The organism is Nocardia arizonensis, assembly GCF_001310275.1.
GTDB classification, from domain to species: Bacteria; Actinomycetota; Actinomycetes; order Mycobacteriales; family Mycobacteriaceae; genus Nocardia; species Nocardia arizonensis.
The window spans coordinates 54,424-110,094 of sequence record NZ_LGYZ01000116.1; the positions used below are offsets into that span (position 1 = coordinate 54,424).

At 67.5% G+C, this 55,671-nt stretch carries 54 protein-coding genes, 4 tRNA genes and 1 pseudogene (1 of these 59 only partly in view); 42 read left to right on the top strand and 17 right to left on the bottom strand.

Translation table 11 applies throughout. The features are described 5' to 3' along the window. The 4 genes in view from APZ21_RS26370 to ccsB are tightly spaced (at most 2 nt apart) and all read left to right on the top strand, a layout consistent with a single transcriptional unit that may run on beyond the window. Positions 1 to 235 carry the 3' end of a TlpA disulfide reductase family protein gene (locus APZ21_RS26370; protein ID WP_054815967.1) on the top strand. The gene continues 407 nt to the left of window position 1, outside the view, so 235 of the gene's 642 nt are visible here — the last part of the coding sequence; the start codon falls outside the window, past its left edge; its stop codon occupies positions 233 to 235. Further along, on the top strand, positions 232 to 1,059 hold the full coding sequence (locus tag APZ21_RS26375; protein WP_054815968.1) for a cytochrome c biogenesis CcdA family protein: 828 nt from the start codon (positions 232 to 234) through the stop codon (positions 1,057 to 1,059). The genes APZ21_RS26370 and APZ21_RS26375 overlap by 4 nt, the downstream gene beginning before the upstream one ends. Further along, positions 1,056 to 2,714 (top strand): cytochrome c biogenesis protein ResB, encoded by a 1,659-nt coding sequence (gene resB, locus APZ21_RS26380; protein WP_054815969.1) that lies wholly within the window; start codon positions 1,056 to 1,058, stop codon positions 2,712 to 2,714. Before APZ21_RS26375 ends, resB begins: the two co-directional genes overlap by 4 nt. 2 nt (positions 2,715 to 2,716) lie before the next feature. Then, on the top strand, positions 2,717 to 3,685 hold the full coding sequence (gene ccsB, locus APZ21_RS26385) for a c-type cytochrome biogenesis protein CcsB (RefSeq protein WP_054816021.1): 969 nt from the start codon (positions 2,717 to 2,719) through the stop codon (positions 3,683 to 3,685). Between the two features lie 260 nt (positions 3,686 to 3,945). Here ccsB and APZ21_RS26390 read toward each other — a convergent pair whose 3' ends face one another. After that, complete coding sequence (locus APZ21_RS26390; RefSeq protein WP_082393474.1) at positions 3,946 to 4,392, bottom strand: SRPBCC family protein; 447 nt, start codon at positions 4,390 to 4,392, stop codon at positions 3,946 to 3,948. A gap of 103 nt (positions 4,393 to 4,495) precedes the next feature. Next, positions 4,496 to 5,134: an LppU family putative lipoprotein gene (gene lppU, locus APZ21_RS26395; RefSeq protein ID WP_054815970.1), complete on the bottom strand. Its 639-nt coding sequence runs from the start codon at positions 5,132 to 5,134 to the stop codon at positions 4,496 to 4,498. Between the two features lie 291 nt (positions 5,135 to 5,425). Between lppU and APZ21_RS26400 the strand changes: the two genes are divergently transcribed. After that, positions 5,426 to 6,031 (top strand): DUF8020 domain-containing protein, encoded by a 606-nt coding sequence (locus tag APZ21_RS26400; RefSeq protein ID WP_054815971.1) that lies wholly within the window; start codon positions 5,426 to 5,428, stop codon positions 6,029 to 6,031. 62 nt (positions 6,032 to 6,093) lie between these two features. After that, positions 6,094 to 6,783: a hypothetical protein gene (locus APZ21_RS26405; protein WP_156371343.1), complete on the top strand. Its 690-nt coding sequence runs from the start codon at positions 6,094 to 6,096 to the stop codon at positions 6,781 to 6,783. A 1-nt stretch (position 6,784) separates the two neighbouring features. Here APZ21_RS26405 and APZ21_RS26410 read toward each other — a convergent pair whose 3' ends face one another. Both APZ21_RS26410 and APZ21_RS26415 read right to left on the bottom strand, forming a co-directional pair. Beyond that, positions 6,785 to 6,982 carry a hypothetical protein gene (locus APZ21_RS26410; protein WP_054816023.1) on the bottom strand — a complete coding sequence of 66 codons (198 nt, stop codon included), beginning with the start codon at positions 6,980 to 6,982 and terminating at the stop codon, positions 6,785 to 6,787. Positions 6,983 to 7,076: 94 nt separating this feature from the next. Next, positions 7,077 to 7,289 carry a BldC family transcriptional regulator gene (locus APZ21_RS26415; protein WP_054815973.1) on the bottom strand — a complete coding sequence of 71 codons (213 nt, stop codon included), beginning with the start codon at positions 7,287 to 7,289 and terminating at the stop codon, positions 7,077 to 7,079. A gap of 184 nt (positions 7,290 to 7,473) precedes the next feature. On the opposite strand from APZ21_RS26415, the gene APZ21_RS26420 reads away from it, so the two are divergent. The 4 genes from APZ21_RS26420 to APZ21_RS26435 all read left to right on the top strand — a co-directional run bounded on the left by APZ21_RS26420 (position 7,474) and on the right by APZ21_RS26435 (position 9,713). Further along, positions 7,474 to 7,818, top strand: a complete 345-nt coding sequence (locus tag APZ21_RS26420; RefSeq protein WP_239476816.1) for a DUF4229 domain-containing protein — start codon at positions 7,474 to 7,476, stop codon at positions 7,816 to 7,818. After that, positions 7,815 to 8,900, top strand: coding sequence for an L-cysteine desulfhydrase Cds1 (gene cds1, locus APZ21_RS26425; RefSeq protein WP_054815975.1), 1,086 nt, complete (start codon positions 7,815 to 7,817; stop codon positions 8,898 to 8,900). The genes APZ21_RS26420 and cds1 overlap by 4 nt, the downstream gene beginning before the upstream one ends. A gap of 63 nt (positions 8,901 to 8,963) precedes the next feature. Then, entirely contained in the window at positions 8,964 to 9,182 is a 219-nt protein-coding gene (locus APZ21_RS26430) for a hypothetical protein (protein ID WP_054815976.1), read from the top strand. A gap of 147 nt (positions 9,183 to 9,329) precedes the next feature. Further along, entirely contained in the window at positions 9,330 to 9,713 is a 384-nt protein-coding gene (locus APZ21_RS26435) for a phage holin family protein (RefSeq protein WP_054815977.1), read from the top strand. 11 nt (positions 9,714 to 9,724) lie between these two features. Here the strand turns inward: APZ21_RS26435 and APZ21_RS26440 are convergent, their stop codons facing one another. Beyond that, positions 9,725 to 10,594: a 1,4-dihydroxy-2-naphthoate polyprenyltransferase gene (locus APZ21_RS26440; RefSeq protein WP_054815978.1), complete on the bottom strand. Its 870-nt coding sequence runs from the start codon at positions 10,592 to 10,594 to the stop codon at positions 9,725 to 9,727. A 154-nt stretch (positions 10,595 to 10,748) separates the two neighbouring features. Between APZ21_RS26440 and APZ21_RS26445 the strand changes: the two genes are divergently transcribed. Further along, on the top strand, positions 10,749 to 14,138 hold the full coding sequence (locus APZ21_RS26445) for an AfsR/SARP family transcriptional regulator (RefSeq protein WP_239476817.1): 3,390 nt from the start codon (positions 10,749 to 10,751) through the stop codon (positions 14,136 to 14,138). Between the two features lie 53 nt (positions 14,139 to 14,191). Here the strand turns inward: APZ21_RS26445 and APZ21_RS26450 are convergent, their stop codons facing one another. The 5 genes from APZ21_RS26450 to APZ21_RS26470 form a co-directional block, all read right to left on the bottom strand. After that, positions 14,192 to 15,019 (bottom strand): ABC transporter permease, encoded by an 828-nt coding sequence (locus APZ21_RS26450; protein WP_054815979.1) that lies wholly within the window; start codon positions 15,017 to 15,019, stop codon positions 14,192 to 14,194. Continuing rightward, complete coding sequence (locus tag APZ21_RS26455) at positions 15,016 to 16,005, bottom strand: ATP-binding cassette domain-containing protein (RefSeq protein ID WP_054815980.1); 990 nt, start codon at positions 16,003 to 16,005, stop codon at positions 15,016 to 15,018. The genes APZ21_RS26450 and APZ21_RS26455 overlap by 4 nt, the downstream gene beginning before the upstream one ends. Positions 16,006 to 16,107: 102 nt before the next feature. Then, positions 16,108 to 17,241 (bottom strand): o-succinylbenzoate--CoA ligase, encoded by a 1,134-nt coding sequence (gene menE, locus APZ21_RS26460; protein WP_054816025.1) that lies wholly within the window; start codon positions 17,239 to 17,241, stop codon positions 16,108 to 16,110. A 444-nt stretch (positions 17,242 to 17,685) separates the two neighbouring features. Further along, positions 17,686 to 18,078, bottom strand: coding sequence for a VOC family protein (locus tag APZ21_RS26465; RefSeq protein WP_054815981.1), 393 nt, complete (start codon positions 18,076 to 18,078; stop codon positions 17,686 to 17,688). Between the two features lie 92 nt (positions 18,079 to 18,170). After that, positions 18,171 to 19,091 carry a 1,4-dihydroxy-2-naphthoyl-CoA synthase gene (locus APZ21_RS26470; protein WP_174553654.1) on the bottom strand — a complete coding sequence of 307 codons (921 nt, stop codon included), beginning with the start codon at positions 19,089 to 19,091 and terminating at the stop codon, positions 18,171 to 18,173. 108 nt (positions 19,092 to 19,199) lie between these two features. Between APZ21_RS26470 and APZ21_RS26475 the strand changes: the two genes are divergently transcribed. From APZ21_RS26475 to menD, 3 genes are all read left to right on the top strand, one after another. Then, positions 19,200 to 19,904 carry a PaaI family thioesterase gene (locus APZ21_RS26475; RefSeq protein ID WP_082393463.1) on the top strand — a complete coding sequence of 235 codons (705 nt, stop codon included), beginning with the start codon at positions 19,200 to 19,202 and terminating at the stop codon, positions 19,902 to 19,904. Positions 19,905 to 20,046: 142 nt separating this feature from the next. After that, entirely contained in the window at positions 20,047 to 20,493 is a 447-nt protein-coding gene (locus APZ21_RS26480) for a DUF6918 family protein (RefSeq protein ID WP_054815982.1), read from the top strand. Between the two features lie 139 nt (positions 20,494 to 20,632). Next, entirely contained in the window at positions 20,633 to 22,267 is a 1,635-nt protein-coding gene (gene menD / locus APZ21_RS26485; protein ID WP_054815983.1) for a 2-succinyl-5-enolpyruvyl-6-hydroxy-3-cyclohexene-1-carboxylic-acid synthase, read from the top strand. 20 nt (positions 22,268 to 22,287) lie between these two features. Here menD and APZ21_RS26490 read toward each other — a convergent pair whose 3' ends face one another. Then, a complete protein-coding gene (locus APZ21_RS26490) occupies positions 22,288 to 22,500 on the bottom strand; it encodes a hypothetical protein (RefSeq protein ID WP_054815984.1) in 213 nt (70 codons plus the stop codon). Between the two features lie 248 nt (positions 22,501 to 22,748). On the opposite strand from APZ21_RS26490, the gene APZ21_RS26495 reads away from it, so the two are divergent. Beyond that, a complete protein-coding gene (locus APZ21_RS26495; protein WP_054815985.1) occupies positions 22,749 to 23,327 on the top strand; it encodes a TIGR03086 family metal-binding protein in 579 nt (192 codons plus the stop codon). Positions 23,328 to 23,408: 81 nt separating this feature from the next. On the opposite strand, the gene APZ21_RS26500 is transcribed toward APZ21_RS26495, so the two are convergent. The 4 genes from APZ21_RS26500 to APZ21_RS26515 all read right to left on the bottom strand — a co-directional run bounded on the left by APZ21_RS26500 (position 23,409) and on the right by APZ21_RS26515 (position 30,274). After that, the gene (locus tag APZ21_RS26500) at positions 23,409 to 27,596 is read right to left on the bottom strand and encodes a bifunctional nitrate reductase/sulfite reductase flavoprotein subunit alpha (RefSeq protein WP_054815986.1); all 4,188 of its coding nucleotides are present in this window, start codon (positions 27,594 to 27,596) and stop codon (positions 23,409 to 23,411) included. A gap of 225 nt (positions 27,597 to 27,821) precedes the next feature. Beyond that, a complete protein-coding gene (locus tag APZ21_RS26505) occupies positions 27,822 to 28,532 on the bottom strand; it encodes a demethylmenaquinone methyltransferase (RefSeq protein WP_054815987.1) in 711 nt (236 codons plus the stop codon). 85 nt (positions 28,533 to 28,617) lie between these two features. Next, positions 28,618 to 29,760, bottom strand: a complete 1,143-nt coding sequence (locus APZ21_RS26510) for a glycosyltransferase family 4 protein (protein ID WP_082393464.1) — start codon at positions 29,758 to 29,760, stop codon at positions 28,618 to 28,620. A gap of 34 nt (positions 29,761 to 29,794) precedes the next feature. After that, the gene (locus APZ21_RS26515) at positions 29,795 to 30,274 is read right to left on the bottom strand and encodes a DUF3592 domain-containing protein (protein WP_054815989.1); all 480 of its coding nucleotides are present in this window, start codon (positions 30,272 to 30,274) and stop codon (positions 29,795 to 29,797) included. Between the two features lie 40 nt (positions 30,275 to 30,314). Between APZ21_RS26515 and APZ21_RS26520 the strand changes: the two genes are divergently transcribed. Then, the gene (locus APZ21_RS26520) at positions 30,315 to 30,821 is read left to right on the top strand and encodes a DUF2505 domain-containing protein (protein WP_054815990.1); all 507 of its coding nucleotides are present in this window, start codon (positions 30,315 to 30,317) and stop codon (positions 30,819 to 30,821) included. 40 nt (positions 30,822 to 30,861) lie between these two features. Here the strand turns inward: APZ21_RS26520 and APZ21_RS26525 are convergent, their stop codons facing one another. Further along, a complete protein-coding gene (locus tag APZ21_RS26525; RefSeq protein WP_054815991.1) occupies positions 30,862 to 32,121 on the bottom strand; it encodes a geranylgeranyl reductase family protein in 1,260 nt (419 codons plus the stop codon). Positions 32,122 to 32,305: 184 nt separating this feature from the next. On the opposite strand from APZ21_RS26525, the gene APZ21_RS26530 reads away from it, so the two are divergent. Beyond that, positions 32,306 to 33,328 carry a polyprenyl synthetase family protein gene (locus APZ21_RS26530; RefSeq protein WP_054815992.1) on the top strand — a complete coding sequence of 341 codons (1,023 nt, stop codon included), beginning with the start codon at positions 32,306 to 32,308 and terminating at the stop codon, positions 33,326 to 33,328. Positions 33,329 to 33,497: 169 nt separating this feature from the next. Then, positions 33,498 to 34,373, top strand: a complete 876-nt coding sequence (htpX, locus tag APZ21_RS26535; protein WP_054815993.1) for a zinc metalloprotease HtpX — start codon at positions 33,498 to 33,500, stop codon at positions 34,371 to 34,373. A gap of 121 nt (positions 34,374 to 34,494) precedes the next feature. Here htpX and APZ21_RS26540 read toward each other — a convergent pair. Next, positions 34,495 to 34,577, bottom strand: a tRNA-Tyr gene (locus tag APZ21_RS26540). Between the two features lie 172 nt (positions 34,578 to 34,749). Between APZ21_RS26540 and APZ21_RS26545 the strand changes: the two genes are divergently transcribed. From APZ21_RS26545 to APZ21_RS26660, 24 genes and pseudogenes are all read left to right on the top strand, one after another. Beyond that, positions 34,750 to 35,241, top strand: coding sequence for a YajQ family cyclic di-GMP-binding protein (locus APZ21_RS26545; RefSeq protein ID WP_054816028.1), 492 nt, complete (start codon positions 34,750 to 34,752; stop codon positions 35,239 to 35,241). 152 nt (positions 35,242 to 35,393) lie between these two features. Further along, a tRNA-Thr gene (locus APZ21_RS26550) sits at positions 35,394 to 35,466 on the top strand. 89 nt (positions 35,467 to 35,555) lie between these two features. Next, positions 35,556 to 35,631: transfer RNA gene (locus APZ21_RS26555), tRNA-Met, on the top strand. Positions 35,632 to 35,673: 42 nt separating this feature from the next. Then, entirely contained in the window at positions 35,674 to 35,844 is a 171-nt protein-coding gene (gene rpmG, locus APZ21_RS26560) for a 50S ribosomal protein L33 (RefSeq protein ID WP_029925945.1), read from the top strand. 287 nt (positions 35,845 to 36,131) lie between these two features. Beyond that, positions 36,132 to 37,202 (top strand): fused (3R)-hydroxyacyl-ACP dehydratase subunits HadA/HadB, encoded by a 1,071-nt coding sequence (locus APZ21_RS26565; protein ID WP_082393476.1) that lies wholly within the window; start codon positions 36,132 to 36,134, stop codon positions 37,200 to 37,202. A 257-nt stretch (positions 37,203 to 37,459) separates the two neighbouring features. Further along, positions 37,460 to 37,532 (top strand) — tRNA-Trp (locus tag APZ21_RS26570). 32 nt (positions 37,533 to 37,564) lie between these two features. Continuing rightward, the gene (secE, locus tag APZ21_RS26575) at positions 37,565 to 37,966 is read left to right on the top strand and encodes a preprotein translocase subunit SecE (protein ID WP_054815995.1); all 402 of its coding nucleotides are present in this window, start codon (positions 37,565 to 37,567) and stop codon (positions 37,964 to 37,966) included. 111 nt (positions 37,967 to 38,077) lie between these two features. Then, positions 38,078 to 38,830: a transcription termination/antitermination protein NusG gene (gene nusG / locus APZ21_RS26580; RefSeq protein ID WP_054815996.1), complete on the top strand. Its 753-nt coding sequence runs from the start codon at positions 38,078 to 38,080 to the stop codon at positions 38,828 to 38,830. 190 nt (positions 38,831 to 39,020) lie between these two features. Then, a complete protein-coding gene (rplK, locus tag APZ21_RS26585; RefSeq protein WP_054815997.1) occupies positions 39,021 to 39,455 on the top strand; it encodes a 50S ribosomal protein L11 in 435 nt (144 codons plus the stop codon). A 164-nt stretch (positions 39,456 to 39,619) separates the two neighbouring features. Next, positions 39,620 to 40,333, top strand: coding sequence for a 50S ribosomal protein L1 (gene rplA / locus APZ21_RS26590; RefSeq protein ID WP_054815998.1), 714 nt, complete (start codon positions 39,620 to 39,622; stop codon positions 40,331 to 40,333). A gap of 401 nt (positions 40,334 to 40,734) precedes the next feature. After that, the gene (rplJ, locus tag APZ21_RS26595; RefSeq protein WP_054815999.1) at positions 40,735 to 41,274 is read left to right on the top strand and encodes a 50S ribosomal protein L10; all 540 of its coding nucleotides are present in this window, start codon (positions 40,735 to 40,737) and stop codon (positions 41,272 to 41,274) included. A gap of 68 nt (positions 41,275 to 41,342) precedes the next feature. Next, positions 41,343 to 41,723 (top strand): 50S ribosomal protein L7/L12, encoded by a 381-nt coding sequence (gene rplL, locus APZ21_RS26600; protein ID WP_054816000.1) that lies wholly within the window; start codon positions 41,343 to 41,345, stop codon positions 41,721 to 41,723. A gap of 239 nt (positions 41,724 to 41,962) precedes the next feature. Beyond that, the gene (locus APZ21_RS26605) at positions 41,963 to 43,042 is read left to right on the top strand and encodes an ABC transporter ATP-binding protein (protein ID WP_275426225.1); all 1,080 of its coding nucleotides are present in this window, start codon (positions 41,963 to 41,965) and stop codon (positions 43,040 to 43,042) included. A gap of 10 nt (positions 43,043 to 43,052) precedes the next feature. Continuing rightward, positions 43,053 to 43,847, top strand: a complete 795-nt coding sequence (locus APZ21_RS26610) for an MlaE family ABC transporter permease (protein ID WP_054816002.1) — start codon at positions 43,053 to 43,055, stop codon at positions 43,845 to 43,847. 3 nt (positions 43,848 to 43,850) lie between these two features. Then, the gene (locus APZ21_RS26615) at positions 43,851 to 44,717 is read left to right on the top strand and encodes an MlaE family ABC transporter permease (protein WP_054816003.1); all 867 of its coding nucleotides are present in this window, start codon (positions 43,851 to 43,853) and stop codon (positions 44,715 to 44,717) included. Next, positions 44,714 to 46,063: an MCE family protein gene (locus APZ21_RS26620; protein ID WP_054816004.1), complete on the top strand. Its 1,350-nt coding sequence runs from the start codon at positions 44,714 to 44,716 to the stop codon at positions 46,061 to 46,063. The genes APZ21_RS26615 and APZ21_RS26620 overlap by 4 nt, the downstream gene beginning before the upstream one ends. Then, positions 46,060 to 47,136, top strand: coding sequence for an MCE family protein (locus APZ21_RS26625; RefSeq protein ID WP_239476819.1), 1,077 nt, complete (start codon positions 46,060 to 46,062; stop codon positions 47,134 to 47,136). The genes APZ21_RS26620 and APZ21_RS26625 overlap by 4 nt, the downstream gene beginning before the upstream one ends. Further along, positions 47,136 to 48,146 carry an MCE family protein gene (locus APZ21_RS26630; RefSeq protein WP_082393466.1) on the top strand — a complete coding sequence of 337 codons (1,011 nt, stop codon included), beginning with the start codon at positions 47,136 to 47,138 and terminating at the stop codon, positions 48,144 to 48,146. Before APZ21_RS26625 ends, APZ21_RS26630 begins: the two co-directional genes overlap by 1 nt. A gap of 58 nt (positions 48,147 to 48,204) precedes the next feature. Beyond that, positions 48,205 to 49,410, top strand: coding sequence for an MCE family protein (locus APZ21_RS26635; protein WP_239476820.1), 1,206 nt, complete (start codon positions 48,205 to 48,207; stop codon positions 49,408 to 49,410). Then, the gene (locus tag APZ21_RS26640; RefSeq protein ID WP_082393467.1) at positions 49,407 to 50,690 is read left to right on the top strand and encodes an MCE family protein; all 1,284 of its coding nucleotides are present in this window, start codon (positions 49,407 to 49,409) and stop codon (positions 50,688 to 50,690) included. The genes APZ21_RS26635 and APZ21_RS26640 overlap by 4 nt, the downstream gene beginning before the upstream one ends. Continuing rightward, entirely contained in the window at positions 50,687 to 51,928 is a 1,242-nt protein-coding gene (locus tag APZ21_RS26645; RefSeq protein WP_054816007.1) for an MCE family protein, read from the top strand. Before APZ21_RS26640 ends, APZ21_RS26645 begins: the two co-directional genes overlap by 4 nt. Positions 51,929 to 51,957: 29 nt before the next feature. After that, on the top strand, positions 51,958 to 52,683 hold the full coding sequence (locus tag APZ21_RS26650) for a hypothetical protein (RefSeq protein WP_156371344.1): 726 nt from the start codon (positions 51,958 to 51,960) through the stop codon (positions 52,681 to 52,683). Positions 52,684 to 52,695: 12 nt separating this feature from the next. After that, the gene (locus tag APZ21_RS26655) at positions 52,696 to 53,403 is read left to right on the top strand and encodes a hypothetical protein (RefSeq protein WP_054816009.1); all 708 of its coding nucleotides are present in this window, start codon (positions 52,696 to 52,698) and stop codon (positions 53,401 to 53,403) included. Between the two features lie 523 nt (positions 53,404 to 53,926). Further along, positions 53,927 to 55,671 (top strand): annotated as a pseudogene (locus tag APZ21_RS26660) (DNA-directed RNA polymerase subunit beta); the annotation flags it as partial.

Genomic DNA, 55,671 nt, shown 5'->3' on the forward strand with positions numbered 1-55,671 from the left:
GCAGCGCGACAAGGCCCAGGATTTCGTCACCGACAACAAGGTCGGCTATCCCTCGATCCACGACCCGTCCATGCGCACCCTGCTCGCGCTGGGCGGTAACTTCCCGACCAGCGTCATCCCGACGACGTTGATCCTGGACCGGCAGCACCGGGTGGCCGCGGTATTCCTGAAATCGCTGCTGGCCGAGGATCTGCGTCCCGCGGTGGAACGCGTGGCCCGGGAGGATCCGCGGTGACCGTGCTCGCGAGCGTGGGGGATTCGTTCCAGCAGACCGCGGCCACCGGACCGCTGCTGCTCGCACTCGGCGCGTGTCTGCTGGCCGGGCTCGTGTCGTTCGCCTCGCCGTGCGTGGTGCCGCTTGTCCCCGGATATCTGTCCTATCTGGCCGGCCTGGTCGGCGCGGAGGCTCCGCCCGCCACGGCCGCGCAGGCTGCCGCCGTCGGTGTCGGGGTACGCGCTGACACGCGGAACGGGCGGTTGCGGGTCGCGGGCGCGGCCGGACTGTTCGTGGCGGGCTTCACGGTGGTGTTCGTGCTCGCCACCGCCACCGTCTTCGGGCTCATCCAGACCCTGAACGTGAATCGCGAACTGTTGCAGCGGGTCGGCGGCGTGGTGACGATCGTGATGGGGCTGGTCTTCGTCGGACTCGTACCCGCCTTGCAGCGCGACACCAGAATGCAGCCGCGACGGCTGACCGGTATCGTGGGCGCGCCGCTGCTCGGCGCCGTCTTCGCCCTCGGGTGGACGCCGTGTCTCGGCCCGACGCTCTCGGGTGTCATGGCGGTGTCGGCCGGCACCGACGGCACGACCGCCGCGCGCGGCGTCGCGCTCATCGTGGCGTACTGTCTCGGACTCGGATCGCCGTTCGTGATCCTGGCGTTCGGTTCGGCGACGGCGTTGCGCGGTGTCGGCTGGCTGCGGCGTAATTCGCGCACGATTCAGATCATCGGGGGCATCCTGCTCGTCGCGGTGGGCGTCGCACTGGTCACGGGGGCGTGGGATCAGTTCGTCGGCTGGGTCCGCGACGGATTCGTCTCCGAGGTGACGCTGCCGATATGACCATGACCGAGACCCCGACCGCGCCCGCGCCGAACCCGCCCGCGCGCCCGTCGATCCTCCTGCGCGTCCTGGCGTTCGTCCGCAATACCTGGCGCGGACTCACGAGCATGCGCACCGCGCTGGTGTTGCTGTTCCTGCTCGCGCTTGCCGCGATCCCGGGCGCGCTGCTGCCGCAACGCAATCTGAACGAGCAGAAGGTCGACCAGTACATCGCCGCCCGACCGACGCTCGGACCGTGGATGGACCGGTTCGAACTGTTCGACGTGTTCTCGAGTTTCTGGTTCACCGCCGTCTACGCGCTGCTGTTCGTCTCGCTGGCCGGATGCATCCTGCCGCGCTGCTTCGATCACTACCGGGCGTTGCGCACCCCGCCGGTGCGGGCCCCGCGCAATCTGGGCAGGCTGCCGCTGAATCACAGCGAGACCGTCGGCGACACACCCGAGCGGGTGATCGAGCGGGCGCGCGCCCAGTTGCGCGGATGGCGCACCGAGATCCGCGTCGAGCGGGACCGGGCGCGCGAAGGCGAGATAACCCTGTCGGCCGAGAAGGGCTACACCCGCGAACTCGGCAATCTGGTGTTCCACCTGGCGCTGGTCGGTCTGCTGATCGCGATCGCGGTCGGGAAGTTCTTCGGATACGAGGGCACCGTCATCGTCATCGCGAACAACGGCCCGGGATTCTGCACCACCTCGCCCGCGGTCTTCGACTCGTTCAAGGCGGGCAATGTCAACGACGGCACCGGGATGACCCCGTTGTGCGTGCGGGTCAAGGACTTCCGGGCCGACTATCTCGACAATGGCCAAGCCGAGATGTTCACCTCGAATATCGAGTATCAGGCGGGGGAGGATCTGCGCGCGGACACCTGGCGGGCGAGCGAGATCAAGGTGAACCATCCGCTGCGCGTCGCGGGCGACCGGCTGTACCTGCAAGGTCACGGGTACGCGCCGACGTTCACGGTCACCTTCCCGAACGGGCAGACCCGCACCGAGACCATTCAGTGGCGTCCCGACGACGCGCGCACCTTCCTGTCCAGCGGAGTGCTTCGCATCGATCCGCCGGGCGGCATGTTCGGCACCGAGGAGGAGCGCCGCCGCAACCAGATCGCCATCGAGGGTCTGTTCGCGCCGACCGCGCTGTTCCACGGCAACCTGCTCACCTCCTCGTTCCCGCGGATGGACGATCCGGCGGTCGCGGTGGACATCTATCGCGGTGACACCGGTCTGGACACCGGGCGTCCGCAGTCGCTGTTCGCTCTCGACCCCGAACAGATCCGCCAAGGTCGGCTGAGCAAGGAGGCGCGGGTCAACCTGCGGCCCGGCGAGTCCACCACGCTGCCCAGCGGCGCGACCGTGCGTTTCGACGGCGCGCAGGAATTCGTGAACCTTCAGGTGTCGCACGATCCCGCGCAGCAATGGGTGCTGGTGAGCGCCCTCGCGATGATGGGCGGTCTGCTCGTGTCGCTGCTGGTGAAGCGCCGCCGGATCTGGATCCGGGTCTATACGGAGCCGGACGAAGCCGGTACCGTGTCTCAACGACGTTCTGTAGTAGAAATGGGCGGGCTCGCCAGAACCGACCAGGCCGGTTGGGGCGGCGAGTTCGACCGTCTGCGTCGCCGCCTGCTCGACCCGGACGCGACAACCCCAACGGGAGAATGACCATGCCGATCGACGAAACCCTCTCCCAGTACAGCGATTTCGCGTTCAAGTCGGCGCTGGTCGTCTACGCGCTGGTGCTGACCCTGCTCATCTGGCAGTACGCGACCGCGCGCACCAGGCAGCTGGCCGAACGCGAACCCGCGATGGCGGGCGGACCCGCGGCGCGGCCCGATGGCCCCGGCCGCATCGTGGAACCGGTCGGCAAACCGCTGGCCGAACGCCTCGGCAATATGGCCTTCTCGGTGCTCGTCGTCGGCGCCGCGCTGCACGTGCTCGCGATCGTATTGCGCGGCTTCGCGACCCACCGCTTCCCGCTCGGCAACATGTACGAGTTCGTGACGATGGCGACCGCCGCGGCCACCGTCGTCGGCCTGATATTCCTGCGCGAACAGCGTTACCGCTCCACCTGGGTGTTCCTATTGGTGCCGGTGCTCATCCTCATGTTCCTCGCGGGCACCCTGCTCTACGCCGAAGCCGCCCCCGTCGTCCCGGCGCTGCGCTCGTTCTGGCTGCCCATCCACGTCACCATCGTCAGCATCGGCAGCGGGGTCTTCCTGGTCTCCGGCGTGGCCAGCCTGCTGTTCCTGTACCGCATCCGCCAACCCGACGGCCAGGAATCCACTGGCCCCCTCGGCGCCATCGCCAAACGCCTCCCCGACGCCCGCACCCTGGACGGCCTCGCCTACAAGGCCACCATCGTCGGCTTCCCCCTCTTCGGCGCGGGCGTCATCCTCGGCGCCATCTGGGCCGAAGCCGCCTGGGGCCGCTTCTGGGGCTGGGACCCCAAGGAAACCTGCTCCTTCATAGCCTGGGTCCTCTACGCCGCCTACCTGCACGCCCGCGCCACCAGCGGCTGGCGCGACACCCGAGCGGCCTGGATCAACGTCGCGGGCTTCGTCGCCATGCTCTTCAACCTCTTCATCATCAACATCGTCATCAGTGGGTTGCACAGCTACGCCGGACTGAACTAACTGGGTTTGACCTGCGAGTCTCGGGCCGAAGCGGCGAGAGGTCCCCAAGTGCCCCGGCTGATGCCTACTCGTCAACTGAGGCATGGCGCGCGCGGCTGCTGTCAGGTCACCTCAACCTCAGGACGCACTACGACCTCGTCCGGGAGCGGGAAAGTCTCGGCGACAAGCTTGCTCGGATCGTTCCCCATCGAACGGTCACCAGATGTAGGTGGTGGGGTCGGTTCAGCGGGTAACCGGGGACGGTCTGCGCGCGAGGCGGGTCAGGTCTCGTGGTCGAGTACTTCGCGGAGGCGGGTCATGGTGGCTCGCCAGCCGCGTTCCATGGCGTTGCGGGCCATTTTCTGACGGCGGTCCTGGATGTCGAAGCCGGTTTGGGTGAGTAGCAGGCGGGTGCCGCGGCCCTGGGAGTCTACGGTCCAGTCGACTATCCAGCGGGTGGAGTAGTCGGCGCGCAGGTCGACCCAGCTGAGGGTGAGTTGGGCGCCGGGGCGGACGGCGAGGACTTCGCAGGCGATCTCGCCGGGCGGCTGCGACGGGATGGCGAAGATGAAGTGGGTGCCTACCGACGGGACGAAACCGGTGGAGCGCATCAGCCATCGTTCGACCAGGTCGGGTTCGGTGAGCGCCCGCCAGACGGCGGCGGGCGGCTGCGGGAAGAATCTGCCGATCTCGACCGCGGCGGGATTCAACTCTGCGTCAGATGTCACCGTCGCCACCCTCATCGCCTCCGACCATGCCACCAGCATTCCACGACGCGGGGTCGGACACGGGGATGTACGGATTCGAGCGCCCGGGTACCGGGCGCGCGGGTCACAGACCCGCGACGCACACCACGAATCGGCGCTCCCGATAGACGATTCCGTGATCGCCCCTGGTGCAGACATCTGGACTGACGGTGTTCTGTTCGACCGCCAGCACGCGTACGCCGTCGGGGGTGGCCGGACCGGTGCATGCCATGCGCTGCGGATTACGCGGGACCAGATCCATGCAGTCGCCGACGATCCAGTCGATATCGAGGCACAGCGCGGCGCCGATCGCGCCGTGCAGTGTCGCGTCGTAGGTGTGGTCGGCGTCGGAGGGGCAGCGGTCGGCCGAGGCCGCGGTACCGATGATCTTGTAGCGGGAACCGGGGCTGCCGCAGGTCGTCTTGCCGATGCCGTCGGCGTCGAGTCGTACGCAGTCGCCGGTGGCGAGCTGTATTCCGGCGCTGGCCTTCTCGACATTGCCGCGCATGCCGACCGGTGGCGGCGGTGGCTCCTCGGGCGCCGGAACGGCCTCGCCTTCGATCAGCGGGAGGGCGGAAGTGGCCGCCGCGTTGTGACTTTCGGCGGGCGCGGGATCGGCTCCGGTGGTCGTCAGCACAATCCCGGCAACCAGCGCGGTCGAGACCGCGGCCGCCACAATGATTCCCGTCAGAACGATGCCCGCGCGGATACGTTGGCGCGACACGTGATGTCCTCCCCGAGCCCTAGCGCTTCGCCCGCACAGACATGCGAACCGGATTCCGAAACTTTCAAACCGAAGACAACGAATGCTTACACCATCGGATAGCCGCACGTCGAGTGCTTGTCGGGCAAGGGTTTTGGCGGAGACCAGGATATGCGGAGGTCAGCGGATCAGGTCACGATCGGACAACGGTGATGTTTCGGGCCGGTCCGGGCGGGGCAACAAGCATCAAGTTGCCGCTACGTCGACCGGTCCGGCGGACCGGGGACGTCACGTGAAAAAGAGGACTCCTGAATGAAGTTCGGCACCTGGGCCGCCACCGCACTCATGGCCGTCGCCGCGGTGAGCTTGTCCGCCGCTACCGCGCACGCGAAGCCGACGACGGAACCGCCGAAGGAGGTCTCGGCGTCGGGTATCGAACAGGGCGTCGAGTATCGCACGGTGCTCATCGACGGATCGCGCGCCAGCCGGACCGTGTTGGACCGCGGTCGGTTCGCGCTCACCGGCGACACGGTGACGCTGATCTCCGACGGCGGCGCGGAGGTGGCGCGGGTGCCGCTGACCTACGAGGTCTCCGGCAGCCGGGTCGCGGTCGACCAGCAGATCGGCGCGGACGGCCGCACGCTGACCCTCATACCGAAGGTCACCGCGGCCCAGATCGGCGAGATGCAGCCGGTCAGCTCGATGGCCAGGCTCATCGCCGAACTCGACAAGAACGTCGTCGGCGTGGTGAGCGGGGCCGTGCTCGGCGGTCTCATCGGCGCCGTGCTCGGCGTCGGATTCTTCAGCATCCTGACCGGACCGGTCGGCATGGTCGTCGGCGCCGTGGCGGGCGGTTACGTCACGGGCGGGCAGCCGTTCCTCGACGCCATGACGGCGGTGGTCAGCGGCCGGCCCTGACACGCGCCCGACCGCGCGAATCCTCGACTGGGCCGACCGGTCCATATGGGACGATCTGCGGCGTGGCAGCAGAGTTGGGCGGGGTATCGGCGTGGCCGGAGCAATGGCGATGGGATGACGACCTGGTCGACGGATACCGCGCCCGCGGCATGAGCGGCGTGGTCGTGGAGGAGATCGACTGCGAGGGCCTGCGCGAGTCCGGCGTGCTGCTGCCGATGCGCAGGCCACCGCGCTGGCAGGGCGTGGTGTTCGCGCTGATGGGCTTCGTGTTCCTGGCACTGGCCGGACTGCTGATCGTGGAGTCGGCGCTGCACCGCGAATGGCCCTTGCTGCTGTTGGCGGCGCTGCTCGTGGCGATCGGCGCACCCGCCGTGGTTGGCGCCTACCGCAGACTGCTGGTGCACCGCGCGGTGGTGCCCGGGCTGGTGCTCACCCCGAATCGGGTGATCCGGCGTGGCGGCGACGGCGAGTTGCTCGCCGTCGCGTGGAGCGATATCGAGGAGATCCGACCCTATGCCCGCACGGCCGGATCGCCGAGGAAATGGCACAACGTGTTCGGCATCGATGTGCGCGATCCCCGAGCGTTTCGGCGCGGGGGCGTGGCGCGCGGGTCGACCGCGTCGGAGATCGTCACGGTCTCCGACGCCGTCGTACGGATGAATCCGCTACTCGCATATCATCTCGTGCGCCACTATTTCCAGCACCCGGACCAACGCCCGCACATCGAGCGGGCGGTGGCGGGCACTCGGTGAATCAGCGATCCGCGCCGCCGTCGCCGTCGCGGTGCTGTTGCCGCGAGATCCGCCACAGGAAGTCGGGATCGTCGTCCGGTCCGATGATCTGTCTGCGCCGAGGTGAACGCGGGGACTGGTTCGACCTCTGCGGGCCGAACGCCTTCCAGCACAGCACCGCTACCGTAACGACTGCGATGAGTGCTACCAGGTACATCACGTCGTTCACCTCCTGACAACGAGGGTAGCCGTGTACCCGCCTCGGACGCACGTCTTCGTGCGGGCCGCCGATGCCGCCCGCGCGGACGAGGGGATCAGCGGGCCGCGGTCGCCTCGGTCGTGAGCGACCTCAGCAGTTGGAGCACCTCGGATTCCCGGAACCGGCGGTGGCCGCCGGGTGTGCGCAGCGACCCGAGGCGACCGGCATGGGCCCAGCGGGTGACGGTCTTCGGGTCGACGTGGAACATGGCAGCCACTTGGCCCGGGGTGAGCAAGGTGTCCTGGCCGCCGACGGTGATCGCACTCATAGCAAACCTCTCCGTTCTCGACAGTTCCCTCATCAGAATGGCGACATCGTTGCACCCCGACCCCTAGGTACGCGAACCACCTACAGTTGGTAAAGGCGAAGTAATGGACAAAACGGATAGGATCTCGACCTCGGGAACGGGTGGGCCCGGCGCCCGCGCGGGAATGTCGCCTAGGCTGGTCGACGTGAGCGACCCAACTCGACCGGACGGCGCATCCGGCCGGCAAACCTCGAATCCGCGGCGGCGGCTCGCCATCGATCTTGCCCTCTACACGCTGGCGCGGCTGGGGTTGGTCGCGGTGGTCACCGCGATCGTCGTCGTCGTCGGTCGATTGATCTCGGTCGAGGTCCAGTTGATCGTGGCCCTGCTCATCGGCGTGCTCGTCGCGATGCCGCTGTCGCTGGTGCTGTTCACGAAGATGCGCTCGAAGGTCAATGCCGATATCGCGGTGGTGGACGAGCAACGGCGCAAGGACAAAGCGCAATTGCGCGCGCGGTTGCGCGGCGAGGACGGGGGCGCCTCGGCGTGAGACAGTGCGATCGCAGCACCCCGCGCGACTGGGTCGACAACGCGGTGCGGCTGATCGACGCCGATACCCAACGCAGCGCGGACACCCATCTGCTGCGCTATCCGCTGCCCGTGGACTGGGGTATCCAGTTGTATCTGAAGGACGAGTCGACCCATATCACCGGCAGCCTCAAACATCGGCTGGCGCGGTCGCTGTTCCTGTACGGGATCTGCAACGGCTGGATCACCGAGGGCACCACGGTCGTCGAGGCGTCCTCGGGTTCGACGGCGGTGAGCGAGGCGTATTTCGCGAAGATGCTCGGTCTGGATTTCGTCGCGGTCATGCCCGCGGGCACATCGCCGCAGAAGATCGCGCTGATCGAGGCGCAGGGCGGCCGCTGCCATTTCGTGCAGCGGCCGCCGGAAATGTATACCGAGGCCGCGCGGCTGGCCCGCGAGTGCGGCGGCCACTACATGGATCAATTCACCCATGCCGAGCGGGCCACCGACTGGCGCGGCAACAACAATATCGCCGAATCGATCTTCGAGCAGATGGCGCTGGAAACGCATCCGGTGCCGGAATGGATCGTGGTCGGCGCGGGCACCGGCGGCACCGGCGCGACCATCGGCCGATATATCCGCTATCGCCGTCACGCGACCCGGTTGGCGGTGGTCGATCCCGAGAATTCCGCGTTCTTCGGCGGCTACGAAACCGGTGACCCGGGATATCAGACCGGTATGCCCTCGCGCATCGAGGGGATCGGCAGGCCGCGGGTGGAGCCCTCGTTCATCGGTCAGGTGGTCGACCGGATGATCGAAGTGCCCGATGCCGCCTCCATCGCCGCGGCGCGGCAGGCGGGGCGGGTGGTCGGCCGCCGGGTGGGCGGGTCGACCGGCACCAATCTGTGGGGGGCGTACGGGTTGATCGCGCAGATGCTGGCGGCGGGTCGCCGCGGCAGCGTGGTCACCCTGATCTGCGACGGCGGCGACCGCTACGCGGGCACCTATTTCGATGACGCCTGGGTGGCGGGTCAAGGGATGGATCTGGCCGGGCCCGCGGCGGTCATCGAGAAATTCCTGGCTACCGGCATCTGGGGCGGATAAGCCGATCACACTCGTAGTGGCGCCGGGTCGCGCACGGCCCGGTCGTCAATCAAAATTGACGTCATGACAGAAGCGACCACACTGGCGGCCGCCGCGGGCAGCCCCGACCCGAGGGTCGGGCTGCGCGCCGTGCTCGCGCTGCGGCGGCTGCTCGAACGTCTCGAGGCGATCCAGGTCGAGAACGCCAGGAACCAAGGCTGGTCCTGGCAGGCCGTCGCGGAGGCGCTCGAGGTCAGCAAGCAGGCGGTACACCAGAAATACACGAGAGGCAGGAGCCGCTGATGGGCGCCGATCCGATCGAAGACCTGCGCCCGAAGGTGCGGGCGCTGCTCGATCGTGCCGCGTGAGCCGGCATCGGATGTCCGCGCGTCGGGCGGGCGCATCCGCCGAACACTGCGGAATCCTCGCGCGGCGACTTAGCATTGGCGCATGCAGTTAGTTATTCGGCTGATCATCAACGCGGTGGCCATCTGGCTGGCCGCGGCCTGGGTCGAGGGCATCGACATCAAGAGTCCTGACCAGGACACCGGCACCAAGATCATCGTGGTGCTGGCCGTGGCCGCGGTTTTCACCCTGGTGAACGCGCTGGTCAAACCGCTGGTGCAGCTGCTGTCACTGCCGTTGGTGGTGCTCACCCTCGGACTGTTCCTGTTGGTGGTCAACGCGCTGATGCTCTTGCTCACCGCCTGGATCACCGACGCGTTCTCCGATTACGGTCTCGCGGTAAGCGGTTTCTGGACCGCGCTACTCGGCGGCATCGTCATCGCGCTGGTGAACTGGGTGCTGGGAATCCTGGTGCCGGACGGCGACTGACCGGTCCCGGACTAGGCGAAGCCGAGCGCCAGCGCGGTGAACGCCGACCACACCAGCAGCGCCAGACCGGAGTCCCGCAGTGCGGGAATCAGTTCGAGGCCGCTGCGGCCGCCGCGCACCGGTGCGTTGGCGCGGATCGCCAACGGTGCGGCGAGCAGGCCCGCCAGTGCGAACGGTGTGCGCGCGAGCAGGGCAAGGGTGGCCAGGAACGGAATCGCGAGCAGCACCAGATGCAGTGTCCTGGTACGCGGATCGCCGAGTTTCACCGCAAGCGTGGTCTTGCCCGACACGGTGTCGGTGGGGATGTCGCGCAGATTGTTGGCGACCAGCACCGCGCTGGAGAACGCGCCGACCGCGACCGCGAGCACCGCCCCGACCCAGTCGATCCGCTCGGCCTGGACGAACTGCGTGCCGAGTACGCCGATGAGGCCGAAGAACACGAAGACGGCGAGTTCCCCGAATCCGCTGTAGCCGTAGGGTTTGGAGCCGCCCGTGTAGAACCAGGCGCCGGCGAGGCAGCCCGCCCCGATGAGCAGCAGCCACCACGCGGTGGTGATCGCGAGTATCAGACCGACAGCCGCGCCGACGGCGAGACTGGCGATGGCGGCGTTCTTCACCGCGACGGGCGAGGCGAGTTCGGAACCCACCAGTCGCAGCGGTCCGACCCGGTCGTCGTCGGTGCCCCGCACTCCGTCGGAGTAGTCGTTGGCGAAGTTGACGCCGACGATGAGCGCGAGCGAGACCACCAGTGCGAGAACCGCTTTCCACCACACCAGACCGTCGATGGCGGCGGCGGCCCCGGTGCCCGCAAGCACCGGTGCGATCGCGTTCGGCAGGGTACGGGGACGGGCACCCTCGATCCATTGCGCTGTGGTAGCCATGCGCCGAGCCTAATCGGCGCCCGACCGGTGCGCCCGGCCCGCCGGGTTCCCGGAGGGAGGACGAAAAACCATGACGCTGTGGCCGGGTTCGCTCGCATACGATGACCTCGGGATGTTTCCGTATCAGGGCGGTCGGGTCCGCCACAGTCGAGTCGTGACGACGCCCGCAGGCGAATCGGTCGTGGTGGCCCTGCTGGGCGAGATCGCGCTGCGCCGCGACGGCGTGCTCAATCCGGTGCCGGGGGCCCGCTCGCGTCTGCTGCTCACCTCGCTGGCCCTGCGCGCGGGCCGCAGCCGCAGCGCCGCCGCGCTGATCGATGACGTGTGGGGCGAACAGCCGCCGCGCGCCCCGATGAACGCGTTGCACACCCAGGTCTCGCGGCTGCGGTCGGTGCTGCCGGACGGCGCGCTTGACATCGGCCCCGCCGGCTACCGTCTTACCCTCGACCCGGATCGGATCGATCTGTCGCTGGCGAACGAGCTGCTGGATCGGGCGCGGCAAGCGCGGGCGAGCGGCGACGCCGTCGGCGCGCTGGAGACCGTCGCCGCGGCCAGGGAGCTGTGGCGCGGTGAACCGGGCGCCGATCTGCCCGCGGGCGAGGTCGCGATCGCGCTGGGGGACGCGGCCGCCGCGCACGCCGCCGCATTCGACGAGTTGGAATTGCGGGCCCGCCGGGATCTCGGCGATATCGACGGCGCGCTGCGGCTGGCCCGGCGCCGCGTCGAGCGCGATCCGCTCGACGAGACCGCCGAACTGACCCTCATGCGATTGCTCGCGGCCGCGGGCCGCGCCAACGAGGCGCTGGAGTCCTTCGCCGCGTTCCGCGCCGGGCTGGCCGAACGGCTCGGCACCGATCCGGGTCCGGCGCTGATCGCGCTGAATACCGCGATCCTGCGCGGCGACCCGGTGACGGCGGACGACCACCGGCCCACTCGGGAACCCGCGGGCGCGATCGTTCGGGTCGAAGCCCGACCCGCCCTCGTGGGGCCGGGCAATGGTTCGGGGCGCGGATCCGCCGCGGACCCGCCCGACTCCGCCGACCTCATCGACCAACCCGCCCGGGCCGCCATCGGATTGCGCGCCGCGCCCAATGCCCTGCTCGGCCGCGAACACGATCTCGAGGCGATCGAACGGCTGCTGCGTACCGCTCGGGTGACCACGGTGCTCGGTCCGGGCGGCACCGGGAAGACACGCGTGGCCAATGAGGTCGGCTCGCGTGTGGCCGGCTCGGGGCAGGTGGTGCTGGTCGAATTGGCCTCGGTGCGGGCCGAGGCCGAACACGCGCGGGTCGAGGTGGAGGCCGCGATCAGTGCCGCGCTCGGGCTGAGCGAGATGCACTTCGACTCCGCCGCGTTGCGCGCCGGATACACCGTGGACCCGGGCCGACGTCTGCGCGAGGCCATCGCCGCGCGGTCGCTGCTGCTGATTCTGGACAACTGCGAACATCTCGTCGACGCGGTCGCGGTGGTGGTCGCCGACCTGATCGGGGCCGCCGACCGGTTGACGGTGCTGACCACCAGTCGCGCGCCGCTGATGATCACCGCCGAGACCGTATACCCGCTGCCGCCGCTGACTATCGATGCGGCCGGATCGCCCGCCACCGAACTGTTCGCCGCGCGCGCCCGCGCCGTGCGGCCCTCGGTTCGCCTCGACCCGGATATCGTCGCCCAATTGTGCCGGACGCTGGACGGGCTGCCGCTGGCCATCGAATTGGCGGCGGCGCGGGTGCGGGCGATGAGCGTGGAGGAGATCAACAGCCGGTTGGCCGACCGTTTCGCCCTGCTTCGCCACGGCGATCGCAGTTCGCCCGAACGGCATCGCACCCTGCACGCCGTCATCGACTGGAGCTGGAATCTGCTCGACGAGCCGCAGCGGATCGTGCTGCGCCGACTATGCCGATTCCCGGGCGGCTTCGGTGTGCGGGCGGCCGAACAGGTCGCGGGCGGACCCGAGGTCGGCGATGTGCTCGCGGCGGTGGACGGCTTGGTGAACCAGTCGCTGCTGACCGTGATCGACGACGAGGTGCTCGGCACCCGCTACCGGATGCTGGAGACGGTGCGCGAGTACGGGGAGGAACAGCTCGCCGCGGCCGAGGGCGAAGCGGATCTGGTGATCGAGCGAATCATGGCGTGGGCGCGCGACTTCGCCACGGAGGCGGCGGACAGTTACCTGGTCAGTGACCAGATGCGATTGGCGCTGGCGATCACCACCGAATTGGACAATCTGCTCGCCGCACTGCGCTACGCGCTGGAACGCGGCGACGCTCGCACCGCCTACACGGTCTTCCCCGTCGTCGGGATGCTGTGGATGATCCGCGGTACGCACGCCGAGGTCGAGAGTTGGGCCGTGCGGGTGATCGCCCTGGACGAGTCGGGCACGGGATCGGACGCCGCGCGGCCGGATCTGATCATGATCAGTTTCCAGATGGTGTTCCTGCATCTGTTCTTCGCCCCCGACGGTCCGCGGTTCATGGCGCGGGTGCGATCACGGGTGCGGCGACTGCTGCGTGGCCCGTACGAACTCTCCGAGACCTCACGGTTCGTCGGGGCCATCATGATCGGCCGCGCCGACGGCAGGGGGATCGCGCGACTCGTGGCCGAGGCCATCGTCTTCGGCAGTGACGAGACCAAGGCGACCGCGCTGCTGCTGCGCGCCAACGCCAAGGAGAACATGGGCGATGTCCGTGGCTCGACGCGCGACGCGATCCGGGCGCTCGCGATGTTCGGTGAGCGGCATGTCTGGAGTGTGGCGATGGTGTGCCGCCATCTCGGTCAGGTCTTCGGGCAGATCGCGGCCTACGCCGACTCCGCTGTCTACTACGAGCGCAGCCTCGGTCTGCTGCTGCGGCTCGGAGTCTTCGAGGACACCATCGAGATACGCAGTCTGCTGGCCGCCTCGCTGATCGGGACGGGACAGCTGGACCGGGCGCGTCATGTACTCGAGGTCACCGTCGGCGGCACCGATATCGGGGTGACCGTCAATTCGACGGGAATGCCGAACCATCTGCTGGCGGGGGTGGCGCAGAGCGCGGCCGAACTGTCGTTCGCGCGGGGGGATGTCGAGGAGGGACTGCGCCGATACGACCGGGCACTCGAGCTGGTCGGCTGGCCGGAGTTGGGCGCGGGGCCTGGACCGGGTGGACTCATGACCGCGGCCGCGGCCGCCGACGCCCGAATTCTGTGCGGGCGGGCCCGCACCGCCTCGACACTCGTGCGGGAATTGGTCGAACAGGGAATGCTCGTACTCGCCCAGTACCAGGACCTGCCGCAGATCGGCGGGATGTGCTGCGCCGTCGGGTCCTATCTGGTGACGACGGGCGTCGACGAGGAGACCGGGCTGCGTCTTCTCGTGCTCGCGCACGAGGTCGCCGCGCGCCAGGATCTGCCGTCGATGCGGCTGGACCTGCATATGGCCTCGGCCCGTGAGCGGCTCGGTGCGGAGCGGATCGAACGGGTTCGGGCCCGCTATCGCCGGATCGGCCGTAAAGAGGGCGCGCGCGAGGCCGTCGACCTGTTGAAATACGCGGTGGGGCACCGGGATTGAAGCGGCCGTTCGCCGTTCCCGGCGTGCGGGAACGGCGAACGGCCGCGAGACGATCACGCCTTGCGCATGTAGGTGCGCACGGTCAGCGGCGCGAGCACCGCGACGATGGCCGCGGCCCCGACCAGGGTCCACCCGAAATGCGATCCGACGGTGCCGTTGTTCATCAGGTCGCGGCAGGCGTAGATCAGATGCGAGATCGGGTTGACGTTGACGAACGCCTGGATCCAGCCGGGCATGGTCTGGGTCGGCACGAAGGCGGGCGAGCAGAAGGTCAGGGGGAACATGATGAGCATCGAATAGCCCTGCACCGCTGACGCCTTGTTCGCGATCACGCCGAAGAAGGCCCAGATCCAGCTGGTCGCGAAGGATGCCGCGATGACCAGCAGCGCGGCGCCGACCACACCGACCACGCCGCCGTGCGGGCGGTAGCCCATGACCAGGCCCATCGCCACGGTCAGCGTCGTCGCGATGAAGTAGCGGACCATATCCGCGGTGAGCGCGCCCGACAGTGCCGAGATGCGGGCGATGGGAAGGGATTTGAAGCGGTCGAAGACGCCCTTGTCCATGTCCTCGCGCAACTGCACGCCGGTGGTGACCGAGGTCAGCACGACAGTCTGCACCATGATGCCCGGAATGATCACCGGCAGATAGCTTTTCACGTCACCGGAGATCGCGCCGCCGAAGATGTAGGTGAACATCAGCGTGAAGATGATCGGCTGGATGACGACGTCGAAGAGCTGTTCGGGATTGTGTTTGATCTTGAGCAGGCCGCGGTGGGCCATGGTCAAGGTGTTGGCGACGGTCCTGCCGATGGTGATCGGCCCCGCGGGGGTCGGCACCGGCCTGCGGACGGCCTCGGTGGCGGTGAGGGTGGCGGTCATGCCGCGCTCCGTTCGGTCTCGTTGTCGGAATCGGCCCGGTGGCCGGTGATGGTGAGGAAGACCTCGTCCAGGCTCGGCTTGGAGACATTGATCTCCTCCACCGCGATCTCCCACTCGCGCAGGCGGATCAGCAGATCGGTGGTCATATCGGCGGTGCGCAGCGGGGCGGTCAGCCTGCCCGCCTCCGGGGTGATCTGCGCTTCGGCGCCGAGGAAGTCGCTGACGATGCGGCGGGCCTCGTCGAGCTGGGCGCGATCGGCCAGGGTCAGATGCAGCGAGGAGCCGCCGACCGAGTCCTTGAGTTCGTCGGCGGTGCCGTCGGCGATCACCTTGCCGCGGTCGATGACCGCGATGCGATCGGCGAGTTGGTCGGCCTCGTCGAGATACTGCGTGGTGAGCACGACCGTCGCGCCCTCGCGGACCAGACGGCGGATGGTCTCCCACATCTGGGCGCGGGTGCGCGGGTCGAGTCCGGTGGTCGGCTCGTCGAGGAACAGCAGCGGCGGCGTGGAGATGAGGCTGGCGGCGAGATCGAGTCGCCTGCGCATACCGCCGGAGAAGTTCTTCAGCGACTTGTCGGCGGCCTCGGTGAGATCGAACTCCTCGAGCAGCTCGGCGGTCTTGATCCGCGCCTCGCGCCTGCTCAGGCCGAGCAGCCGGGAGAAGATCATCAGGTTCTCGGTGGCGGACAGATCCTCGTCGACCGAGGCGTACTGTCCGGTGACGCCGATGAGCGAGCGCACCGCGCTCGCGTCACCGACGATGTCGCGGCCGAAGATGCGGGCGTCGCCGCCGTCGGGGCGCAACAGCGTCGCCAGCATGCGGATGGTGGTGGTCTTGCCCGCGCCGTTGGGGCCGAGCACTCCGTAAACCGAACCCTGCGGCACCGCCAGACTGACGCCGTCCACGGCGCGCTGTTCCCCGAACACCTTGACCAGGCCGTTCGCCTCCACGGCGAGCACTGAGGCGGGTGTGTATGAAGTCATGCCCCTACTGTGCGCGGCCCGTCTTGCACCGTCCTTGCACAGCTGTGGCGTCGTGTCTTGCATGGGTTCCCGGTCGCCGACAGCGTCGGCGGCGACCGGGGATCAGCTCGCCGAACTCGCCAGCAGCAGCTCGCGCAGCGCCGCGCGATTCGGCTTGCCCGGTCCGTGCAGCGGCAGTTCGTCGACCAGCGCCAGCTCCCGCGGCGCGGCGATGGCGTCGAGTTCGCGTACCACGTAGTCGCGCAGTTCGTCGAGGGTCGGGTTGGCGCCCTCGGCGGGCACGACCGCGACCGCGACTCGCTGGCCGAGCCGTTCGTCGGGCAATCCGAGCACCACGCATTCGCTGATCGCCGGATGCGTCACCAGCACGGCCTCCACCACCTGCGGCAGGACCAGTAGCCCGCCGGTCGTGATGGCCTCGTCCAATCTGCCGGTGATGCGCAGGACACCGTCCTCGTAGACACCCGCGTCGTCGGTGCGGAACCAGCCGGGCTCGGCGAAGGCGGGATGATCGGGCTGACCGCGGTAGCCCTCGGCGATCACGTCGCCGCCGAGCACCACCCGGCCGTCATCGATGCGAATCCGCACGCCCCGCAGCGGCACGCCGTCGTAGACGCAGCCGCCACAGGTCTCGCTCATGCCGTAGGTGCGCACGACATTGATGCCCGCCGCCTTCGCCCGCTCGTAGACCGGCTTCGGGGTGGCCGCACCGCCCACGAGTACCGCGTCGAGTCCGGCGAGCGCCGTCGCGGCCACGGGCGCGTCGAGCGCCTTGATCAACTGGGTCGGCACCAGCGAGGTGTAGCGGCGCTCGCCGCGCATGCCGGTGATGGCGCCCGCCAGCGCCTCCGGCAGGAAGCCGCCCGAGACGTCGAGGACGGTGGGTTCGGTGCCCGCTTCGATACTGCGCAGCAGCACCTGGATACCCGCGATGTGATGGGTGGGCAGCGCCAGCAGCCAGGTGCCGGGCCCGCCGAGTCGTTCGTGGGTCGCGGTGACGCTGGCCCGCAGGGCCGACGCGCTGAGCATGGCGCCCTTCGGCACGCCGGTGGTACCGGAGGTGGTGACCACAAGGGCGACCTGATCGCCGATGGGCTCGCCGGGCAGGAGAGCGTCGCTGAGCCGACGGGCCTCGCGACGGTCGCTGGTCGGTATGGGCAGCCACGCGGGCCCGTTGCCCTCCAACGCTTCTCGCAGATGCGGCATGACCTCGCCGAGGACGGAGCCGCTCGGCATCGGCAGTGTTCGCAGGGTGTTGCTCACGATCGCACCTCACCGGAACAGGACGCCGCGGTCACCGACCGGGCTGTCGCTCGGGGCGCCGCGCTCGTGATTCGCTCGCCCGGATCTCGCACTGCGCGCGGCGCCGCCTCGCTGCGGCCTGCCGCGGTGCCCACGGTTCGCTTGATGCGCTCCCTCACGGTAGCGATCGTGTCATGCCCGCGCCGCCGCGCACGGGACGGGTCGGTTTGCTGGGGCGGCGCGCGCGAAGGGCGGCCACCCCCGAAGAACGGGGCTCGGTAAGGCCAGACATCGAGACTGCGATTCACTCGTCGGACGGTGGGAATCGGCGGTGACCCGGACATCGGCGGCCGGGTGTCCACCCGAGCGTAATCGTCCCCGCCGCGACCACCATTGGCAACTCGGCCCCCGTTCGATACGCGGGGGCCGAACCGGCCGCTACCCTTCCGACCAGCGGGAATCGCGGCGTATCGGATGCGAGGGCGGCACCTCTACGAGCACGATCGGTACACCGTCGGGATCGTGTATCCACATCTCGATCAGGCCCCACGGCTCCTCGACGGGCGCCCGGTCGATGGGGATCCCGCGCGACGCGAGCTCGGCCGCGGCGTCGGCGACATCGCGCACCTGCAACCAGATCGCCCCCGCGAAACCCGCCGATTCCCCGGTGCCGCCGTGCGCGGCGACCTCGATCAGCGACTGGCCTGCAAAGAAAACCGTGCCGCCCGGATACTCCCGGTAGACCGCCAGTCCGAGGGTCTCGCCGTAGAAGGCGAGTGTGGTGCGGTAGTCCGCCGGGCGCAGGATCACCCGGCTGCTCAAGATCTCCATCGGGTCGAGCGGCCTCCCATTCGGGTCTCGCGGATCATCGGGTACCGCGGATCATCGGGTACTGAGGGGTAGCGGATCTCGGTGCACCGGCCTCAGAAATACCAAGGGTAGGGCGACCAGTCCGGCGCGCGCTTCTCCAGGAAGGCGTCGCGGCCCTCGACGGCCTCGTCGGTCATGTAGGCCATGCGGGTGGCCTCGCCCGCGAACAGCTGCTGACCGACCAGACCGTCGTCGAGCAGGTTGAAGGCGTATTTGAGCATGCGCTGGGCCTGCGGCGACTTGCCGTTGATGTCGGCGGTCCACTCCAGCGCCACGTTCTCGAGTTCGGCGTGGTCGGCGACCGCGTTCACCGCGCCCATGTGGTGCATCTCCTCGGCGGTGTAGGTGCGGCCGAGGAAGAAGATCTCGCGGGCGAACTTCTGGCCGACCATGCGCGCCAGGTAGGCGCTGCCGTAGCCGCCGTCGAAGCTGCCGACGTCGGCGTCGGTCTGCTTGAACCGGGCGTGCTCGCGGCTGGCGAGTGTCAGGTCGCACACCACGTGCAGACTGTGCCCGCCGCCCGCGGCCCAGCCGTTGACCAGCGCGATGACGACCTTGGGCATGAACCGGATGAGGCGCTGCACCTCGAGGATGTGCAGTCGACCCGCGCGGGCCTGGTCGACCGTGTCGGCGGTCTCACCGGAGGCGTACTGGTAGCCGCTGCGCCCGCGGATGCGCTGGTCGCCGCCTGAGCAGAAGGCCCAGCCGCCGTCCTTGGGGCTCGGGCCGTTGCCGGTGAGCAGCACCGCGCCGACGTCGGCCGTCATCCTGGCGTGGTCGAGCGTCCGGTAGAGCTCGTCGACCGTGTGCGGTCGGAAGGCATTGCGCACCTCCGGCCGGTCGAAGGCGATGCGCACGGTGCCCTGCTCGATATGCCGGTGGTAGGTGATGTCGGTCAGGTTCTCGAAGCCCGCGACGGCTCGCCACAGTGCCGGATCGAATGACGGCGTCGGATCGATAGTCACGTCGGTGATTATCGCCCGCGCCGGAACGGCTGTTGCCGTCGACTTCCTCGCGCCGCCCGGCGCGGGCCGCCGCCGCCGCCGATTTGACGGTGTAAAACAACGCGATACCGTGCAGGTATGAGTGAGCGAACTGTGGATGCCGATCGTGTCGAATCGGAGCCGCCCGGCGCGGACCCGTCCGAACCCCGCATCGACCCGAGCGCGGTGGACGAGAACCGCTACGAGCGGCACGGCGGCTTCCCCAAGGTGGCGCGAGCCGAGGTCGGGGCGAACTTCGGCCCGTTCGTCGAGGCCATGCGCACCCTCCAGGATCTCGCCGTCTCCGTGGACGCCTCCGACGAGGTTTACGGGGTCGCGCTGGCCAAGGTCGGCGATCTCATCGATCTGCTCGCGCCCTATCGCGCGCCCGAACTCCAGGGCCCCGCGGGTCGAGTGGTGACCCTGCCCGGACGCGGCAGCCTGCTGCTGCTGCCGTGGCAGGTCCGCGCGGCCGGACCCGGCGGCATCACCATGACCGGCGAATTCCGCCGATATCACCTCGGCGGCAATGGCGCCGCGCACGGCGGCGTGCTGCCGCTGCTGTTCGACGATCTGTTCGGCATGATCGTGCACTACGCGGGCAGGCCGATCAGCCGCACCGCCTACCTGCACGTCAACTACCGCAAGGTGACTCCGCTGGAGACGCCGTTGACGGTGCGCGGCCGCGTCGACCGCATCGAGGGACGCAAAACCTTCGTCACCGCCGAATTGATCGATGAGCGGGGCGAATTGCTTGCCGACTGCGAGGGTTTGATGGTCGAATTGCTGCCCTGGCAGCCCTGATCGGGGCTCCCGGATGCGCGCGCGGTGCACTCGTGCGATGGTGAAGCGACCCCGTTGCCGGGTGAGCGTCGTGTAGCCCTCGGCACCAGTGCGTATAGTGGCGTGCGCTCGTTCATCGACACCTATCCGGAGGAACCTGAAAGTGGTTGCAGCACTGTCTGAATCCCTGCTCGACGAGGCCAAGCGGCCGGCATTCCTTGCCGACGCCAAAGATGTCCTGGACGCCGAGGTGTCGGACAAGGGTGGTGCGTCCGGCCTGGCCGTGAAGGGTGGTTACGCGGCGGTCAAGAAGATCAGCCCGTCCATCGTCCCGGACGCGCTGGAATCGTTGGCGCCCAAGTTCGTCGAGCAGCTCGAGCCGTTCTGGCAGGAGTACGCCGCGGCGGGCTCGGGCCGTTTCGCCGATCTGCTGGTCTCGCAGTCCGACGCGGTCGCCGAGGCGTTGCTCTCGGTCACCGACGCGCGCGCCGAGGCGTCCAGCCGTCCGGCGCTGAAAAAGGTCTACTCCTCGATGCGTTCCTCGGCCAAGAAGAACGTCATCGAGGCGCTGCCGCGTCTGGGCGATCTGGTCCAGCGTCACGCGGGCTGAGCGCAGCACATCCGCCGCACGTCGAAATCGCGGACCCGAGGGCGCGATTCGATGTGCGGCGGGGGCGGACCGCGCACCGCGCGTTCGCTGTGAGCAGGGTGACGAAGACGCCGCGCGCACTGTCTGGGAGGCTGGTGAGGTGAACCCGTCAACAGCGCAGGCGCAGGTGGTCGTCGACGAACTCGTGCGCGGAGGCGTGCGGGAGGTCGTCCTTTGCCCCGGCTCGCGCAACGCGCCGCTGGCCTTCGCCCTCCAGGCCGCCGACGCGGCCGGGCGGCTGCGGCTGCACATGCGCATCGACGAGCGCAGCGCGGGATTCCTCGCCGTCGGCCTCGCCGTCGCGGCCCAACGCCCCGTCCCGGTGGTCATGACCTCGGGTACCGCGGTCGCCAATCTGGCCCCCGCCGTGCTCGAGGCGAACTACGCCCGCGTGCCGCTGATCGTATTGAGCGCCAACCGGCCGTACGACATGCTTGGCACCGGCGCCAACCAGACCGTCGAACAACTCGGTCTGTTCGGCAGTCAGGTGCGCGCCACCATCAGCCTCGGACTGGCCGAGGCCGATCCCGGGGATTCGGACTACGGCAAGCAGAACAGCGTGTGGCGTTCGGCCGTGTGCCGGGTGCTCGCCGCCGCGCGCGGCACTCGGTCCGGCAATGCCGGACCGGTTCACTTCGATATTCCGCTACGCGAACCGCTGGTACCGGATCTCGCGCCCGGCGAGGCCGCCCCGGCAGGCCGCGCCGATGGCAAAGCGTGGACCTCCACCCAGTACGCGACCCTCGACGTGCCGCTCGAGATCGACCTCACCCCCGACACCGTCGTCATCTCCGGCCACGGCGCGGGCCCGCGCCCCGAACTGGCCGCGCTTCCCACCGTCGCCGAACCCACCGCGCCCATGCACGGACCCGCCCTGCATCCGCTGGCGCTGCCGCTGCTGCGCCCGCGCCAGGCCATCATCACCGGGCGGCCGACCCTGCACCGGCAGGTGTCACGGGTGCTGTCGGACCCGTCGGTCACCGTTTTCGCCCTCACCACCGGTCCGCGCTGGCCGGATGTTTCCGGCAATGTCGTCGGCACCGGGACCAGGGCGGTCACCTCGGGCGCACCGCGCCCCGAATGGCTGACGCGATGCCGCGAACTCGACGCCACCGCGAACCAGGTGGTGCGTGCGGAACTCGCCAAACATCCAAAGCCGACCGGCTTGCACGTGGCGGCCGTCGTCATGGACGCGCTGCGTCCGGGCGATCAACTGCTGCTCGGCGCCTCCAATCCGGTGCGCGACGCCGCCCTGGTCTCGCATCCGCGCCCCGATGTGAAGGTGCTGTCCAATCGCGGCGTCGCCGGTATCGACGGCACGGTCTCCGCGGCCGTCGGCGCGGCACTGGCCCATCAGGGCCGCACCCTCGCCCTCATGGGCGATCTGACCTTCCTGCACGACGCCTCGGGACTGCTCATCGGCCGCGGCGAACCGCGGCCGGATGACCTGACCATCGTGGTCGCCAACGACGATGGCGGCGGCATCTTCGAACTGCTCGAACAGGGCGATCCGCAGTACGCGGGCGTCTTCGAGCGGGTGTTCGGCACACCGCACGGCATGGATCTGGCCGCGTTGTGCGCCGCCTACCGCATATCGCACCGTCAGGTCGATCCCGATCAGCTCGGGGTCGAATTGGCCGCGCCCGCCCACGGCCTGCGGGTGCTCGAGGTGGTAACCGAGCGGTCCAGCCTGCGCGAACTGCACGCGACGGTGCGCGCCAAGATCGCGTCCTGAGCCGCGCCGCTATCCGCGCGTCACTCGTCCGGTTCGAAATCCTCGTCGTCCAGCGGCACCGTAATGGACTGCTCGACCACATCGGCCACATTCGCCGACCAGACGTCGCGGTCGACGACCTCGGCGAGATCGGCTTCCTCCACGTCGTGGTCGTCCGGATTCACCGGGACGGACTGTTCGGCCAGATCCGCCTCGGATATCTCGGTGGTGCGGGATGTGCTGCGATCGATCATCGTTGCGCTCCTGTCCACTCGCTTCTCGTCCCCGGGGTACCCGGGCGACGCCGCGACCAACACTTCGATGTCTACGAGAATGCTCCGCGGTAGCTGATCGGGCAAGCCGTTCGCCGAATCGAGCGGTCGTCACGGCGTGCCACGCGCCCGGCGGGTGTGTCGCCGATGAGTTCTCGCGCGCCGGATCGTCGGCACAATCGAGACCATTCGACGTACGTACGCAGTACCGGACCACGTTTGGAGTACCGATGCCCGTGAATTTCGATCTCGAACCGGCCGCGACCGCCCTCGAATCGGTGGTCGGCGCGATCACCGACGACCAGCTCGGCGCGCCCACCCCCTGCGCCGACACCACCGTGCGCGATCTGCTCGCCCATGTCGTGATGCTCACCGAGGCGTTCCGGCAGGCCGCGACCAAGCAGGGCGTCGGCCGATCCGCCTCGCCCGGCGCGGCCGCCGAGATCGAACTGCCCGCCGATTGGCGCACCCGCATTCCGGCCCAGGCCAAGGCGCTGGCCGCGGCCTGGCGCGAACCCGAGGCGTGGGAGGGGGAGACCGAGGCGGGCGGTGTCCGGTTGCCCGCCGCGGAGATGGCGGTGATCGCGCTGGACGAGATCGTCGTGCACGGTTGGGATCTGGCGCGCGCGGTCGGCGCGCCGTTCGAGGTCACCGACGCGGATCTGGCCGTGCTGCACGAGATGCTGCGCGAGACACCGAAGGAGGGCACGCCGGGACTGTTCGGTCCGGTGCTCCCGGTCGCCGACGACGCGCCCGCACTGGACCGGGTGCTGGCGCTGACCGGCCGCAGCGCCGCTTGGCCCGACTGAGATCCGCCGGGGCTCACCGGACGTCGCGCTTCACCAGACGCGGCGGTTCACCGGACGCGGCGGTTCACCGGACGCGGCGGTTCAGTAGACGTCGCGGACGTAGCGCTTGTCGGCGACGAGCTGCTTCTTGAAGGCCGCCGCGCCCGCGTCGTCGAGTTTGCCGTGGATGCGCGCGATGCGCAGCAGCGCGTCGTCCACATCCTTGGCCATGCGCGCGGCGTCGCCGCACACGTAGAGGTGGGCGCCGTCGCGCAGCCAGGACCACAGCTCCGCGCCGTGCTCGATCATGCGGTGCTGCACGTAGATCCGTTCGCGCTGATCACGGGAGAAGGCGAGATCCAGGCGGGTCAGAAAGCCGGAACGGAACATGTCCTCGAGTTCGGCGCGGTAGTAGAAGTGCTGCGCCGCATGCTGATCGCCGAAGAACAGCCAGTTGCGACCCCGCGCGCCGAGTGCCCTGCGTTCGTGCAGGAAGCCGCGGAACGGCGCGATGCCGGTGCCGGGACCGACCATGATCATGGGCACGTTCGGGTCCAGCGGCGGCCGGAAATGCGGTGCGCGCTGGAGGAATATCGGCACCCGCGGCGTACCGTCGCCCGCCCGATCGGCCAGGAACGTCGAGCAGACGCCCCCGCGCCGGGCCGCCGACCCGGTCGCGGTCGGATCGCCGAAACGCACCACGCCGACGGTCAACTCCACCTCGTAGGGACTCACCAGCGGACTCGAGGAGATCGAATACTGCCGCGGCTGCATCTTCTTCAGCGCGCCGAGCCATTCCACCAGATCCGCGCGCACCGGGAAGTCGCGCAGCACGTCCACGGCCTGGCGGTCCCACAGATAGCCGGCGAGTTCATTGCGGTTGTCGCGGCGCAGCAGCTTGGCCAGCTGCTGATTCGGATTGCGTTCGGCGATGAAACCCAGCAGGTCGGGTCCGACCTTGGTGATGTCGTAGTGCGTACGCAACGCCTCGGTCAGCGCGATCTCGCGTCCGTCGACCTCGACCCCGCGGCGACCGTCGAGCCCGGTCGCCGCCAGCCACTCGGCGACCAGTGATTCGCAGTTGGCCGGCCAGATCCCGAGCGCGTCGCCGACCTCGTAGCCCGCGTCGAGATCGCGCAGGTCGAAACCGAATCGGCGCACCTCTTTCGCGGAGTCGCCGAGCGAGAGCGGTTCGTTGCGGATCAGTGCGGCGGTCAGCGGCGCGTTGCGGGTGAACGGCGCCTCGCGGGTGAACACGGCTGTAGCGCGGGTGGCCCGCGATGCCGGGCCGGGCCGGGCCAGGGTCATGGTGCCGCCCGAAGGGGCGTGGGGGGTGGGCGCGTGGTGCGCGACGGCGACCTCGGCCTCGACGGGCGGTTCGGAACCGCCCGCGCCGCCGAGCGCGTCGACCACCCGGGTCAGCCACTCCCGGCCCGCCTCCCGGAAATCCGGTTCGCTGTCCACCCGCTCGAGCAGCCGGGTCGCCCCGCGTTCGGCCAGCGTCGCATCCAATTTGCGGCCGTGACCGCAGAAGTCGTCGTAGGAGGAATCGCCGAGGGCGAAGACCGCGTAGCGCAGTCCGGTGAACCGCTGCGCGCTCTCGCGCAGCCGGTCCCAGAAGTCCGCGCCGTTGTCGGGCGGGCCGCCGTCGCCGAAGGTGCTGCTGATCAGCAGCGCGTCACCGGTGAGCGCGTCGAGCGCGCAGGAGTCCATGTCGACCAGTCGGGGGGTGAGACCAGCGGTGGCGAGCCGCTCGGCGACCTCGGCGGCGAACTCCTCGGCGGTGCCGGTCTGGGAGGCCCACAGCACCGTGACCGCCGACGCGGCCGGTACGGATTCGCCCCCGCTACCGGCGGCCGTCCGCGAGTACATGCCCGCGAGCAATCCGTCGATCCAGGTCCGGCTGCGCGCCGACAGCGGTGCGGATTCCGGCAGCACCGGCTGCCCGATCACCGGAAGCGATTGCAGGGCGGCCAGATACCCGCTCAGGTAGATCTGCTCGATATCGCTGAGCGTCGGCGTGACCGCGGTGTCGAGTCCCAGCATGACCGCGAGGGGATGTGGCTGTTCGCCGACCGGGGCGGGCGCGGTATTCGCCGCGGGCAACGGGGCGACCCGGCGCAGCGCAACCGCGCACGCCTTGAATTCCGGTTGCAGCGAGTCGGCGTCCACCGCGTCGTTGGTGACCGCGTTGATCGTCAGATACTCACCCTGCTCGTCGTTCCAGTGGAACGGCGCGAAACAGTCGCCGGGGCGCACCCGGTCGCTGATCCGCACCGGCAGCACCGCGCGGCCGCGCCGCGAGGTGAGTTCGAGTTGATCGCCCGGACGCACCCCGAGCCGTTCGGCGTCCTCGGGATGGACCTCGATGAACGGCGCGCCGGTCAACTTGGTGAGTTTGCCGATCTTGCCGGTCTTGGTCATCGTGTGCCATTGGTGTTGCAGCCGACCGGTATTGAGGGTGAACGGGTAGTCGTCGTCGGGCATCTCCGCGGGCGACATATGCGGGCGCGCCCAGAACACCGCCTTGCGGCTGGGCGTGGCGAAGGCCAGCCGGGGCCGTCGTCCGTCCTCGTCCACGTGCGGCCGCTGACTCACGCCGTCGTTGACGTAGCGAATCGGGTTGCGGCGCTTGCCCGGATCCGCGCACGGCCATTGCATCGGACCCTCTCGCAATGCCTCGTGGCTCATTCCCCGCAGGTCGTAGCCGGTCGCCGGATTCGCGAACCGCTGAATCTCGGCGAAGACCTCGGCGGCGGAGGCGAAGTCGAATCCCGGGAACCCCATCGCGGTGGCGACCTGGGCGATGAGCAGCCAGTCCGCACGCGCGTCGCCGACCGGCGGCACCGACTGCCGCAAAAGGGTCACGGTGCGTTCGGAATTGACCATCAGCGCGTCGGCCTCGGCCCACAGTGTCGCGGGCAGCAGCAGGTCGGCGTAGGAGTTGGTGGCGGTCTCGGTGTAGGTGTCCTGGGCGATGACCAGTTCGGCGGCTTCCAGACCCGCGATCACCGTCTTGCGGTTGGCGACCGATGCGACCGGATTGGTGCAGATGATCCAGGCCGCCTTGATGTCGCCGTCGGACATCGCGCGAAACATCTCGATGGTGCCCGGTCCCGATTCGGTGCGCAGCGTGCCCGGTTCCAGTTCCCACACGGTCTCGACGAAGCCGCGGTCGGCGGCCGAAAGGACGCTGCGCTGGCCGGGCAGTCCCGGGCCCATGTAGCCCATCTCGCGCCCGCCCATGGCATTGGGTTGGCCGGTGAGCGAGAAGGGGCCGCTGCCGCGGCGGCAGATGGCGCCGGTGGCCAGGTGCAGATTGCACAGCGCGTTGGTGTTCCAGGTGCCGTGGGTGGATTGGTTCAGCCCCATCGTCCACAGCGACATCCACTCCCGTGCCGCCCCGATCCACTCGGCCGCGGTACGGATATCGGCTTCGGCGAGTCCGGTGATCTCGGCGACCCGCGCCGGGGTGTACTCGGCGAGGAATTCCGGCATCGCATCCCACCCTTGGGTGTGCTCGGCGATGAATTCCGCGTCGATCGCGCCGTTGTCGACCAGCAGGTGGAGTATGCCGTTGAGCAGCGCCAGGTCGGTGCCCGGTTTCAACTGGAGGAACAGGTCGGCGCGGGCGGCGGTGTCGGTGCGGCGCGGATCGACCACGATGAGTTTCGCGCCCGCCTTGAGCCGGTCGGCCATCCGCAGGTACAGGATCGGATGGCAGTCGGCCATATTCGCGCCGATCACGAAGAACAGATCGGCGTAGTCGAAATCCTCGTAGGAGCCGGGCGGCCCGTCCGCGCCCAGCGACTGCTTGTATCCGGTGCCCGCACTCGCCATGCACAGTCGCGAATTCGCCTCGATGTGCACCGTGCGCAGATACCCCTTGGCCAATTTGGTGGCCAGATACTGCGCTTCCAGCGACATCTGCCCGGAGACGTAGAGCGCGATGGCGTCGGGACCGTGTTCGTCGAGGATGGCGCGCAGCCGCCGCGCCGCCTCGGCGACCGCGGCGTCCACAGCGACCGGCACCGGCGCGCCGCCGCGTTCCGGGCGACGGTAGGCGGTCTCCATGCGACCCGGTGTGCGCATGAGTTCGAGGTGGGTCGCGCCCTTGGTGCACAGCCGCCCGCCGTTCGACGGATGCGCCTTGTCACCGCTGATCTTGGTGATCCTGGTCGGCCCCGGACCGTCGTCGGAGGTCTGCACGGTGATGCCGCAGCCGACGCCGCAGTACGAACACTGCGTGTTGACCGCGCCCGTGGCGCGTCCCGTACCCGCATCCGACATGTTTCCGATAATGCCGAGCGGGGGTTTGCGTGGCATTACCCAGCGTTATCGCCAGGTGACAAAGATCCTCACAGCCGATGTCCGCGGCGGTGAGCCGTCGCTCGCGGGGCCGCGTCCGTCTCGATATCAACCCGCTGAACTGGCACGACGCGGGGTTCGGGCGCGACCGTGAACCGCGGCGCGGCGACAGTCGAGTTCAGACGTGAGAGACCTCACGCCGGATGCTCACAGTTTGTAGGCACGGTGCAGCGCCACGATGCCGCCCGAGAGGTTCCGCCATTTGACCGAAGACCAACCGGTATCGGCGATGCGGATCGCCAACTGCCGCTGATTCGGCCAGGCGCGAATGGATTCGGCCAGGTAGACATAGGCGTCGGGGTTGCTGCTGACCGCGCGCGCCACCCGGGGCAGCGCCTTCATCAGATACTCCATGTAGACCGTTTTGAATCCGGGGATGACCGGTGTGGAGAACTCGCACACCACCAGCCGCCCGCCCGGCTTGGTGACACGTAGCATCTCGCGCAGCGCCGTCCGGCTGTCGGAGATATTGCGTAGGCCGTAGGAGATGGTCACCGCGTCGAAGGAATCGTCGGCGAACGGCAGGGCGGTCGCGTCGGCCGCGACCATCGGCACCGGGCGATGGCTTCCGGCGGCGAGCATGCCCTTCGAGAAGTCTGCCGCCAGACACCAGGCGCCGGTCCTGGCCAGGTCGAGCGTGGAGATGCCGGTACCGGCGGCGAGGTCGAGCACCCGTTCGCCGGGGCGCGGTGCCACCGCTTTGCGCACCGCCCACCGCCAGTAGCGGTCCTGTCCCGCGGAGATCACGGTGTTGGTGATGTCGTATCGCTTCGCGACCCCGTCGAACATCGACGCGACCTCGCTCGGCTGCTTGTCGAGCGAGGCTCGAACCGATTCCCGCTGCTCTGTTTCCGCCACGGCGTCGACCCTAGTGCGCGCCGGGTCCGCCCGGCCACGCCGCCGGGACATCATGGCTCGGACAGCGGGCGCGCGGCCCGGTTGTTCAGGCGGTATGCGTCATCCGCAGCTGGATACCGGTCACCTCGCGGTAGTGGCCCATGAGCTCGGTGCAGATCGCGGGCCAGGTGCGATGCAGCACCGACTTGCGCGCCGCGGTCGCGAATCGGGTGCGAACCTGCGGATCGCGCAGCGCCGCGACCGCGCTCGGCAGCAACTCCTCGAAACGATCCACCGGCAGCAGGTAGCCGTTGCGGCAGTGCGCGATGAGATCGCGCGGGCCGCCCGCGTCCGGGCCGATCACCGGGACGCCCGAGGACAGCGCCTCCTGTACGCCCTGGCAGAACGTCTCGTGTTCGCCCGCGTGCACCATCACGTCCAGGCTGGCGTATGCCTGCGCCAGGATCTCCCCGCCCAGTTCGCCGGTGAACACCGCGTTCGGCATGCGCCGGGCGAGTTCCGGGCGATCCGGTCCGTCACCGACGATGACCAGCTGGATATCGGGATCGTGGGCCAGCACGGCCAGCCGCTCCACATGCTTCTCCGGCGCGAGTCGCCCGACGAAGCCGACCAGCAGCTTGTCCGAACCCCCCAGCCACTGATCGCGCAGGTCGGCGCGACGCGCGGACGGGGTGAAGCGGGCGATGTCGACACCGCGACCCCAGCGGTGCACCCGCGGAATGCCGTGGCGGGCCAGATCCGCGGCGGCGGCGCTGGACGGGGCGAGGGTGCGGGTCGCGCCCTCGTGGATACGGCGGGTCCAGCGCCAGGCGGCGCGCTCGGCGAGGCCGAGGCCGTAGCTCTTGGCGAATCCGGCCACGTCGGTCTGGTAGACGGCCACCGTCGGCAGATCCAACCGCACGGCCGCGCCGAGTCCGCCCGCGCCGAGCAGGAACGGCGAGGCCAGATGCACAACGTCGGCGTCGAACGCGCCGATCGCGGCCGTCATACCGGGTTGCGGCAGACCGACCGGAAGCGAGCTGATCTTCGGCACCATCACCGCAGGCACCCGGTGCACCGCGAAACGTCCGTGGTGCCGGGGCGCGCGCGGCTGCCCGCGTAGCGAGTCGGGCGCGATCACCATGGCCTCGTGTCCGTTTCGGTCCAGATGGTCCAGCACCTGGAGAACGGAGTTGACGACACCGTTCATATTCGGCAGGAACGACTCCGAAACGATGGCTACACGCACACACCCAGCCTGCCGGGCGCAGCGCGCGGACCCGTCACGCAGACGTGACACTCGAGGAAACGTCCGGCGAACGATTGGCGCGGCGCCCCGCGCGCCGCAGGATGAACAGAACGGGCAGGGCCACCAGCCAGACCACGGCGATCACCGAGGCCGCGGGCAGCAGCGCGACCCGAACGTCGCGTCCGGCGACCCGGACCAGATCGGGATCGGCGCGGTTGTACTCCACGTTGATCCGTTCACCCGCCGTCAGATTGGTCGGGTACAACACGCCGACCTTCGGATTGTGCGTCTCCCCGTCCGGCGTGACATAGATGACCGCCGACCGCAGCCGACCCGCCGAGAGCACCTCGGCGGTGGTCACGCCCCTGTCCGAGCTGATCAGACAGTCGTTGCGCCAAGCGGCCAACACGAGCAGCACCATGAGCACGCTGACCACCGTGGCCGCGGCGCAGACGCCGATCCAGGCGCGCCGCAGGCGGATCTGCCGCCTTTCGGACTGGGTGGTTTCCGACACCGCAACAGGCTACCGACCCGTTCGACTACCGTATGAGGCCATGCCCCGAAAATTCAGCTTCACCGTGCCCTACACAGTCCCGGTCGAAGATCTTCACCGGGCACTCGTTGGCGACGACGTCTGGCGTGCCCGTTTCGCCGAGGCGACAACGGCCACCCTCGAACTCTCGCATCCCGACGGCGCGAACACCATTCGTATATATATGCGCGAAAAGGCGAATCAGGACAAGGTGCCCGGCATCGTGAGGAAGGTGCTCAAGAGCGATCTCGTGATCTCGCGCACCGACCACTGGCACGGGCTCGACGGCGGCACCGCCAAGGGCGTGTTCGAGGGCGAGACCTCGGGCATCGCGGGCAACATGTCGGGCAGTTACGAAATGCGGGCGACCGCCGCGGGTTCGGAGATCGCGGTGGTCGGTGTCGTCCAGGTCAAGGTCGCCCTCGTCGGCGGTGCGATCGAACCGCTGGCCGAACAGCTGTACCGGCGGGTCCTCACCGGTGAACGCGACTTCATCCAGGAATGGGTGGTCGGTCGGACCGATGCCTGAACCAATTGCGGCGAGACCCGCGGCGGATTGTGCGCCACGCTCAGGAGAAGGGCGGGCGTTCGTCGAGCCGTAGTGAGGTGCGCCCCGCCGCCCGCCACGCGCGGGCGGTGAGGTCGACGTCCTCCTCGGTGACCAGATTGCCCATCACCCGCACGGCGGTGCGCTGGAGATACCGCGAGCGCATCACCGGCGGGCCGCCCATCGGCACCATTCGCGGGTGGGTGGCCAGCCCCGCGATCCGCCGGGCCACCGAGAAGGTGCGCCCATAGCGAGCGCGCAGCAATTCCGGCCAGATCCGGGTCAGATCGGATTCGTCCAGCAGGTCGGCGAGCATGTGCCCGCCTTCGAGTCCGTAGTCGATGCCCTCGCCGTTGAGCGGATTCACACAGCCGGCGGCATCGCCGACCAGCACCCAATTGCGACCCGCGATCCCCGAGACCGCACCGCCCATCGGCAGCAGCGCCGAAGCCACCGCGCGCAACTCGCCCTCGAACTCCCATTCCGCGAAGCGCAGCGAAGTGTAGTGGCGCAGCAGCGGTTTCAGCGCGATATGGGCGGGTCGCGCCTCGGTCGCCAGTGAACCGACCCCGATGTTCACCTCGCCATTGCCGAGCGGGAAGACCCAGCCGTAGCCGGGCACCAGCACATTGTCGGCGTCGCGCAGTTCCAGATGCGAGGTGATCCAGCGGTCGTCGCTGCGACCGGATTTGATGTAGGCGCGCGCCGCGGTGCCGTAGGCGTACCGCCGGTGCCACGCGCGTCCGAGCTTCTTGCCGATCGGGGAGCGCACGCCATCGGCGACCACAAGGACCCGGCACTCGACCGTGCTCACGCCGGCCGCCGTCTCGACCGTCACGCTCGCGACCCGGTCGCCGTCGCGGATGATGTCGACCGCCTTCGCGCCGTCGATCACCCGTGCGCCGGATTCCATCGCGGTCGCCCGCAGCTTGTCGTCGAGTTCGGTTCGGGCGACAGCGCTTCCGTAACTCGGGAAGGAGCCGCCCGGCCAGCTGAGCAGTGCCTCGCGACCGAAGCCGGTCATGCGAAGACCGTGGTTGACGGTGTGCGCGCGCAACCAGTCGCCGAGTCCGAGATGTTCGAGTTCCTTGGTGGCCCGCGGGGTAAGGCCGTCACCGCAGGTCTTGTCCCTTGGGAAGACCGCGGCATCGAGCAACAGCACGTCGCGGCCCGCGCGGGCCGCCCATGCGGCCGATGCCGATCCGGCCGGACCGGCGCCGATCACGAGCACCTCGGCGCGTTGCGGCAGCGCCCGCGGGGCTACGACATCCGGTGAACCCATGGCCCCATACTCGCAGGGCGATCCGAGCGGTGTCGACGGCGGGAGCCCGGTACGGCCGCGCGCCGGGAAACCGGCCGTGTGGCAAGGTGGCCGATACACGGCATAGTGACGGTGTTCATGGGCCGCGCGGCGCGGACACGCTAGGTTCATCACCGTGGGGTCGGACGTATCGCTGGGAGAAGGTATGAGCACATCGGCTGTGACAGAGCAGAGCACGGTGGTGGCCGGGGTCGACCTCGGCGATACCGAACTCGCGTCGACGGTGCGCGAAGGCCTCGACCAGGTCGAGAAACTTCTCATCGACGAACTATCCGACGGCGAGGATTTCCTCCAGGAAGCGGCGCTGCACCTGGCCAAGGCGGGCGGCAAGCGGTTCCGCCCGCTGTTCACCATCCTCACCGGACAACTCGGCCCCAACCCCGCAGATCCGGCGTTGATCACCGCGGGCACCGTCGTGGAACTGGTCCATCTGGCCACCCTCTACCACGACGACGTCATGGACGAGGCGACCATGCGGCGCGGGGCCCCGAGCGTTAATTCCAGGTGGGGCAACAGCATAGCGATCCTCGCGGGCGACTACCTGTTCGCGCACGCGTCCCGGCTGACCTCGACGCTCGGACCCGACGCGGTCCGCATCATCGCCGAGACCTTCGCCGAATTGGTCACCGGTCAGATGCGCGAGACCATGGGCGCGCGCGAGTCGCAGGATCCCATCGAGCACTATCTGCGCGTGGTCTGGGAGAAGACCGGTTCGCTGATCGCGGCCTCGGGGCGCTTCGGCGGCACCTTCTCCGGCGCCGACGCCGATCACGTCGAGCGCCTGGCACGCCTCGGCGACGTGGTGGGCACCGCCTTCCAGATCTCCGACGACATCATCGACATCTCCTCGGCCTCCGAACAGTCCGGCAAGACCCCGGGCACCGATCTGCGCGAGGGTGTGCACACCCTGCCGGTGCTGTACGCGCTGCGCGAGGACGGCGCCGACGGCGACCGGTTGCGCACGCTGCTCGCGCGTCCGCTGGAGACCGATACCGAGGTCGAGGAGGCGCTCGCGCTGCTGGCCCGCTCGCCCGGGATGGGACAGGCCAAGGAGAAGTTGCGGCGCTACGCCGATATCGCGCACACCGAACTCGCCGCGCTGCCCGCGGGCCCGGCCAACGACGCGTTGGTGCGCCTGGTCTCTTACACGATCGACCGGGTGGGCTGATCCCGGCTGTCGGTGACCTCGCTACCGATCAGGAACCTTTACCCCTGTCCCGTCGTTGACCTGGTGTGACGCAATCGGGCCGCCCCGGCCGTGCCGTCGGGTTCGGCGCGATCGAGTACGGTGCGGTCGAGTCCGGCATCGACAGGTGGAGAGGCGGGACAGGGCGGAGATGCATTCATACGCGAACGGTCTGAAGACCGTCGGACTGATGGTCGGATTATCGGCGCTCATCGTTTTCGCGGGCGCCATGTTCCGCAGTCCGACGATTCTGGTCCTCGCGATCCTGCTGGCGGTCGGCGTGAATGCCTACGCCTATTTCAACAGCGACAAACTCGCGCTGCGGGCCATGCACGCGCAACCGGTCAGCGAACTCGAGGCGCCGGTGATGTACCGGATCGTGCGCGAACTCGCCACGACCGCGCGCCAGCCGATGCCGCGGCTCTACATCAGCCCGACCAATGCCCCCAACGCCTTCGCCACCGGCCGCGATCCGCGTCACGCGGCGGTGTGCTGTACCAGCGGCATACTGTCGATCCTCGACGAGCGGGAATTGCGCGCGGTACTCGGGCACGAGCTCTCGCACGTCTACAACCGCGACATTCTCATTTCCTCGGTCGCGGGCGCGATGGCCGCGGTGATTTCCGGTCTGGCGAATCTGGCGTTCTTCGCCTCGGCATTCGGCGGGCGCGGCAACGGCGAAGGCCCGAATATTCTCGGCATCATCCTGGTGTCGCTGCTCGGGCCGATCGCGGCGACCTTGATCAAACTCGCGGTGTCGCGGTCTCGGGAATACCAGGCCGATCAGTCCGGCGCGGAATTGACCGGCGATCCGTTGGCGCTGGCGTCGGCGTTGCGCAAACTCGAGCGCGGGGTGCAGGCCGCGCCGCTGCCGCCGGAGCCGCAGCTCACGGCACAGTCGCATCTGATGATCGCCAACCCGTTCCGCACCGGTGAGCGCGCCGCGCGGTGGTTCTCGACCCATCCGCCGATGGCCGAGCGGATCGAGCGCTTGGAGCAGATGGCGGGCGGTCCGCGCACCTACTGAGCCCGCGCCACCGAATTGCGCGTGCGTTCTCGCCCGGAAGATTCGTGCCCGGAAGATCCGTGCCCGGAATTCTTCCCCGGAAATGGAAAACGGGCGAGTCGCGCGGACTCGCCCGTTTCGGTGGCAGGTGTAGGATTCGAACCTACGTAGGCTTTCACCGACAGATTTACAGTCTGCTCCCATTGGCCGCTCGGGCAACCTGCCGTCGCGCTTCTCGGCGCGCAGAGCAGCTTACAACGTACCCCGCCCCGGAATGCAAACCGGCTGGCCAACGGCCGTGCGATGAGACTACGGTCGCGCTCGGCGGGTAGAACTGACCGTGACCGAATGCCCGGTCGATGTACGTCCGCAGGACTGTCAGGAACAGGAGCGAAGTGTGGCCGATTCGTCTTTCGATGTCGTCAGCAAGGTCGACCGGCAGGAGGTCGACAACGCCCTGCATCAGGCGGAGAAGGAGCTGAACACCCGCTACGACTTCCGCGGGACGGGCGCGAGCATCGAATGGTCCGGCGAGGACAAGATCGTGCTCACCGCGGAGGCGGAGGAGCGGGTCAAGGCCGCGCTCGAGGTGTTCAAGGAGAAATTGATCCGTCGTGACATCTCGCTCAAGGCGTTCGAGACCGGCGAGCCCCAGGTGTCGGGCAAGACCTACAAGATCACCGGCACGTTGGTCCAGGGCATCGACACCGAACACGCGAAGAAGATCACCAAGAAGATTCGCGACGAGGGCCCCAAAGGCGTGAAAGCGCAGATCCAGGGTGACGAACTCCGGGTGAGCGGTAAGAAGCGCGACGATCTCCAGGCGGTCATCTCCTTGCTCAAGGGCGAGGACTTCGGTATCGCTCTCCAGTTCGTGAATTACCGCTGAGTCGTCACGCCGCCTCGCACCGCGCTCGCTCGATGGCCCGCAAAACACCCTCTGACCACACGGTTTGGCGGTGCGACCGGAGGGTGTGTAATCTCGTTCAAGACTTCGCCGCGCCGGAGCCGATCAGATCGAGTCGGTGCGGGGCTAGTCATGCCCCCTTAGCTCAGTCGGCAGAGCGTTTCCATGGTAAGGAAAAGGTCAACGGTTCGATTCCGTTAGGGGGCTCGCCGGATTGCCGGTGGTGACCGACTCGGCATCGCTGAAGTTCCCACACTGTGGGGGCCGGGCGCGTCATCTCGGCAATGCGACCCCGTGGCGGTGTAGCTCAGTCGGTAGAGCAAACGACTCATAATCGTTGTGTCGCCGGTTCAAGTCCGGCCATCGCTACCAAAGACCGATCAGACCATCTGGTTGACCGAAAGAAGGAATGTCGTGGCCGCGAAGTCCACCGATATCCGGCCAAAGATCACCTTGGCCTGCGAGCAGTGCAAGCATCGCAACTACATCACCAAGAAGAACCGGCGTAACGACCCGGATCGGCTCGAGCTGAAGAAGTTCTGCCCGAACTGCGGCACCCACCGGGCGCACCGCGAATCCCGCTAGACCCACACCTCGCACTATCGCGAGATCGGGGCCTCGGGTGCGGAACTTCGGTGCGGTGTCGTCGAACACCGCCCGGCAGAGGTGCTTTCCCAGCGATCCCAGCGATCCCAGCGGGTACGGGACGAGCCCCGTCATAATCGGATTCGTGAAGTCGCGAAGGGCCGGACAGGCATATGTGTCCGGCCCTGGTTCGTTTTTCGGATCGAGAACGATAGTCAGTCGTGACAACATGAACGCTCGGCCGACTCCGGGCTGCGGGGTCAGATAGGTACAGTCCTCCCGTGACAATCAACACCGGTACAGCAGAAGCGGTCCAGGCGGACGAGGCACAGTTCGACCCGGCCGCACACGCGGCGGCGATGGTCGGTCACCATTACCGCGTCGACGACTACTACGAGGTCGGCCGCGAGAAGGTGCGCGAATACGCCCGCGCCGTGCAGGATTACCACCCGGTGCACTGGGACGAGGACGCCGCGCAGTCCTACGGCCACGACGGCCTGGTCGCGCCGCTGACTTTCATCTCCCTGGTCGGCATTCTGGCCCAGCGCAAGTTGTTCGAGCAGATCGTCACCGGCTACGACCTCAGCCAGATCATGCAGACCGACCAGATCCTGGAATTCCACCGCCCCATTCGGGTCGGCGACCAGTTGACCTGCGACGTGTATCTGCATTCGTTCCGGCAGGCATTCGGTGGCGACATCATCGTCACCAAGAACATCGTCACCGCGCAGAACGACGAACTGGTGCTCACCACCTACACGACCCTCATCGGGCGCAGCGGCGGTGACATCGATCCCAATCTGACCGGCGCGGTCCGTAATGTGCTGATGCACGGCATCGGCGAGGACGCGCCCGATCACCGTCCGCGCGCGCAGTCGATTCCCACCGAGGCCCCGGTCGCGGTGGCCGAGATCCCGACCGTCGAGGCGAGCGAACGCGCCCGTGCCTTCGAGACGGTCGAGGTGGGCGAGGAACTGCCCGCGCGCGTGGTCCGGCTGACGCGTGGCGATCTGGTCAACTACGCGGGCGTCTCGGGCGACGCCAATCCGATCCACTGGAGCGACGACGTGGTCGGGCTCGTCGGTCTCGACGACGTGGTGGCGCACGGCATGCTGACGATGGGTCTCGGCGGCGGCTTCGTGACTTCCTGGCTGGGCGATCCCGGCGCGGTCAAGGAATACAACGTGCGCTTCACCAGCCCGGTCTACGTCGGCTCCGAGGAGGCGGCCGAGGTCGAGTTCACCGGCAAGGTGAAGTCGGTGGACGCCGAAACCAGGACGGCGGTCGTGGCCATCGTGGCGAAGTCGGGCGGTAAGAAGATCTTCGGGCGGGCCACCGCGACCGTGCAACTGTCCTGAAGGAGTGGCGCGGCATCACCGTGACCTGCGCGGGTACCGCGGATTCGCTATCCGCGACGGCGGTAACGTACACTCGGAAACCTGGGGTCACCAGCCGCTGCGCGCTGCTCTGCGAGGCTGGTCCCGGTGGTTCGGGAGATGATCTCCACGGATTACCGAAGGGGCCGGCATTCCGCCGGGTCGGCGCGCGTGTTGTGTGGCGCCGGGTACAACTGAACAAGGAACGGTGGTTGGACGGGCTTCATGGGTCCAACCGAAGGGGCGTAGCTCAATTGGCAGAGCAGCGGTCTCCAAAACCGCAGGTTGCAGGTTCAAGTCCTGTCGCCCCTGCCCTGGAATGCCAGCGATGAGAGAGGATCGACGTGAGCGAGCGTAGCGAGCGAGACACTCGCCACGGTGCGCATGCCGCCGAGGATGGCGACGACACCGCCGCGGTGGCTCGGCCCAGTGGTAAGCGGTCCGCCCGGCGTGTTCGCGCGGAGGCTCCCGTCGACTCGGGTTCGGTCGCCACGATCGAACGTCCGACGAAGAAGTCGGGCAAATCCGAGAGCAAGACCAAGCGTGGCGGTTCGGGAAATCCGTTCAAGAAGTTGCTGAAGTTCCTGCGAGAGGTCATCGCGGAACTGCGCAAGGTGATCTGGCCCAATCGCAAACAGATGGTCACCTATACGAGCGTCGTTCTGGTGTTCGTGATCTTCATGGTCGCGTTCATCAGCGGATTGGATCTGGCGTTCATCAAGGGTGTCAACTGGTTGTTCGGCTGAACAGCCCGCGAAGACACCGGTGGCCGAGCCGGGTGAAGTGAGCGGAACGATCCGCGGCTCCGAGTCCGGTACACAGAGGATGTACGTGACGACACAGGAAGCGAGTGCCCAGTGAGCACCCCGGAGAACGACACAAACAACGAGTTCCCGGCCGACGACACGGCGGAGGCCGTGGAAGCCGTCGAGGAAGCCGCTGTTGTCGACGACTCCGCGGTCGCCGAACCCGCTCCCGAGGAAGCCGGGCCCTCCGATCCCGTCGCCGAGATGAAGGCCGCGCTGCGCCGCGCCCCCGGTGACTGGTATGTCATCCACTCCTACGCGGGCTACGAGAACAAGGTGAAGGCCAACCTCGAGACCCGCGTGCAGAACCTCGATCTCGAGGACTACATCTTCCAGGTCGAGGTGCCGACCGAAGAGGTCACCGAGATCAAGAACGGCCAGCGCAAGCACGTCAACCGCAAGGTGCTGCCCGGCTACATCCTGGTCAGGATGGAACTCAACGACGAATCCTGGGGCGCGGTGCGCAATACCCCGGGTGTCACCGGTTTCGTCGGCGCGACCTCGCGCCCGTCGCCGCTTTCCCTCGATGATGTGGTGAAATTCCTGGTCCCGGCTTCGCAGCAGCAGAAGAAGCCCGCCGCTGCCGCCGAGACCACGACCGCCGCCGAGGCCGCGCCGAAGCCGGTCATCGAGGTCGACTTCGAGGTCGGCGAGTCGGTGACGGTCATGGACGGCCCGTTCGCGACGCTGCCCGCCAGCATCTCCGAGGTCAACGCCGAACAGCAGAAGCTCAAGGTGCTGGTGTCGATCTTCGGTCGCGAGACGCCGGTCGAACTGGCCTTCACCCAGGTCGCCAAGATCTGATCCGCGCGGGGCTTTCGGTCGGCCCCGCGTGAAATACCCAGGTGTCGTATCGGTAAGGTGTACGGGTTCGCGTGCGCGAGTCGATCGTTCGTGAACACCCGTGCATCAAGCCTGTCCGCGGAAGTCAATCCGGCGGGGATGCCTGCACATGCTTACGGCAACCGTAAGGAACCGAAACCAAGGAAGAAAGATGCCCCCCAAGAAGAAGAAGCTCGCCGGGATCATCAAGTTGCAGATCCAGGCAGGCCAGGCGAACCCGGCTCCTCCGGTCGGGCCCGCGCTCGGTCAGCACGGCGTCAACATCATGGAGTTCTGCAAGGCGTACAACGCCGCGACCGAGTCGCAGCGCGGCAACGTCATCCCGGTCGAGATCTCGGTGTACGAGGATCGGTCCTTCGATTTCAAGCTGAAGACCCCGCCCGCCGCCAAGCTGCTGCTCAAGGCCGCCGGTGTGCAGAAGGGTTCGGCCGAACCGCACCGCAACAAGGTCGCGAAGGTCACCATGGACCAGATCCGGGAAATCGCCAAGACCAAGCAGGAAGATCTCAACGCCAACGACATCGATCAGGCGGCCAAGATCATCGCGGGTACCGCACGCTCGATGGGCATCACAGTCGAGGGCTGAGCCCTCGCATGCTCACAGTGGGCTGAGTCGTCAGCCAGTGGGCTGAGTCGGCAGCCAGTGGGCTGAGTCGTCAGCCAGTGGGCTGAGTCGTCAGCGAACTCCCGAGTGGGAGGGCCGGCCAGGCCCGGTAACCACTTCTGAACCATTCACGAGGACAGAGAAACATGGCAAAGCGAAGCAAGGCGTATCTCGCCGCGGCCGAGAAGGTCGACCGTTCCCAGCTCTACTCCCCGCTGGCCGCCGCGCGGCTGGCCAAGGAGACCGCGACCACCAAGACCGATGCGACCGTCGAGGTCGCGATCCGTCTCGGCGTCGATCCCCGCAAGGCCGATCAGATGGTCCGCGGCACCGTCAACCTGCCACACGGCACCGGTAAGACCGCCCGCGTCATCGTGTTCGCGGCAGGCGAGAAGGCCGCCGAGGCCGAAGCCGCGGGTGCGGACGCCGTCGGCGCCGAGGATCTGATCGAGCGGATCCAGGGCGGCTGGCTGGAGTTCGACGCCGCGATCGCCACCCCCGACCAGATGGCCAAGGTCGGCCGGATCGCGCGTGTCCTCGGCCCGCGCGGCCTGATGCCGAACCCGAAGACGGGCACCGTCACCAACGACGTGACCAAGGCCGTCAACGACATCAAGGGCGGCAAGATCAACTTCCGCGTCGACAAGCAGGCCAACCTGCACTTCGTCATCGGCAAGGCGTCCTTCGACGACAGCAAGCTGGTGGAGAACTACGGCGCCGCACTGGACGAGATCCTGCGCGCAAAGCCGTCGACCGCCAAGGGCCGCTACGTCAAGAAGGTGACGGTTTCGACGAACACCGGACCGGGCATCCCGGTGGACCCGAACCGCACCCGCAATCTCCTCGACGAGGAAGCGTAGTCACGATCCGAACCGCCGAGGGCGGGAACGCGTTTCGCGTTCCCGCCCTCGCGGCGTGTCGGGGTGCCCAACGCGGGCGCGGTACCCGTTTTGGCAGATGGGGGCATGTACGGGTACATTGGAGCTCGGTTATCGACGTGTTCGATCACTACCCAATCCGTTCTACCGAAGACCGTTGGTCGCCGCGCCCTTTCGGGTGCGGTCGAAGGTCCGGCGACATTGCCGGCGGCCCACGCAGGGAGAGCCGAGGTCGGGACTCGAGTCGGCAGTGGCCGTTTCGTGTTTTCCTGTTCGCCCCGGAGCGCTCTGCGTCCGGGGCGTTTGTTTTGTCGCCGGTCCCCCCGGTTTCGGTCAGTGCGGTAGCAACCGACACGATCCGACATCGAGAGAGGAGGCGAAGTATGGCAAAACCCGAGAAGGTCACCGCGGTCGAGGAGATCGCCGAGCAGTTCAAGAGCTCCACTGCCACCGTGGTCACGGAATACCGTGGTCTTTCGGTCGGTAAGCTCACCGAGCTGCGTCGCGCCCTCGGCGCCGAGGCCACGTACTCCGTCGCCAAGAACACCCTGGTGAAGCGTGCCGCCGCCGAGGCGGGCGTCGAGGGTCTTGACGAGCTGTTCGTCGGCCCGACCGCGATCACCTTCATCACCGGTGAGCCGGTGAACGCGGCGAAGGCCCTCAAGACCTTCGCCAAGGACAACAAGGCGCTCATCATCAAGGGCGGATACATGGACGGCGCCGCGCTGTCCGTGTCCGAGGTCGAGCGGATCGCCGACCTGGAGACCCGTGAGGTGCTGCTGGCCAAGCTGGCGGGCGCCATGAAGGGCAACCTGGCCAAGGCCGCCGGTCTGTTCAACGCTCCCGCCTCGCAGGTGGCCCGCCTGGCCGCCGCGTTGCAGGAGAAGAAGCAGGCCGAAGAGGGCGCGCCTGCCGCCGAGTGACACCCACTCCCCGCGGGTGACCGGTTGCGGCTCGCCCCATCGACATCAACTACCGAAAGGAAACAACAATGGCCAACGTTGACGAACTGCTCGAGACCTTCGGCAACATGACCCTGCTCGAGCTGTCGGACTTCGTCAAGAAGTTCGAGGAGAAGTTCGAGGTCACCGCGGCCGCTCCGGTCGCCGTCGCCGCCGTCGGCGGTGCCGCGGCTCCGGCCGAGGCCGCCGAGGAGCAGGACGAGTTCGACGTCGTCCTCGAGGGCGCGGGCGACAAGAAGATCCAGGTCATCAAGGTGGTCCGCGAGATCGTCTCCGGCCTGGGTCTGAAGGAGGCCAAGGACCTCGTCGAGAGCGCCCCGAAGCCGATCCTGGAGAAGGTCGCCAAGGAGGCCGCCGAGGCCGCCAAGGCGAAGCTGGAAGACGCGGGCGCCAAGGTTTCGGTCAAGTAATACGATCGAATCACGCACTACGGGCGGTTCCCTTCGGGGAGCCGCCCGTTCTGCTTTCTGACACGCGAGTTATCACCGCCCGCGAATTCGGGAAACTGTCTGGGTTACTCTTCGGTCAGGTAGGGGTGTGCCCGGTCTCGCAGTTGGGATAGAGTGACCGAACCCACTGTGACTCGCTTGCCGCGATGACCGTGCGCGCGGTTGATCGGTGGGCTGCTCGCCGAGAAAACGTGGAGGTTATCGTGGGCGTCGAGGTCAGGACCGAGGGTGTAACGAAATCCTTCGGGTCGCAGCGTATTTGGCAGGATGTGTCGTTGACGTTGCCCTCGGGTGAGGTCAGTGCGTTGCTCGGCCCTTCCGGTACCGGCAAGTCGGTGTTCTTGAAGTCGTTGATCGGGTTGTTGCGTCCTGAGCGGGGTGCGATCTTCATCGATGGCACCGATATCACGACGTGTTCGAACAAGGAGCTCTACGAGATCCGCAAGTTGTTCGGGGTGTTGTTCCAGGATGGCGCGTTGTTCGGGTCGATGAACCTGTTCGACAATGTGGCGTTCCCGTTGCGTGAGCACACGAAGAAGAGCGAATCCGAGATCAAGAAGATCGTGATGGAGAAGCTCGAGTTGACGGGTTTGTTGGGGGCGGAAGGGAAGCTGCCGGGGGAGATCTCCGGTGGTATGCGCAAGCGTGCGGGGTTGGCGCGGGCGTTGGTGTTGGATCCGCAGATCATTCTGGTCGACGAGCCGGACTCGGGGTTGGATCCGGTGCGTACGTCGTATCTGTCGCAGTTGTTGATCGACATCAATGCCCAGATCGACGCGACGATTCTGATCGTGACGCACAACATCAATCTGGCGCGGACGGTGCCGGACAACATCGGGATGCTGTTTCGTCGGCAGTTGGTGATGTTCGGTCCGCGGGAGGTGTTGTTGACCTCGGAGGAGCCGGTGGTCAAGCAGTTCTTGAACGGTCGGATGATCGGGCCGATCGGTATGTCGGAGGAGAAGGACGAGGCGCAGATGGCGCGCGAGCAGGCGATGGTGGACGCGGGTCATCATCACGGCGGTGCGGAGGAGGTGGAGGGGATCATTCCGCAGATGCGGGCGCAGCCGGGTATGCCGGTGCGTCAGGCGGTGGGGCGTCGGAAGGCGCGGGTGCAGGAGATCATGCATACCCTGCCGCATGCCGCGCAGGTCGCCATCCGTGAGTCGCTTGCCCAGAACGACGACACACAGGTTATCTCGTACAACCACGGCAATCTTGGTTCATACCAGGGCGGCGCGTTCGACACAACTGTTCAACACAACACAACTAACGGGTAACATACGCTCCGTGAATCGGACAGTGGCGCGTGTGCGGACTCGAAGCGAGTCGGCGTTTGCGCAGGCGGGCAACATTTTTGCGCTGCTGATAGATGTAATCCGCAAGACCTTCCAACGGCCTTTCCAGTGGCGAGAGTTCATCGAGCAATCGTGGTTCATCGCGAGTGTCTCGATCCTCCCGAGCGCGTTGGTCGCCATCCCGTTCGGCGCCGTGGTGGCGTTGCAGACGGGATCGCTCGTCAAACAGCTCGGCGCGGAGTCGTTCACCGGAGCCACCAGCGTCCTCGCCACCGTGCAGCAGGCGGCTCCGGTGGTGACGGCATTGATCATCGCGGGCGCGGCCGGATCGGCGGTAGCCGCCGATCTCGGCTCGCGCACCATCCGCGAGGAGATCGACGCGATGGAAGTGCTCGGCGTCGACCCGGTACAGCGGCTCGTCGTGCCGAGGGTGCTCGGCATGATGCTGGTGGCCCTGCTGCTCAACGGCCTGGTCTCGGTCGTCGGTATCGCGGGCGGCTACTTCTTCAACGTGCTGCTCCAAGGCGGCACTCCCGGCGCGTATCTCGCGTCGTTCTCGGCACTGGCGCAATTGCCCGACCTGTGGATCGGTGAAATCAAGGCGCTGGTATTCGGTCTCATCGCAGGCGTCATCGCCGCATACAAGGGACTGCATCCCAAGGGTGGTCCGAAAGGAGTCGGTGACGCGGTGAATCAGTCCGTGGTTATCACATTCCTGGTGCTCTTCTTCGTCAATCTGGTCTTGACGATGGTGTATCTCCAGGTCGTCCCCGCCAAGGGCGCGTGATCGATGGCGACTCCTTACCGCAACCCGGTTATCGCAAAGACGACACGCCGGGTCGGCGATATCACGCGTGCGCCGCTGAATCTCATCGACCGCGCGGGCGAGCAGATGTCGTTCTACTCCCGCGCAATCGCCTGGATTCCGCGCACCGCTCTGCACTACCGCAAGGAGGTCGTGCGGCTGCTGGCCGAGGTGACCTTCGGCACCGGCGCGCTGGCGGTCATCGGTGGAACCATCGGCGTCATCGTCTTCATGTCGGGATCGGTCGGCGTCGTCGTCGGCCTCCAAGGCTTCAAGGCGCTCGACGCACTTGGCAGTTCCGTACTGACCGGCTTCCTCGCCGCCTACATCAACACCCGTGAAATCGCCCCGCTGGTCGCGGCTCTGGCGCTGTCGGCGACGGTCGGCTGCGGTTTCACCGCCCAATTGGGCGCCATGCGCATCTCCGAGGAGATCGACGCGCTCGAGGTGATGGCGGTGCCCGGCGTGCCGTTCCTGGTGACGACCCGCGTGATCGCGGGCTTCCTCGCCGTCATTCCGCTCTACGTGGTCGGCCTGCTCGGCACCTTCATCGCCTCGCGGTCGATCAGCATCTACTTCAACGGGCAGTCCAGCGGGTCCTACGACCACTACTTCAGCCTGTTCCTGCCACCGGAGGATGTGCTCTATTCGTTCCTCAAGGTGCTGGTGTTCGCCTTCGTGATCATCCTGGTGCACTGCTACTACGGCTTCAACGCCACCGGCGGCCCTGCGGGCGTCGGCGTCGCGGTCGGCCGGGCGGTGCGCGCGGCCATCGTGCTGGTCAACGTGCTGGACTTCTTCCTTAGCCTGGCGATCTGGGGTACCACGACGACCGTGCGAGTGGCCGGATGAGCGGCACCGCGGCCTGGCGGCGCGCCGAGAAGACGCGCACCCGAGTCCTTGGCATCACATTCTTCGTCCTGGTCGCCCTATTTCTCTGGAGTACCGTCGCGATCTACAACAAGCAGTTCGTGCGGACCGTTGACGTCGACCTGGTCACCGACAGTGTGGGCAATGCGCTGACACGTGACGCCGACGTGAAGGTGCGCGGCGTGCCGGTCGGGCAGGTGCGGTCGAGCCGGTCCGAGGGCGGCAAGGTCACCCTCGACCTGGCCATCGATCCGCACAAGGCCACTCAGATCCCGGTCAACGCCACCGCGCGCCTGCTGCCGAAAACCCTTTTCGGCGAACGGTATGTGGATCTGGTCATACCCGAGGACCCGAGTCCGCAGCATCTGACCGAGGGCGTGACTCTCTATCAGGACAAGAGCGGCAACGCCATCGAGATCAGCAAGCTGCTCGACAATCTGCTGCCGTTGTTGCAGGCCATCCCGCCGCAGGATCTGGCCGCCACCCTCGGCGCGCTGTCACAGGCGCTGGCCGGACAGGGCGAGGCGCTCGGCTCGACGGTCGACCGGCTGGACGCGATCTTCCGTCAGGTCAATGTGGTGCTGCCCGATCTACAGGAGGATCTGCGCAGTTTCGCGACGGTGGCGGCCACCTACTCCGACGCCGCGCCGCTGTTGATCGACGCGCTGAACAATCTGCGCACGACCAACACCACCATCGTGCAGCGGCGTTCGGATATCGACACCCTCTACGCGACACTGACCCCGACCTCGTCGAGTACGGCCGACTTCCTGGTCGCCAACCGCGACAACATCATCGACATCGCCGCCGATTCGCGGCCCGCGCTCGAGATGCTGGCCAAGTACTCGCCGACCTATGTGTGCACCATGGCGAATTTCGCGAAGATGAAGCCCAGGATCGACGCCATCATGGGCCAGGGTACGAAGTACCCGGGCTCGCGGGTGTCCATCGAATTGGTCAACACCCGTGGCAAGTATCTGCCCAACCAGGACGAACCGCGCTGGTTCGACACCAGGGGGCCGTGGTGCGTCGCGGAGTATCCGCTCGGCGTCGACGTCGGCCAATACATCAGCGGCCCGCCCAACGACGGTTCCTATGCCGTGCCGAGCCGCAATCCCGGTGACCAGACCACCGGATATCTGCCCGAACCGCAGCTGGGCGTCTTCCCGGCCGCGCAGGTGCCGACGATGGCGGGATCGCCCGCCGAACAGCAGTCGCTCGGTGCGATCTACGGTGCGGCGCAGGGCGTCTCGCCCGACGAGGTGCCGGGCTGGGTGACCAGGGTCGGCGCCCCCGCCTTCCGCGGCAGCGAAGTGAGTGTGCGATGAAGGAGAAAATGCGCGGCCTCGGCGGACCGCTGACCAAACTGATCGTCTTCGTCCTGGTGACGTTGTTCGTGACGGTCATGCTCGCACTGTCCATCGCCAACTACACCGGCGGCGGAACGGAGTTCAAGGCGCGCTTCGCCGATGTCACCTCGCTCAACAAGGGTGACGAAGTGCGAATCGCGGGTGTGCGGGTCGGCAAGGTCACCGACGTGAAGATCGTGGACCGGCGCGAGGCCGAGGTGGCCTTCGAATTGCAGGACCGCGATTGGCTGCCCGCCTCGACCACGGCCACCATCCGCTACCGGAACCTGGTCGGGCAGCGTTACATCGCGCTCGAACAGGGGGCGGGCGAGCAGGGCCGCAAACTGAACGCGGGCGCGACCATCGGATTGCAGAACACCCGTCCCGCGCTCAACCTGACCACGCTGTTCAACGGTTTCCGGCCGTTGTTCCGCACCCTCACCGCCGACGACGTGAACAAGCTGTCTTTCGAGATCATCCAGGTCTTCCAGGGCGAGCAGGGCACGATCCGCGATCTGGTCGCCTCCACGGCGAGTCTGACCAACAAGATCGCCGACAAGGACGCGGTGATCGGTGAACTGGTCAAGAATCTGACCGCGGTGCTCGAGACGGTGAATCAGCGCAGCGATCAGTTCGATCAGCTGATCGTCAATACCGAGGCACTGGTGAGCGGTCTGGCCGCCGAACGCGATGTGATCGGCCGTTCGGTCACCTCGCTCGGCAATCTGGCCACGGCCACCTCGGATCTGCTTGTACCGGTGCGCCCGACCCTCCAGGGTTCGATAGCCGGACTCAACCAGCTGACCGGGACGCTGAACGATCGTTCCGACGAAGTGAACCAGGCGATCCAGACGCTGCCGGTCAAGATGGAGAAGCTCGGTCGCGCGGCCAGTTACGGCTCCTGGTTCCAGTTCTATCTGTGCGGTATCGACATCGTGGTCGGGCCGGGCGCCGCGGAGGCGCCCCAGCTGAACCTGCCCGCGGGTATGCCGACGGTCAATCAGCCCGTGTACACCAATGCCGCGCCGCGCTGCCAAGGGAAGGTCCGCTGATGGACGACCGGATGTTGCTCGGCAAACGCAGCCCCGCCTTCCTCGGCGCGATGGGTCTGGCGATCGTGCTGCTGGTGACGGTGTCCGCGTTCTTCCTTGACCGGCTGCCGATCATCGCCGCGGGCACCAAGTACACGGCCGAATTCTCCGAGGCGGCCGGGTTGAAGAAGGGGAACGAGGTCAGGATCGCGGGCGTCAAGGTCGGTCAGGTCGCCGATGTGCGCCTCGACGGTGACAAGGTGCTCGTCGATTTCCGCACCAAGGACGCCTGGGTCGGCAACGAGACCACCGCGTCCATCCAGATCAAGACCGTGCTCGGCCAGAAGTATCTGGCCCTGGACCCGCGGGGTACCGAACCCGCCGATCCGGGGCAGCGGATTCCGCTGTCGCGCACCGTAGCCCCCTACGACGTCATCGACGCCTTCACCGATGTGGCCGACACGCTCGACCAGGTCGACACCGCGCAGCTGGCCACCAGCATGCAGGTGCTGTCGGACGCCTTCGAGGCGACGCCGCCGGAGATCCGCGGGTCCATCGACGGTGTGGCCCGGCTGTCGGAGACGCTGGCCAAACGCGACGAGGAACTCAAGCGAATGTTCCGCGCCACCCGGGAGACCACCCGGGTACTCGCGGATCGCAATGCCGAATTCGAGCGCCTGCTGTCCGCGGGCGGGCAACTGCTCGCCGAACTCAATATCCGCCAGCAGTCGATTCACCAGTTGCTCGTCGGCGCCCAGACGGTCTCGACCGAGCTGAGCGCCCTGGTGCGCGACAACGAGGAGCAGATCGGACCCGCGCTGAAGAATCTGCGCGCGTCCATCGAACTGCTCAACGACAACCAGCAGAGCATCTCGAGGACTCTGGAACTCGCCGCGCCGTTCTACGGGCTCTACGCCAACGTGCTCGGTACCGGTCGATGGTTCGACGCGGTGATCACGAACGTGATCCCGCCCGCACTGCCCGAGATTCCGGGCGACCGGCCTCCGGTGCGCAATATGGGAGGTAACTGACGTGGCCGTCGTCAACGAGCCACTTTCCGAACCGCGGAGATCGCGCCGCGGTGCCGTCGTGGCGATCGCCATCGCCCTGGTCGTGGTGCTGGTGGCCGTGGGATTCCTGTGGTGGCTGTTCGATCGGATGAGCACCACGAAGATCACCGCCTTCTTCGACCGTTCGGTCGGCATCTACGAGGGGTCCGATGTGCGGATCCTCGGCGTGCCGGTGGGGTCGGTGGATTCGGTTGAGCCGATGGGCGACCAGGTCAGGGTCGTCATGAGCGTGGACCGGAAATACGATGTGCCCGCCGACGCGCGGGCCGCGCAGATCACCCCGTCGGTGGTCTCGGACCGCTACATCCAGCTGACCCCGGTCTACCGCGGCGGACCGAAGATGGAACGCACCGCGACGATTCCGCGGGAGCGGACCGTCACCCCGGTCGAGGTCGACCAGCTCTACAAGAGCATCGCCGAACTGTCCGACGCGCTCGGCCCGAACGGCGCCAACAAGGACGGCGCGGTCAACGAGCTGGTGCGCACGTCGGCGGCGAACCTGTCCGGTAACGGGGAGGCGCTGGCCAACAGCATCACCCAGCTGAGCCGGGCCGCGCGGTATCTGTCCGACGCCCGCGGCGACATCTTCGAGACAGTGAAGAACCTCCAGAACTTCATCACGATGCTCGCGGTCAACGATCAGCAAGTGCGCCAGTTCAATACGCAGCTGGCCGACCTTGCGGGCTTCCTGTCGGGCGAACGCAAGAATCTGGGTCAGGCGCTCGACCTGCTCTCGGTCGCCCTCGGCGACGTGGCGCGGTTCATCGACGACAACCGTCAGCTGGTGGCCGACAACGCCCAGGGGCTGACCCAGCTCACCAAGACCCTCGCCGACCAGCGCGACGATCTCGCGGCCGCGCTTCCGGTGCTGCCGGTCGCGCTGAGCAACCTGATCAATATCCACAACGGCGAGGCGGGCACCCTCGACATGCGGGCGAACTTCCCCGAGTTGCAGGACCCGTTCGGCGTGGTCTGCAAGATGCTGGATCTGTCCAAGCTCATGCCGGGCGATCCCAAGTTCGAGGCGCTCGGCAGGCAATTGCGTCCGGTCATCGAGCACTGCAAGGCGATCACCGATCAGATCACCGCGGGTGTGCAGACGCCCTCGCTGATCCTGCCCTTCGGCATCCTCAGCGGTGAGAATCAGCAGCGCGATCCAGTGCCCGGCACCGTGCCCGGCACGCCGTCGGACCGGCAGCCGCCGTCCCAGGGAGGCCAGCGATGAGCGGAATCCGTAACGCCGCACGGGGTTTCGGCGGCGTGATGGCGCTCGCCGTCTCGGCGGTGCTGGTCACCTCGTGTTCATCGGACGGGATCTACAGCATTCCGCTGCCCGGCGGCGCCGATATCGGCTCGAATCCGATGACCATCGACATCCAGTTCGACGACGTGCTCGACCTGGTGCCGCAGTCGGCGGTGAAGGTGGAGGGCGTTCCGGTGGGTCGGGTCGAGGAGATCACCCTCGGCAAGGACGGCTGGACGGCCAGCGTGCGCACGGTGGTGAACTCCTCGGTGGATCTGCCCGCCAACGCGCGGGCCGAGGTGCGCCAAACGAATCTGCTCGGTGAGAAATTCATCGAACTGTCCAAGCCCGCGGCCGATCCCGATCCCGACAAGCTCGCCGACGGTTCGGTCATCCCGGTGTCGAACACCCGGCACGCCACCGAGATCGAGCAGGTGCTCGGCGCCATGTCGTTGCTGCTCAACGGCGGCGGCGTGGCCCAGCTCCAGCCCATCGTGACCGAGCTGAACAAGACGCTCGGCGGTCGCGAGGACCGGGTACGGTCGCTGATCGAACAGGCCAATACGCTCATCGGCGGGCTGAATCAGCAGGTCGACGACATTACCCGGGCCATCGACGGACTTGCGACGCTCAGCGGCCGGGTGAGCACCCAGACCGATCAGATCGCAAAGATCCTCGACGAGTTGCCGCGCGGCATCAAGATCCTCGAGGAGCAGCGGCCGCAGCTGATCGCCCTGCTCGCCCAGCTGGACCGGGTCGGCCAGGCGGGCTTCGATGTGATCAACACCTCCAAGGCCGATCTCATCGCGGGTCTGACCTCACTGCGCCCGACCTTGCAGGAACTCGGCCGCGCCGCGCCGGATCTGGTGACCGCGCTGCCCTTGATCCCGACCTATCCATTCCCGGATTCGACCCTGGCGGGCACTTTCGGCGGGTCGGTGAACACCTTCCTCTCGGTCGACGCGGAAATCGGTGTCGCGCTGAGCAATCTCGGTGTCGGCAAACCGGATCCGGTCTACATCCCGCCGCTCGGCCGTCCGGTGCCGGTGGATCCGAGCAATCCGTACTACAACGGCAACGGACCCCGTCCCGGTTGGCCGACGGTGTCGCTGGTGCCGCTGCCGCCGACGCTCGCCTCGGTGCCCGCGGCGGGTACGCCCGCGGCGCCGAATCCGCTGGGACCGTTGCTCGAACAGTTCGGCATCGAGACTCCGGGTGGTCAGGGCCGGACCGGACAGCAGGGCCAGGAGGGACAGCGATGACGCGTCTGGTGCGCTACCAGTTGGTCGCTTTCGCGTTGATCGCCGTGCTCGGCGTGGCATACGTCGGAGCCCGCTACGTCCGATTGGACGAGATGTTCGGGTTCGGCCTCTACCAGGTGAAGGTGCAGGCGAAGCAGACCGGCGGCCTGTACAAGGGCGCGGAGGTCACCTACCGCGGCGTCCCGGTGGGGCGGGTGGGCGATCTCGCCATCGCTACCGACGGCGTCGTCATGACGCTGGACATCGAGTCGGGCGCGCCGAAGATCCCGGCCTCGGCCAAGGCGGTTGTCGCCAACCGCTCGGCCATCGGCGAACAGTACATCGATTTGCAACCCGACAGCGACAGCTCTCCGTATCTGCGCGACGGTTCGGTGATCGTCGGGGCGACCGTCCCGATCTCGGTCGAGGAACTGGTGGCCAGTGTCGACCACTTCACCAGCACGGTGGATCTGGCCGCGCTTCGTACCACGGTCACCGAACTCGGCAAGGCGTTCAATGGCAAGGGCGACGATCTGCGGGTTCTCCTCGACTCGCTGAACTCCTTCACCAAGACCTTCGACGAGGCGCTGCCGCAGACCATCCAACTGATCGAGGACGGCAAGATCGCCCTGGGGACCCAGGCCGAACAGTCCTCGGCCATCCGCCAGTTCAGCGACGGACTCGACCAGATCACCGCGCAGCTGCGCGCCAGCGACCCCGCCATACGCAGGCTCATCGGCACCGGCACCGACGCGGGCAGCCAGGTCGGGGCGCTGTTGCAGGAGAGCGGTGCGGCGTTGACCGAGGATCTGACCAACCTGCGTACGCTGCTGTTGGCCATCTCGCCGAAGTTCTACGCCTTGCAGCCGCTGTTGATCATGTTGCCCGGCCTGTCGGTGGGCGCCTCGGCCACCGCGCCCGGGGACGGCACCAGCCACTTCGGCCTGGTACTCGAGGTCAACAATCCGCCCGCATGTACGGTCGGGTACGAGGGGACGCACCGGATTCTCGAGCAGATGAAGGCGCAGAACCCGAACTTCGACGATTCCAAGGACGATTTCCCGTTCAACAAGGATGCGAAGTGCACTGTGCCGCAGGGGAATCCGACCGCGGTGCGGGGCGGCGCGCGGGCCGACCTCGCTGACCCGAGCATCCCGCAGCCGTGGGACAACGTTCCCAAGACCGATCCCGAGAAGCTGAACCTGAATCCGATCGCCGTCCAGATGGCCACCCTGCTTGGGGTTACGCCTAAGCGGTGACCAGGATCAATGACGTTAGGGTGCCTGTCGTGAACATCGACATTTCCAAGGAACAACCGGGGGCGGTCGAACCGGATGCCGAGGAATCCGATGCGACGGCGGCAGAGGTGGACGACGGCGCGGTGACGGCGGACTCGTCGCAACGCCGCGCGCCGGTGGCGGTCACCGCGGTCGCGGTGGGTGCGCTGGTTGTGGCATTGGTCACCGCGCTGTGGTTCGGCGCGGGCTGGGCGCGCTCGGCCCTGTTCACCGACGGTCCACGGGTCGAGGCCCGTGACAGCGCGCTCGACGCCGCCCGCCAGGCCGCGATCAATATGACCTCGATGAAGCTCGACGACATCCCCGGATCGCTGGCGCTGGCGCGCTCCTCGATGACCGGCGCGATCCTCGAGTCCGCGCAGAAGAACCAGCAGCAGTCCGAGCAGATGGCCGCCCAGTCGGGCGTCGGCATGCAGGCCAAGGTGCTCGGCGCCTCATTGACCGCGCTGAACAGCGAGAACGACAAGGCCACCGCGCTGGTGGTGCTCCAGATCACCGAGACCAAGGCCGACAAGTCGGCCTCGGACTACCGCTACACGTGGAGTCTGGACATGACCAAGGTCGGCGACGTCTGGAAGGCAGAGCAGGTGGCCTCGCTGGCCCAGCCCGTCCTGTTGAACGGCCCGGGACCGACCGGGCTGGGACAGCCCGCCCAGCAGTCCGGCGCGGAGCAGCCATCGCAGGCCCCCACGCCCGCCCCGCTGCCCGGATCGTAGGAGAAGCATCCGATGAACACTCGTAGGCCGGTCAATCGGGTCACCTCCAAGCGCCGCCCCGCCGGGGCCGCCGCGCGACCCGCCGCGACGCGCAAAGTCGCCGGTACAAGGAAGCCGGGCGCGGCGGTGAGTTCGCGCACACCTTCGGCGGAGAACACCTCCGGCCGCCGGGTCGTGCCGAGTTCCGAGGCGGAGGCGGACAAGCCGCGGCGGCGCCGTTTCGGGCGCCCTGGATCATCCTGGACGGTCGTTATAGCGAGTCTGGCGGCGGCGGTACTCCTGGGCGGATTCGCGGCCGTGGCGGCCTCGCGTCCGGGCGTCAACGATTCCAATCGGGCCTTCGTCGACACCGCGGCAACCGAGGAGGTGCGCGCCGCCGCCGACCACGCGCTGCGCACCATCTACGCCTACGACATCAAGGACATCGACGGCTACGAAGCGGCGGTGCGCTCGGTAGTAACCGGATCCATGCTCGCCGACCTCGACAAGTTCGCCGCTACCACGATCGATGCCATAAAACAGTCCCAGACCAGTGCCGATGCGAAGGCGGACCCGGTCGGTGTGACAATGCTCACCGATGATCGAGCGGAGTTGCTGGTGAACCTCGTCGTGAGTGCCACCAAGGGCGGGGCCGCCCAGCAGAGTGTGGCGGGCCCGGTAGTTCTGCGTATGCAGAAAGTGGACGGCCGTTGGCTGGCGAGTGACATCGTCGACCAGTGAGCCCGCTCCGGCTAAGTCGTAGCGGGCCAGTGGATCTCGGGGCATCGTCCCGGCGTGACCCGGGAGCGCCGTACCGGAATCCGCCACTTGACGACTTTCGTCGGACACGTCACGCTATTCACAGCAGCGGCAGCTGTCACAGCGGCTCTCGGAGCCGCCGGGGCGCTGCCGAGCAGAGGTCACGGAGGAACAGCGCAGTCCCGTCACCCTCGACGCAGCCGGCGTTTCGGGTGCGGGCGGCCCGGTACACGGGGTTCGCACGTCGGCTCGGGAGGGTCGGCGCGCCGGCTCCGTGAATGTGCACACGGGTGGTACTTTGACACCTCCGTGTATGTAGGTGTAGGTTTGGACGTTGCGCTGGCTGCCTCCTGTCCATTACCTCAATTCGCACTCGTAAGTGCCACCCTTCCGGTGTTGCTTTCGTTGTTGCCTGTTCGGGTTCGTTCGGGTCGTGACCAGCGAGAATCTCAAAAGAACGTAGCAGGCAAGCGACGGTCGCGGACCACCACGCGACGCGCGTGAGGTGCTGGAAGGACGCATCTTGGCAGTCTCCACCCAGACCAAGGCAGTTGTCGGAATCCCCGGAGCCCCTTTGCGGGTGTCTTTCGCGAAGATCCGTGAACCCTTGGAGGTGCCCGGACTTCTCGACCTACAGACGGACTCCTTTGCTTGGTTGATCGGCTCGCCGTCTTGGCGTGAAAAGGTCGCCGCCCGCGGCGACGTCGGGCTCGTCGGGGGACTCGAGGAGGTGCTCGAGGAGCTCTCGCCGATCGAAGACTTCTCCGGCTCCATGTCTCTGTCGTTCTCCGACCCTCGTTTCGAGGAGGTCAAGGCCTCCATCGACGAGTGCAAAGACAAGGACATGACCTACGCGGCGCCGCTGTTCATGACCGCCGAGTTCATCAACAACAACACCGGCGAGATCAAGAGCCAGACGGTCTTCATGGGTGATTTCCCGATGATGACCGACAAGGGCACGTTCATCATCAACGGCACCGAGCGGGTCGTCGTCTCGCAGCTGGTGCGTTCGCCGGGTGTCTACTTCGACCACGCGGTCGACAAGGGCACCGAGAAGGATCTGCACAGCGTGCGGGTCATTCCGTCGCGCGGCGCGTGGCTGGAATTCGACGTAGACAAGCGCGACACGGTTGGTGTCCGTATCGACCGCAAGCGCCGCCAGCCGGTGACGGTGCTGCTCAAGGCGCTCGGCTGGAGCGATGCGGCCATCCGCGAGCGGTTCGGTTTCTCCGAGATCATGCTGACCTCGCTGGAGAAGGACAATATCGCCGGGCCCGACGAGGCGCTGCTCGACATCCACCGCAAACTGCGTCCGGGCGAACCGCCGACGAAGGAATCCGCGCAGACCCTGCTGGAGAACCTGTTCTTCAAGGAGAAGCGCTACGACCTCGCGCGCGTGGGTCGCTACAAGATCAACAAGAAGCTCGGCATCCACCTCGGCGAGCAGGTCATCGGCTCGGTGCTGACGAAGGAAGACATCGTCACCACCATCGAGTACCTGGTGCGCCTGCACGCGGGCGACAAGATGATGACGGCCCCCGGCGGCGAAGAGGTGCCGGTGGAGGTCGACGACATCGACCACTTCGGCAACCGCCGTCTGCGCACCGTCGGCGAGCTGATCCAGAATCAGATCCGGGTCGGCCTCTCGCGTATGGAGCGTGTGGTCCGCGAGCGCATGACCACGCAGGACGTCGAGGCCATCACGCCGCAGACCCTGATCAACATCCGCCCGGTCGTGGCGGCGATCAAGGAGTTCTTCGGCACCTCGCAGTTGTCACAGTTCATGGACCAGAACAACCCGCTGTCGGGTCTGACACACAAGCGCCGTCTCTCGGCGCTGGGTCCGGGCGGTCTGTCCCGTGAGCGCGCCGGTCTGGAAGTCCGTGACGTCCACCCGTCGCACTACGGCCGCATGTGCCCGATCGAGACCCCGGAAGGCCCGAATATCGGCCTGATCGGTTCGCTGTCGGTGTACGCGCGGGTCAACCCGTTCGGTTTCATCGAGACCCCGTACCGCAAGGTCGTCGACGGCCGCGTCACCGATGAGGTGCGCTACCTGACCGCCGACGAGGAGGACCGCCACGTCCGCGCCCAGGCGAACTCGCCGGTGGACGCCGACGGCCGCTTCCTCGAGGATCGTGTGCTCTGCCGTCGCGGCAACGAGGAGAACGAACTCGTCGCCGCCGCCGACGTCGACTATATGGATGTTTCGCCGCGTCAGATGGTGTCGGTGGCGACGGCGATGATTCC

Excerpts from the sequence above, each read along its gene's own strand:
- resB (WP_054815969.1), top strand. The coding sequence starts at position 1,056 with ATGACCATGACCGAGACCCCGACCGCGCCCGCGCCGAACCCGCCCGCG.
- ccsB (WP_054816021.1), top strand. The coding sequence starts at position 2,717 with ATGCCGATCGACGAAACCCTCTCCCAGTACAGCGATTTCGCGTTCAAG.
- APZ21_RS26400 (WP_054815971.1), top strand. The coding sequence starts at position 5,426 with ATGAAGTTCGGCACCTGGGCCGCCACCGCACTCATGGCCGTCGCCGCG.
- APZ21_RS26415 (WP_054815973.1), bottom strand. The coding sequence starts at position 7,289 with ATGAGTGCGATCACCGTCGGCGGCCAGGACACCTTGCTCACCCCGGGC.
- APZ21_RS26430 (WP_054815976.1), top strand. The coding sequence starts at position 8,964 with ATGACAGAAGCGACCACACTGGCGGCCGCCGCGGGCAGCCCCGACCCG.
- APZ21_RS26435 (WP_054815977.1), top strand. The coding sequence starts at position 9,330 with ATGCAGTTAGTTATTCGGCTGATCATCAACGCGGTGGCCATCTGGCTG.
- APZ21_RS26440 (WP_054815978.1), bottom strand. The coding sequence starts at position 10,594 with ATGGCTACCACAGCGCAATGGATCGAGGGTGCCCGTCCCCGTACCCTG.
- APZ21_RS26450 (WP_054815979.1), bottom strand. The coding sequence starts at position 15,019 with ATGACCGCCACCCTCACCGCCACCGAGGCCGTCCGCAGGCCGGTGCCG.
- APZ21_RS26455 (WP_054815980.1), bottom strand. The coding sequence starts at position 16,005 with ATGACTTCATACACACCCGCCTCAGTGCTCGCCGTGGAGGCGAACGGC.
- menE (WP_054816025.1), bottom strand. The coding sequence starts at position 17,241 with ATGCCGAGCGGCTCCGTCCTCGGCGAGGTCATGCCGCATCTGCGAGAA.
- APZ21_RS26465 (WP_054815981.1), bottom strand. The coding sequence starts at position 18,078 with ATGGAGATCTTGAGCAGCCGGGTGATCCTGCGCCCGGCGGACTACCGC.
- APZ21_RS26475 (WP_082393463.1), top strand. The coding sequence starts at position 19,200 with ATGAGTGAGCGAACTGTGGATGCCGATCGTGTCGAATCGGAGCCGCCC.
- APZ21_RS26490 (WP_054815984.1), bottom strand. The coding sequence starts at position 22,500 with ATGATCGATCGCAGCACATCCCGCACCACCGAGATATCCGAGGCGGAT.
- APZ21_RS26495 (WP_054815985.1), top strand. The coding sequence starts at position 22,749 with ATGCCCGTGAATTTCGATCTCGAACCGGCCGCGACCGCCCTCGAATCG.
- APZ21_RS26500 (WP_054815986.1), bottom strand. The coding sequence starts at position 27,596 with ATGTCGGATGCGGGTACGGGACGCGCCACGGGCGCGGTCAACACGCAG.
- APZ21_RS26520 (WP_054815990.1), top strand. The coding sequence starts at position 30,315 with ATGCCCCGAAAATTCAGCTTCACCGTGCCCTACACAGTCCCGGTCGAA.
- APZ21_RS26525 (WP_054815991.1), bottom strand. The coding sequence starts at position 32,121 with ATGGGTTCACCGGATGTCGTAGCCCCGCGGGCGCTGCCGCAACGCGCC.
- APZ21_RS26530 (WP_054815992.1), top strand. The coding sequence starts at position 32,306 with ATGAGCACATCGGCTGTGACAGAGCAGAGCACGGTGGTGGCCGGGGTC.
- htpX (WP_054815993.1), top strand. The coding sequence starts at position 33,498 with ATGCATTCATACGCGAACGGTCTGAAGACCGTCGGACTGATGGTCGGA.
- rplK (WP_054815997.1), top strand. The coding sequence starts at position 39,021 with ATGCCCCCCAAGAAGAAGAAGCTCGCCGGGATCATCAAGTTGCAGATC.
- rplA (WP_054815998.1), top strand. The coding sequence starts at position 39,620 with ATGGCAAAGCGAAGCAAGGCGTATCTCGCCGCGGCCGAGAAGGTCGAC.
- rplJ (WP_054815999.1), top strand. The coding sequence starts at position 40,735 with ATGGCAAAACCCGAGAAGGTCACCGCGGTCGAGGAGATCGCCGAGCAG.
- rplL (WP_054816000.1), top strand. The coding sequence starts at position 41,343 with ATGGCCAACGTTGACGAACTGCTCGAGACCTTCGGCAACATGACCCTG.
- APZ21_RS26615 (WP_054816003.1), top strand. The coding sequence starts at position 43,851 with ATGGCGACTCCTTACCGCAACCCGGTTATCGCAAAGACGACACGCCGG.
- APZ21_RS26620 (WP_054816004.1), top strand. The coding sequence starts at position 44,714 with ATGAGCGGCACCGCGGCCTGGCGGCGCGCCGAGAAGACGCGCACCCGA.
- APZ21_RS26625 (WP_239476819.1), top strand. The coding sequence starts at position 46,060 with ATGAAGGAGAAAATGCGCGGCCTCGGCGGACCGCTGACCAAACTGATC.
- APZ21_RS26630 (WP_082393466.1), top strand. The coding sequence starts at position 47,136 with ATGGACGACCGGATGTTGCTCGGCAAACGCAGCCCCGCCTTCCTCGGC.
- APZ21_RS26640 (WP_082393467.1), top strand. The coding sequence starts at position 49,407 with ATGAGCGGAATCCGTAACGCCGCACGGGGTTTCGGCGGCGTGATGGCG.
- APZ21_RS26645 (WP_054816007.1), top strand. The coding sequence starts at position 50,687 with ATGACGCGTCTGGTGCGCTACCAGTTGGTCGCTTTCGCGTTGATCGCC.
- APZ21_RS26655 (WP_054816009.1), top strand. The coding sequence starts at position 52,696 with ATGAACACTCGTAGGCCGGTCAATCGGGTCACCTCCAAGCGCCGCCCC.